45 protein-coding genes, 1 tRNA gene and 3 rRNA genes (2 of these 49 running past the window's edge) are annotated in these 57,671 nt (G+C 53.1%); 28 read left to right on the top strand and 21 right to left on the bottom strand.

Going from position 1 to position 57,671, the window contains the following annotated elements; all coding sequences use genetic code 11:
• Positions 1-512, bottom strand: partial view of a glucose-1-phosphatase gene (yihX, locus tag ACB496_RS22215; protein ID WP_371973832.1) — the 5' portion only. The gene continues 88 nt to the left of window position 1, outside the view; 512 of the gene's 600 nt are visible here — the first part of the coding sequence; the start codon lies at positions 510-512; its stop codon lies off the left edge, out of view.
• A 166-nt stretch (positions 513-678) separates the two neighbouring features.
• Entirely contained in the window at positions 679-2,502 is a 1,824-nt protein-coding gene (typA, locus tag ACB496_RS22220; protein WP_100778329.1) for a ribosome-dependent GTPase TypA, read from the bottom strand.
• Between the two features lie 389 nt (positions 2,503-2,891).
• Between typA and glnA the strand changes: the two genes are divergently transcribed.
• From glnA to glnG, 3 genes are all read left to right on the top strand, one after another.
• Entirely contained in the window at positions 2,892-4,301 is a 1,410-nt protein-coding gene (glnA, locus tag ACB496_RS22225; protein WP_095284040.1) for a glutamate--ammonia ligase, read from the top strand.
• A gap of 196 nt (positions 4,302-4,497) precedes the next feature.
• A complete protein-coding gene (glnL, locus tag ACB496_RS22230; RefSeq protein WP_129035603.1) occupies positions 4,498-5,547 on the top strand; it encodes a nitrogen regulation protein NR(II) in 1,050 nt (349 codons plus the stop codon).
• Between the two features lie 11 nt (positions 5,548-5,558).
• The gene (glnG, locus tag ACB496_RS22235; protein WP_102105701.1) at positions 5,559-6,971 is read left to right on the top strand and encodes a nitrogen regulation protein NR(I); all 1,413 of its coding nucleotides are present in this window, start codon (positions 5,559-5,561) and stop codon (positions 6,969-6,971) included.
• A gap of 77 nt (positions 6,972-7,048) precedes the next feature.
• Here the strand turns inward: glnG and hemN are convergent, their stop codons facing one another.
• Together hemN and yihI are read right to left on the bottom strand one after the other, a co-directional pair.
• Complete coding sequence (gene hemN, locus ACB496_RS22240) at positions 7,049-8,422, bottom strand: oxygen-independent coproporphyrinogen III oxidase (RefSeq protein ID WP_371973835.1); 1,374 nt, start codon at positions 8,420-8,422, stop codon at positions 7,049-7,051.
• A 188-nt stretch (positions 8,423-8,610) separates the two neighbouring features.
• Positions 8,611-9,126 (bottom strand): Der GTPase-activating protein YihI, encoded by a 516-nt coding sequence (gene yihI, locus ACB496_RS22245; RefSeq protein WP_371973837.1) that lies wholly within the window; start codon positions 9,124-9,126, stop codon positions 8,611-8,613.
• A gap of 582 nt (positions 9,127-9,708) precedes the next feature.
• On the opposite strand from yihI, the gene yihA reads away from it, so the two are divergent.
• Entirely contained in the window at positions 9,709-10,335 is a 627-nt protein-coding gene (gene yihA, locus ACB496_RS22250; protein WP_102105704.1) for a ribosome biogenesis GTP-binding protein YihA/YsxC, read from the top strand.
• A 312-nt stretch (positions 10,336-10,647) separates the two neighbouring features.
• On the opposite strand, the gene polA is transcribed toward yihA, so the two are convergent.
• Entirely contained in the window at positions 10,648-13,440 is a 2,793-nt protein-coding gene (gene polA, locus ACB496_RS22255; RefSeq protein ID WP_371973839.1) for a DNA polymerase I, read from the bottom strand.
• 438 nt (positions 13,441-13,878) lie between these two features.
• On the opposite strand from polA, the gene ACB496_RS22260 reads away from it, so the two are divergent.
• Positions 13,879-14,787 (top strand): acyltransferase, encoded by a 909-nt coding sequence (locus tag ACB496_RS22260; RefSeq protein WP_181827056.1) that lies wholly within the window; start codon positions 13,879-13,881, stop codon positions 14,785-14,787.
• A gap of 15 nt (positions 14,788-14,802) precedes the next feature.
• Here ACB496_RS22260 and dsbA read toward each other — a convergent pair whose 3' ends face one another.
• The 3 genes from dsbA to ACB496_RS22275 all read right to left on the bottom strand — a co-directional run bounded on the left by dsbA (position 14,803) and on the right by ACB496_RS22275 (position 16,784).
• Entirely contained in the window at positions 14,803-15,426 is a 624-nt protein-coding gene (dsbA, locus tag ACB496_RS22265; RefSeq protein ID WP_102105706.1) for a thiol:disulfide interchange protein DsbA, read from the bottom strand.
• Positions 15,427-15,452: 26 nt separating this feature from the next.
• Complete coding sequence (locus ACB496_RS22270) at positions 15,453-16,439, bottom strand: serine/threonine protein kinase (protein WP_371973842.1); 987 nt, start codon at positions 16,437-16,439, stop codon at positions 15,453-15,455.
• A 75-nt stretch (positions 16,440-16,514) separates the two neighbouring features.
• Entirely contained in the window at positions 16,515-16,784 is a 270-nt protein-coding gene (locus ACB496_RS22275) for a YihD family protein (RefSeq protein ID WP_102105708.1), read from the bottom strand.
• Between the two features lie 125 nt (positions 16,785-16,909).
• Between ACB496_RS22275 and mobA the strand changes: the two genes are divergently transcribed.
• A complete protein-coding gene (gene mobA, locus ACB496_RS22280) occupies positions 16,910-17,437 on the top strand; it encodes a molybdenum cofactor guanylyltransferase MobA (protein ID WP_371973844.1) in 528 nt (175 codons plus the stop codon).
• Positions 17,434-17,940: a molybdopterin-guanine dinucleotide biosynthesis protein MobB gene (mobB, locus tag ACB496_RS22285; protein ID WP_371973846.1), complete on the top strand. Its 507-nt coding sequence runs from the start codon at positions 17,434-17,436 to the stop codon at positions 17,938-17,940. The genes mobA and mobB overlap by 4 nt, the downstream gene beginning before the upstream one ends.
• 91 nt (positions 17,941-18,031) lie before the next feature.
• Here mobB and rrf read toward each other — a convergent pair.
• From rrf to ACB496_RS22305, 4 genes are all read right to left on the bottom strand, one after another.
• Positions 18,032-18,147: ribosomal RNA gene (gene rrf, locus ACB496_RS22290) — 5S ribosomal RNA — on the bottom strand.
• A 95-nt stretch (positions 18,148-18,242) separates the two neighbouring features.
• A 23S ribosomal RNA gene (locus tag ACB496_RS22295) occupies positions 18,243-21,148 on the bottom strand.
• A gap of 219 nt (positions 21,149-21,367) precedes the next feature.
• A tRNA-Glu gene (locus ACB496_RS22300) sits at positions 21,368-21,443 on the bottom strand.
• A gap of 85 nt (positions 21,444-21,528) precedes the next feature.
• Positions 21,529-23,068: ribosomal RNA gene (locus ACB496_RS22305) — 16S ribosomal RNA — on the bottom strand.
• The 16S, 23S and 5S rRNA genes sit together here with 1 tRNA gene alongside, the layout of an rRNA operon.
• Positions 23,069-23,544: 476 nt before the next feature.
• On the opposite strand from ACB496_RS22305, the gene ACB496_RS22310 reads away from it, so the two are divergent.
• Both ACB496_RS22310 and mdtD read left to right on the top strand, forming a co-directional pair.
• Positions 23,545-24,252, top strand: coding sequence for a FadR/GntR family transcriptional regulator (locus tag ACB496_RS22310; protein WP_371973848.1), 708 nt, complete (start codon positions 23,545-23,547; stop codon positions 24,250-24,252).
• Positions 24,249-25,676 (top strand): multidrug transporter subunit MdtD, encoded by a 1,428-nt coding sequence (gene mdtD, locus ACB496_RS22315; protein WP_100778315.1) that lies wholly within the window; start codon positions 24,249-24,251, stop codon positions 25,674-25,676. Before ACB496_RS22310 ends, mdtD begins: the two co-directional genes overlap by 4 nt.
• Here the strand turns inward: mdtD and rbsR are convergent.
• The 7 genes from rbsR to kup all read right to left on the bottom strand — a co-directional run bounded on the left by rbsR (position 25,624) and on the right by kup (position 33,591).
• Positions 25,624-26,634 carry a ribose operon transcriptional repressor RbsR gene (gene rbsR, locus ACB496_RS22320; protein WP_123429756.1) on the bottom strand — a complete coding sequence of 337 codons (1,011 nt, stop codon included), beginning with the start codon at positions 26,632-26,634 and terminating at the stop codon, positions 25,624-25,626. The two genes, mdtD and rbsR, sit on opposite strands and share 53 nt — an antisense overlap.
• Before the next feature lie 3 nt (positions 26,635-26,637).
• Positions 26,638-27,567, bottom strand: coding sequence for a ribokinase (gene rbsK / locus ACB496_RS22325; protein ID WP_371973850.1), 930 nt, complete (start codon positions 27,565-27,567; stop codon positions 26,638-26,640).
• A gap of 108 nt (positions 27,568-27,675) precedes the next feature.
• Positions 27,676-28,566, bottom strand: a complete 891-nt coding sequence (gene rbsB / locus ACB496_RS22330; protein ID WP_100778312.1) for a ribose ABC transporter substrate-binding protein RbsB — start codon at positions 28,564-28,566, stop codon at positions 27,676-27,678.
• Positions 28,567-28,593: 27 nt separating this feature from the next.
• Entirely contained in the window at positions 28,594-29,559 is a 966-nt protein-coding gene (rbsC, locus tag ACB496_RS22335; protein ID WP_100778311.1) for a ribose ABC transporter permease, read from the bottom strand.
• Positions 29,560-29,563: 4 nt separating this feature from the next.
• Complete coding sequence (gene rbsA / locus ACB496_RS22340; RefSeq protein WP_107702587.1) at positions 29,564-31,069, bottom strand: ribose ABC transporter ATP-binding protein RbsA; 1,506 nt, start codon at positions 31,067-31,069, stop codon at positions 29,564-29,566.
• Between the two features lie 7 nt (positions 31,070-31,076).
• Positions 31,077-31,496: a D-ribose pyranase gene (gene rbsD / locus ACB496_RS22345; protein ID WP_102105134.1), complete on the bottom strand. Its 420-nt coding sequence runs from the start codon at positions 31,494-31,496 to the stop codon at positions 31,077-31,079.
• Positions 31,497-31,722: 226 nt separating this feature from the next.
• Complete coding sequence (gene kup / locus ACB496_RS22350; protein ID WP_100778308.1) at positions 31,723-33,591, bottom strand: low affinity potassium transporter Kup; 1,869 nt, start codon at positions 33,589-33,591, stop codon at positions 31,723-31,725.
• 222 nt (positions 33,592-33,813) lie between these two features.
• Between kup and ravA the strand changes: the two genes are divergently transcribed.
• Together ravA and viaA are read left to right on the top strand one after the other, a co-directional pair.
• The gene (gene ravA, locus ACB496_RS22355; RefSeq protein WP_100778307.1) at positions 33,814-35,310 is read left to right on the top strand and encodes an ATPase RavA; all 1,497 of its coding nucleotides are present in this window, start codon (positions 33,814-33,816) and stop codon (positions 35,308-35,310) included.
• Positions 35,304-36,755 (top strand): ATPase RavA stimulator ViaA, encoded by a 1,452-nt coding sequence (gene viaA / locus ACB496_RS22360; RefSeq protein WP_123429753.1) that lies wholly within the window; start codon positions 35,304-35,306, stop codon positions 36,753-36,755. The genes ravA and viaA overlap by 7 nt, the downstream gene beginning before the upstream one ends.
• Here the strand turns inward: viaA and asnA are convergent, their stop codons facing one another.
• Positions 36,756-37,748, bottom strand: a complete 993-nt coding sequence (gene asnA / locus ACB496_RS22365; protein WP_102105131.1) for an aspartate--ammonia ligase — start codon at positions 37,746-37,748, stop codon at positions 36,756-36,758.
• A gap of 150 nt (positions 37,749-37,898) precedes the next feature.
• Between asnA and asnC the strand changes: the two genes are divergently transcribed.
• The 13 genes from asnC (at position 37,899) to ACB496_RS22430 (ending at position 49,394) form a co-directional block, all read left to right on the top strand.
• Positions 37,899-38,357 (top strand): transcriptional regulator AsnC, encoded by a 459-nt coding sequence (gene asnC / locus ACB496_RS22370; RefSeq protein ID WP_088221282.1) that lies wholly within the window; start codon positions 37,899-37,901, stop codon positions 38,355-38,357.
• Positions 38,358-38,446: 89 nt separating this feature from the next.
• Positions 38,447-38,896, top strand: a complete 450-nt coding sequence (gene mioC / locus ACB496_RS22375) for an FMN-binding protein MioC (protein WP_371973855.1) — start codon at positions 38,447-38,449, stop codon at positions 38,894-38,896.
• 373 nt (positions 38,897-39,269) lie between these two features.
• Positions 39,270-41,159: a tRNA uridine-5-carboxymethylaminomethyl(34) synthesis enzyme MnmG gene (gene mnmG, locus ACB496_RS22380; protein ID WP_129035782.1), complete on the top strand. Its 1,890-nt coding sequence runs from the start codon at positions 39,270-39,272 to the stop codon at positions 41,157-41,159.
• Positions 41,160-41,276: 117 nt separating this feature from the next.
• Complete coding sequence (gene rsmG / locus ACB496_RS22385) at positions 41,277-41,894, top strand: 16S rRNA (guanine(527)-N(7))-methyltransferase RsmG (RefSeq protein WP_371973857.1); 618 nt, start codon at positions 41,277-41,279, stop codon at positions 41,892-41,894.
• Positions 41,895-42,516: 622 nt separating this feature from the next.
• Positions 42,517-42,897 (top strand): F0F1 ATP synthase subunit I, encoded by a 381-nt coding sequence (gene atpI / locus ACB496_RS22390; protein ID WP_100778301.1) that lies wholly within the window; start codon positions 42,517-42,519, stop codon positions 42,895-42,897.
• Between the two features lie 8 nt (positions 42,898-42,905).
• Positions 42,906-43,721, top strand: a complete 816-nt coding sequence (gene atpB, locus ACB496_RS22395) for a F0F1 ATP synthase subunit A (RefSeq protein ID WP_100778300.1) — start codon at positions 42,906-42,908, stop codon at positions 43,719-43,721.
• 50 nt (positions 43,722-43,771) lie between these two features.
• On the top strand, positions 43,772-44,011 hold the full coding sequence (atpE, locus tag ACB496_RS22400) for a F0F1 ATP synthase subunit C (RefSeq protein ID WP_000429386.1): 240 nt from the start codon (positions 43,772-43,774) through the stop codon (positions 44,009-44,011).
• Positions 44,012-44,058: 47 nt separating this feature from the next.
• A complete protein-coding gene (gene atpF, locus ACB496_RS22405; RefSeq protein ID WP_015961084.1) occupies positions 44,059-44,529 on the top strand; it encodes a F0F1 ATP synthase subunit B in 471 nt (156 codons plus the stop codon).
• Positions 44,530-44,543: 14 nt separating this feature from the next.
• Entirely contained in the window at positions 44,544-45,077 is a 534-nt protein-coding gene (gene atpH, locus ACB496_RS22410) for a F0F1 ATP synthase subunit delta (protein ID WP_100778299.1), read from the top strand.
• A 12-nt stretch (positions 45,078-45,089) separates the two neighbouring features.
• Positions 45,090-46,631 (top strand): F0F1 ATP synthase subunit alpha, encoded by a 1,542-nt coding sequence (gene atpA / locus ACB496_RS22415; RefSeq protein WP_100778298.1) that lies wholly within the window; start codon positions 45,090-45,092, stop codon positions 46,629-46,631.
• A gap of 50 nt (positions 46,632-46,681) precedes the next feature.
• Complete coding sequence (gene atpG, locus ACB496_RS22420) at positions 46,682-47,545, top strand: F0F1 ATP synthase subunit gamma (RefSeq protein WP_100778297.1); 864 nt, start codon at positions 46,682-46,684, stop codon at positions 47,543-47,545.
• A 26-nt stretch (positions 47,546-47,571) separates the two neighbouring features.
• The gene (atpD, locus tag ACB496_RS22425) at positions 47,572-48,954 is read left to right on the top strand and encodes a F0F1 ATP synthase subunit beta (RefSeq protein WP_100778296.1); all 1,383 of its coding nucleotides are present in this window, start codon (positions 47,572-47,574) and stop codon (positions 48,952-48,954) included.
• Between the two features lie 20 nt (positions 48,955-48,974).
• Positions 48,975-49,394, top strand: coding sequence for a F0F1 ATP synthase subunit epsilon (locus tag ACB496_RS22430; RefSeq protein ID WP_100778295.1), 420 nt, complete (start codon positions 48,975-48,977; stop codon positions 49,392-49,394).
• A gap of 302 nt (positions 49,395-49,696) precedes the next feature.
• On the opposite strand, the gene ACB496_RS22435 is transcribed toward ACB496_RS22430, so the two are convergent.
• Entirely contained in the window at positions 49,697-51,793 is a 2,097-nt protein-coding gene (locus ACB496_RS22435) for a right-handed parallel beta-helix repeat-containing protein (RefSeq protein ID WP_371973862.1), read from the bottom strand.
• A 344-nt stretch (positions 51,794-52,137) separates the two neighbouring features.
• Between ACB496_RS22435 and glmU the strand changes: the two genes are divergently transcribed.
• The 4 genes from glmU to pstC all read left to right on the top strand — a co-directional run.
• A complete protein-coding gene (gene glmU / locus ACB496_RS22440) occupies positions 52,138-53,508 on the top strand; it encodes a bifunctional UDP-N-acetylglucosamine diphosphorylase/glucosamine-1-phosphate N-acetyltransferase GlmU (RefSeq protein ID WP_107702581.1) in 1,371 nt (456 codons plus the stop codon).
• Between the two features lie 288 nt (positions 53,509-53,796).
• Positions 53,797-55,626, top strand: a complete 1,830-nt coding sequence (gene glmS / locus ACB496_RS22445; protein WP_100778292.1) for a glutamine--fructose-6-phosphate transaminase (isomerizing) — start codon at positions 53,797-53,799, stop codon at positions 55,624-55,626.
• 321 nt (positions 55,627-55,947) lie between these two features.
• Entirely contained in the window at positions 55,948-56,988 is a 1,041-nt protein-coding gene (pstS, locus tag ACB496_RS22450) for a phosphate ABC transporter substrate-binding protein PstS (RefSeq protein ID WP_194513083.1), read from the top strand.
• Positions 56,989-57,064: 76 nt separating this feature from the next.
• Positions 57,065-57,671 carry the 5' portion of a phosphate ABC transporter permease PstC gene (pstC, locus tag ACB496_RS22455; RefSeq protein ID WP_100778290.1) on the top strand. It continues 353 nt past the right edge of the window, so 607 of the gene's 960 nt are visible here — the first part of the coding sequence; its start codon is at positions 57,065-57,067; its stop codon lies beyond the right edge, outside the window.

The following is a 57,671-nucleotide window of genomic DNA, read 5'->3' on the forward strand; positions in this document are numbered from 1 at the left end:
ATATTATCGGCGTTATCGTCAAAAAAGACCGTATCGGCGGCAGAGAATCCTTCTGCCTGCAAGACGGCCTGATAAATTCGCGCCTCAGGTTTGCGCATGCCCATCTCCTGAGACAGGTAAATTTTATCTGCAGCGTGCTGGATTTGCGGATACTCGCCAGGCCAGAACGTGGTGTGCAGACGGTTGGTATTGGACAGCACGACCACGCGATGCCCCTGCTCACGAAGCTTGTTCATGGTGTCGATGATCTCCGGGCGAAGTGCCACAAATACCGCCTGCCAGCCGTGAGCGAACTGCTCGTAGCTCAAGGGCAGATCCATCTCGTGACACATGGCTTCAGCGAAGGCTTCATCGCTGATTTCCCCCCGCTCATGCTGGTGAAACGCCTCTCCCATGGTGAAATTCTGTTTCAGGGTCGCCAGCGGCACACGGCTAAAATCGCTCCATGCACCCAGCACTCGATTAAAATCGATATCGACGATGACATTTCCTAAGTCAAAGATATAAAGCATGTTTATCTCCTTCGCGCCGTGGAGAAATAACTGTAGCGGGAAAGATAAGCTTTGGCTATGCGTCAGATTCAGCTTAGCGCATGAGAGCGTTAGGGAATTCACTCCAATAAAAAAGCCGCTGATATTCAGCGGCTTTTCGCACGACGTACCTCAGAGAGGAGTCGTATTAGTCTTTGCTGCCACGGCCCGCACGTTTACGGTCGTTCTCAGTCAGGTGACGTTTACGGATACGTACGGAGGTAGGAGTAACTTCTACCAGTTCGTCGTCATCGATAAATTCCAGAGCCTGCTCAAGAGACATTTTCTGTGCTGGAACCAGCGTGGTGGCTTCGTCAGTACCGGAAGCACGCATGTTGGTCAGTTTCTTACCGGTCAGGCAGTTTACAGTCAGGTCGTTAGAACGACTGTGAATACCGATGATCTGGCCTTCGTAAACTTCTGCACCGTGACCCAGGAACAGCTTACCGCGGTCCTGCAGGCTGAACAGTGCGAACGCAACTGCTTTACCCTGGCCGTTAGAGATCAGCACGCCGTTCTGGCGCTGGCCGATTTCACCCGGTTTAACGTCATCGTAGTGGCTGAAGGTGGAGTACAGCAGACCGGTACCGGAGGTCATGGTCATGAACTCGGTACGGAAGCCGATCAGGCCACGTGCCGGGATCAGGTAATCCAGACGAATACGGCCTTTGCCGTCAGGGATCATGTCTTTGACATCGCCCTTACGCTCGCCCATTGCCTGCATCACAGAACCCTGGTGCTGTTCTTCGATATCCAGCGTCACGTTCTCGAACGGCTCTTGCATACGGCCATCGATCATACGGTTGATAACTTTCGGACGGGACACAGCCAGTTCGAAGCCTTCACGACGCATGTTTTCGATAAGAACGGACAGGTGCAGCTCACCACGACCGGATACACGGAACGCGTCCGCATCTTCGGTTTCTTCAACGCGCAGCGCAACGTTGTGCACCAGCTCTTTGTTCAGGCGGTCAAGGATCTGACGAGAGGTAACGTATTTACCTTCTTTGCCACAGAACGGAGAGGTGTTGACGTTGAAGAACATGGTTACAGTCGGTTCATCAACAGACAGTGCTGGCAGTGCTTCAACGTTTTGCGGATCGCAAAGGGTGTCGGAGATGTTCAGCTCGCCCAGACCGGTGATCGCGATGATGTCGCCAGCTTCAGCTTCGGTGGATTCAATACGCTCCAGACCGAGGTGAGTCAGAACTTTGCCGACTTTACCGTTGCGGGTTTTACCTTCGCTGTCGATGACAGTGACTTGCTGGTTAGGCTTCACTTTACCGCGCTTGATGCGACCGATGCCGATTACGCCAACGTAGTTGTTGTAATCCAACTGGGAGATCTGCATCTGGAACGGACCATCGAGGTCAACGCTTGGTGCTTTAACGTGGTCAACAATCGCCTGGTACAGCGGGGTCATGTCTTCCGCCATATCAGTGTGGTCGTTGCCCGCGATACCCATCAGTGCTGATGCATAGATGATTGGGAAATCAAGTTGCTCGTCGCTTGCGTCGAGGTTAACGAACAGGTCAAACACCTGATCCACAACCCAGTCAGGACGCGCGCCAGGACGGTCAACTTTGTTGATAACCACGATTGGCTTCAAACCATGGGCGAATGCCTTTTTGGTTACAAAGCGCGTCTGCGGCATTGGGCCATCCATTGCGTCAACGACCAGCAGAACGGAGTCTACCATGGACATTACACGTTCAACTTCACCACCGAAGTCGGCGTGGCCTGGGGTATCAACGATGTTGATACGGTAGTCATTCCATTTGATAGCGGTGTTTTTAGCGAGGATGGTAATCCCACGCTCTTTCTCCAAATCGTTGGAGTCCATCACGCGTTCGGTGGCTTCAGCACGTTCATTACTGAAGGTACCGGATTGCTGCAGCAGCTTGTCAACCAGGGTAGTTTTACCATGGTCAACGTGCGCGATGATGGCGATATTACGCAGATTTTCGATCACAACTTTGCCTCAGGCATTTAGAAATAGCGCGTTATTGTACACGGATTAATCGCAGGACTAAACAGGATCACAAACATCCTCCGCAAACAAGTATCGCAGAGTTGCTTTGTGATCGCTTTCACGCAGCGTAAAAAGTGCACTTTAACGGAAATTGCACCAATATGGTGCTCAATGTTCACACTGAAGCACTATACTGGTGCAAGATGACTATCGTGGTGCAGCTCATTTGCACTATGACGTGCATGATAACGCCTTTTTGGGGTGATTTAAAAGTTGGCACAGATTTCGCTTTATAAAAATACGGCAAAAACATGGCGACCACGCCAGCCTTACACAGAATTGAAGACCTCGTTACCACGACGACAATGACCAATCCGGGAGAGTTACGTATGTCCGCTGAACACGTTTTGACGATGCTGAACGAACACGAAGTGAAGTTTGTTGATCTGCGCTTCACTGATACCAAAGGTAAAGAACAGCACGTCACAATTCCTGCTCACCAGGTAAATGCCGAATTCTTTGAAGAAGGCAAAATGTTTGACGGCTCCTCAATCGGCGGCTGGAAAGGTATCAACGAATCCGACATGGTTCTGATGCCAGACGCAACCACTGCGCTCATTGACCCGTTCTACGAAGAGTCTACCCTGATTATTCGCTGCGACATCCTCGAGCCAGGCACGCTGCAGGGCTACGACCGCGACCCACGCTCCATCGCTAAACGCGCGGAAGAGTACCTGCGTTCTACCGGTATCGCGGACACCGTGCTGTTCGGGCCAGAACCAGAATTCTTCCTGTTTGACGATATTCGCTTTGGTGCGTCTATCTCCGGTTCTCACGTAGCTATCGACGATATCGAAGGCGCATGGAACTCCTCCACCAAATACGAAGGTGGTAACAAAGGTCACCGTCCAGGCGTGAAAGGCGGTTACTTCCCGGTTCCTCCGGTCGACTCTTCTCAGGACATCCGTTCTACCATGTGTCTGATCATGGAAGAGATGGGCCTGGTTGTTGAAGCGCATCACCACGAAGTGGCGACTGCGGGTCAGAACGAAATCGCAACCCGCTTTAACACCATGACCAAAAAAGCGGATGAGATTCAGATCTACAAATATGTGGTTCACAACGTTGCACACCGCTTTGGTAAAACTGCGACCTTTATGCCAAAACCTATGTTCGGCGATAACGGTTCCGGTATGCACTGCCACATGTCTCTCTCCAAGAACGGGACTAACCTGTTCTCTGGTGACAAATATGCGGGTCTGTCCGAGCAGGCGCTGTTCTACATCGGTGGTGTCATCAAGCACGCTAAAGCGATCAACGCCCTGGCGAACCCAACCACCAACTCCTACAAGCGTCTGGTCCCAGGCTACGAAGCTCCAGTAATGCTGGCTTACTCTGCCCGTAACCGTTCTGCTTCTATCCGTATTCCAGTGGTTGCGTCTCCAAAAGCGCGTCGTATCGAAGTGCGCTTCCCGGACCCAGCGGCTAACCCATACCTGTGCTTCGCAGCGCTGCTGATGGCTGGTCTTGATGGTATCAAGAACAAGATCCACCCAGGCGAAGCGATGGACAAAAACCTGTACGACCTGCCTCCAGAAGAAGCAAAAGAGATCCCACAGGTTGCCGGTTCTCTGGAAGAAGCACTGAACGCGCTGGACGCTGACCGTGAGTTCCTGACTGCTGGCGGTGTGTTCACTGACGACGCTATCGATGCTTACATCGCACTGCGTATTGAAGAGAACGACCGCGTTCGCATGACGCCACACCCGGTTGAGTTCGAACTGTACTACAGCGTTTAATTTTCATCTGATTCACCGTCTTTCTTGTCGCTACGGTGGCAAGAAAGACGCAGAAGATTTTTTTGTTGCCGTGGAAACTTTTAGCCCATCTTCGGATGGGCTTTTTTCTCCACCAACAACCTGATCTCACGCGCTTTTTACCACTAAAACGCTATACTGCACTAAATTAGTGCACCCAACTCCAGGAGACTGCTTAATGGCAACTGGCACGCTGCCCGATGCTGGGCAGATCCTCAATTCTTTAATCAACAGTATCTTACTGGTCGACGACGAGCTGGCGGTCCATTACGCCAATCCTGCGGCGCAGCAGCTGCTCGCCCAAAGCTCGCGTAAATTATTTGGTACCCCACTCCCGGAACTGTTGAGCTATTTTTCGCTGAATATTGCGTTGATGCAGGAAAGTTTATCGGCAGGCCAGGGCTTTACCGATAACGAAGTGACCCTGGTGATCGACGGGCGCTCGCACATTCTCTCCCTCACGGCGCAACGTCTGCCGGAAGGATTAATTCTGCTGGAAATGGCGCCGATGGATAATCTGCGCCGTTTGAGCCAGGAGCAGCTCCAGCACGCACAGCAAATCGCTGCGCGCGATCTGGTGCGGGGGCTTGCCCATGAGATTAAAAACCCGCTGGGAGGCCTCCGAGGCGCTGCACAGCTGTTAACCAAAGCACTGCCGGACCCGGCGCTGGCCGAATACACCAACGTCATCATTGAACAGGCCGATCGCCTGCGCAATCTGGTGGACCGTCTGCTTGGGCCGCAGCAGCCAGGCATGCACGTTACCGAGAGCATCCACAAAGTGGCTGAGCGGGTGGTGAAGCTGGTGTCGATGGAGTTGCCTGCCAACGTTACGCTGGTGCGCGATTACGATCCGAGTCTGCCGGAATTGCCGCACGATCCCGACCAGATTGAACAGGTTCTGCTGAATGTTGTGCGTAACGCGCTGCAAGCCTTAGGTGCGGATGGCGGGCAAATCATTCTGCGTACGCGTACCGCGTTCCAGCTGACGCTGCATGGCGTGCGCTATCGCCTCGCCGCCCGAATCGACGTAGAAGACAACGGGCCAGGAATTCCGCCGCATCTGCAGGACACGCTTTTCTACCCGATGGTGAGCGGCCGCGAGGGCGGAACCGGGCTGGGATTGTCCATCGCCCGTAATTTGATTGACCAACACTCCGGCAAAATTGAATTTACCAGTTGGCCGGGTCATACCGAGTTTTCGGTTTACCTGCCAATAAAAAAATAAAGGTGACGACGATGCAACGAGGGATAGTCTGGGTAGTCGATGATGATAGCTCCATCCGCTGGGTGCTTGAACGCGCGCTTACCGGAGCAGGATTAAACTGCACCACCTTTGAAAGCGGTAGCGAAGTGCTTGATGCGCTCATCACTAAAACCCCGGACGTGCTGCTTTCGGATATCCGGATGCCGGGGATGGACGGGCTTGCGTTGCTAAAGCAGATTAAGCAACGTCATCCGATGCTTCCGGTCATCATAATGACTGCTCACTCCGATCTGGATGCCGCCGTTAGCGCCTACCAGCAGGGCGCATTTGATTACCTGCCAAAACCCTTTGATATCGATGAAGCCGTCGCCCTGGTAGAGCGTGCAATCAGCCACTATCAGGAGCAACAGCAGCCGCGAAACGCGCCGGTGTTTGGCCCGACGACCGATATCATTGGCGAAGCGCCCGCGATGCAGGATGTGTTTCGTATCATTGGCCGCCTGTCGCGTTCATCCATCAGTGTGCTGATTAACGGCGAATCCGGGACCGGTAAAGAGCTGGTTGCGCACGCCCTGCATCGCCACAGCCCGCGCGCGAAGGCCCCGTTTATCGCCCTGAATATGGCCGCCATTCCGAAGGATTTGATCGAGTCGGAACTGTTTGGCCATGAGAAAGGCGCGTTTACCGGCGCAAATACCATTCGTCAGGGCCGCTTTGAACAGGCAGACGGCGGAACGCTTTTCCTCGATGAAATCGGCGATATGCCGCTGGACGTGCAAACACGTCTGCTGCGCGTGCTGGCCGATGGGCAGTTTTACCGCGTCGGCGGCTACGCCCCCGTTAAAGTCGACGTGCGCATTATCGCCGCCACGCACCAGAACCTTGAACAGCGCGTGCAGGAAGGCAAATTCCGTGAAGACTTGTTTCACCGTCTGAACGTGATTCGCGTCCATCTCCCGCCGCTACGCGAACGCCGGGAAGATATTCCGCGTCTGGCGCGCCATTTCCTGCAGGTGGCGGCTCGCGAACTGGGCGTGGAAGCCAAACTGCTGCACCCGGAAACCGATGCCGCATTGACGCGACTGGCGTGGCCGGGCAACGTGCGTCAGCTGGAAAACACCTGCCGCTGGCTCACCGTTATGGCTGCCGGGCAGGAAGTGCTGATCCAGGATTTACCGGGTGAACTGTTTGAATCTACCGCGCCCGAAAGCAGCACCGGACAGTCGTTACCTGACAGCTGGGCGACGCTGCTGGCGCAATGGGCGGATCGCGCACTGCGTTCCGGTCATCAAAATCTGCTTTCCGAAGCGCAGCCTGAAATGGAGCGTACGTTACTGACAACCGCGCTTCGCCATACTCAGGGGCATAAACAGGAAGCGGCACGGCTGCTGGGTTGGGGGCGAAATACCCTGACGCGGAAGCTGAAAGAGCTGGGAATGGAATAGCACTTATACGCCTGTTGGCGCAGCGCTGATCAGAACTACGCCTGGTAGTCCCGGTCAGCGCTGCACCACAGAAGGTTTTAGATCACGCGTGAAAATTGCTGCAAGCGGGCTTTCTGGCGCAGGTAGGCGTCAAAGCACATGCAGATATTACGGATCAACAAGCGCCCTTTTGGCGTCACCTGAATCGCTTTATCGCTCACATCCACCAGCCCATCCTTCGCCAGCGGCGCGAGCAGCTTCAGATCTTCAGCAAAGTAGTCGGCAAAGTCGAGTTCCCACTGGGATTCGATGTCGGCAAAATCGAGGCGGAAGTTGCAGATTAACGCCTTAATCACATCCCGACGGATGCAGTCATCGCGCGTAAGCGCAATGCCGCGCCACAGAGCGTTTCCGCTTTCATCCACCTGCTGATAATACTGTTTCAATTCTTTCTGATTCTGCGCATAGCAGTCGCCAATCATGCTGATCGCCGAGACTCCCATCCCCAGTAAATCGGTGTCGCCCTGGGTGGTGTAGCCCTGGAAATTACGGTGCAGCACACCTTCGCGCTGGGCAATGGCCAGCTCGTCATCAGGACGGGCGAAGTGGTCCATGCCGATAAACTGGTAGCCGGTTTCCGTCAGGGACGTAATGGTTTCCTGCAGGATATCCAGCTTCTGCTGAGCAGAGGGCAAATCGGCATCTTTTATTTTGCGCTGGGCGGCAAAAAGCGTCGGCAGGTGCGCATAGTTAAAGACGCTCAGACGATCGGGATTCAGCTCTGCCACGCGTTTCAGAGTGAAGGCGAAGCTTTCCAGCGTCTGTTTCGGCAGGCCGTAGATCAGGTCGATGTTGGTCGAGGTAAAACCGATTTCGCGCGCGTGGTTCAGCAGCGCAAAAATAAATTCCTCATCCTGCTCGCGATTGACCAGGCGCTGAACCTCTTTGTTAAAGTCCTGCACGCCCATGCTCAGGCGATTAAAGCCCTCGGCTCGCAGGTGATCGAGCACATCCAGCTCGATTTCACGCGGATCGACTTCAATAGAGATTTCAGCATCGGCCTCAAAACGGAAGTTGGCCCGCAGAAGATCCATCAGACGGCTGATTTGCGCTTTATTGAGATAGGTTGGCGTACCGCCGCCCCAGTGGAGCTGGCTTACGTTTCGCCCAGCAAACAGCGGCGCACGGTGCAGGATTTCCTGCTCGAGGGCGTCCAGATACTGATCGGCTTTGTGCTGCTGGCGGGTGACGATTTTATTGCACCCGCAGAAATAGCAGAGCTTGTGGCAGAAAGGAATGTGAACATAGAGCGACAGCGGGCGTTCAGGATATCGCGCAACTGCCTGCAAAAAATCGGCCTCGCCGAAGGTTTCAGCAAACTCCAGCGCGGTCGGGTATGAGGTATAACGCGGCCCGGAATAGTTATATTTCTGGATCAGGGCCAGATCCCAGTCGATGTTTGGTACAGACATGCTCACTCCTTCCGTTGGTGTCGCGTTAGTATACGGCGGCCCGTTTTGACCCCATTGCGGGTCAATATTCGGGTGCGCAGCCACCTCTGTCGCCGCGACAACCGCCGTAGTTTAACGAATAACCACACCAGATAACATATAACCGGAAGGGTTATAAGAAGGACTATAGAGCCCGCTGGGTGCAAATGTTAGTTTCCACCTTTCAGCAGACGCATCATGTCGTCCTGCTTTTCTTCTTCTTCGTCTTCTTCATCGTCGTAAGAGAGACCGAGCTGCTGCATCAGTTCATCGATACGATCCAGTTTGGCATCGACCCATTTCTGCTCTTCAGCGTTCAGGGCTTCACCGCCCTCAAGACGTTCCAGCAGCGCGTCCAGGCGCTCATCGTTCTCCAGCATATCCAGCTCAGCCTGCGGTGAAAGCATAGGTTTCTCGCTCTTTTTAGGTTTTTGCTGCTTGATAACCGGGGCGTCCGTCACGCCCAGGGGAATTGGCGTTTTGCTCCCGATGCGCGGATCTTTCTGTTTGGATTGTTGCACAGCGGAACCTGAAGCACTGCTGCCGTTCGCACGGCTACCCGAAGCATGACCACTATGCTTTTTCGCACGTTTGCGATCGCGAGCTTCCTGATTCAGTTCTTCACGGGTTTTGCGGTGCGCTTTTGCCGGGCGTTTAGCGCCCGCTGTGGATGTCGGTTTTTTCATGATGCCTTGTCTTTAAGCCATTTTCTTCAGTATAGAATTGCGGCGAAATCTAGCAGAAAGCAAGCAAAGAAAAAAGGCGACAGAGCAATCTGTCGCCTTTTTTCCTGACTCTCAACCCTTAACGGGTTATTCAATCCCTGTTTGCTAACAACTCACCCTGTTTATCCCTTAGCGAATATCATCCTTAATAGGGTCCATTTCCTTTTTTGAACGCCTCCTGGCGCTAACCATCCTGGTCGTCTTCCTGAGTCTTCGCCTCCTGGCGCTCCTGACCCTTATCCCTAAGTCGTTATCCTGTTGGCATCCTCGCCTTGGGTGCTACTTTACCTTTTTCAGTACTTCTGACAAGCCACCAAAATGGCCAAAATGGTATTTTCAGATAATTCCAAATCCTCAACATTATGATTTTAAATGATATGTTATTTTTACCGCATGAGGATTCTCTTAAATGTCCCATAGAGATTATGGGCAATGTCTCACAAACCTAATGGGTTTAATCTACATCCCGGAAGCGAAGTGAAAAGCCTTTTGCCTGCATTCAGGTATACTCCCCTTCAGATTAAGATTTTTGGAGACGACCACGTGACTACCTGGAACTACCAACAGACGCATTTTGTCACCAGTGCGCCTGATATTCGCCACTTACCGCCTGATACAGGTATCGAAGTGGCATTTGCTGGCCGCTCCAACGCGGGAAAATCCAGCGCCCTGAATACACTGACGAACCAGAAAAGCCTGGCGCGTACCTCTAAAACCCCAGGTCGTACCCAGCTGATTAACCTGTTTGAAGTCGCTGATGGTAAGCGCCTGGTGGATTTACCCGGTTACGGCTACGCAGAAGTGCCGGAAGAGATCAAAATCAAATGGCAGCGCGCGCTGGGTGAATACCTGGAAAAACGCCAGTGCCTGAAAGGGCTGGTTGTGCTGATGGATATCCGCCATCCGCTTAAAGATCTCGATCAGCAGATGATCCACTGGGGCGTCGCCAGCGAAATCCCTGTTCTGGTGCTGCTGACCAAAGCCGATAAACTGGCGAGCGGTGCGCGTAAAGCACAGTTAAAACTGGTGCGCGAAGCCGCGGTAGAATTTGGCGGTGACGTGCAAATTGAGACGTTTTCATCGCTGAAAAAGCAGGGTGTGGACGTTTTACGTCATAAGCTTGATAGCTGGTTTAACGATCTGGAACCCGCGACAGAAGCGGAAGAGTGATAAAAAGCGCGGCGATGTCCGCGTTTTTTTTGTCCAAATATTTTCTTTGCCGCAATAAAAAACGCCCCAGTCATTACTGACTGGGGCGGCTAAAATATTCAGCCAAATCCGATTACGTGAAGTAAAAGGTCTGAAAGATAGAACATCTTACCTCTGTACCCTACGTCGTTAACTCTACTCTTTTTTTATCGCTGGACAAAGCACTTTTTGTAGTTTTTTTTCACTCTTTACATAGGTAAATCTAATGATCGTCACAAAAAGCACGCTGTTATGTTGCTTACTTACATAAACAGCGTCTTAGTCATTGGACCCTTAGTGAGCCTGATCCCAGTTGTCTCCGCTTCCAACTTCCACCAGCAGTGGCACATCTAATTTCATGCTGCTTTCCATCAGTTCGTGGATCTTTTTCGAGACCGCTTCCAGATCATCCTTGTGCACTTCGAACACCAGTTCATCGTGTACCTGCATGATCATTTTCACGCGTGGTTTGTCCTTTTCCAGCCAGGCATCAACCGCAATCATCGCGCGTTTGATGATGTCTGCTGCGGTCCCCTGCATCGGTGCGTTGATTGCCGCACGTTCAGCGCCGGCGCGGCGCGCAGCGTTACTGGAGGTGATATCCGGCAGATAGAGACGACGGCCATCGAGAGTTTCCACATAGCCCTTTTCCTTCGCCTGAGCGCGAGTTCGCTCCATGTATTCCAGCACGCCCGGATAGCGCTCAAAGTAGAGATCCATGTACTTCTGCGACTCTTTGCGCGGAATATTGAGCTGGCGGGAAAGGCCAAAAGCGCTCATACCGTAGATCAGGCCGAAGTTAATTGCCTTCGCGCTGCGGCGCTGCTCGCCGGTCACGCTGTCCAGTGGCAGACCGAACACTTCTGCCGCCGTGGCGCGGTGGATATCTTTGCCTTCCGCAAACGCCGTCAGCAATCCTTTATCACGCGACAGGTGCGCCATGATGCGCAGCTCGATTTGCGAGTAGTCGGCAGAGACGATCAGATAATCTTCCGGGGCAATAAATGCCTGACGGATGCGTCGCCCTTCTTCGTTACGAACTGGAATGTTTTGCAGGTTAGGATCGGTCGATGATAAACGCCCGGTCGCCGCAACCGCCTGGTGGTAGGAGGTATGAACGCGGCCGGTTTTTGGATTGATCATCAGCGGGAGCTTATCGGTGTAAGTCGATTTTAGCTTCGCGAGGCCACGGTATTCCAGAATCACTTTCGGCAGCGGGTAATCCAGCGCCAGCTCTTCCAGCACCTCTTCCGAGGTGGAAGGCGCGCCACCAGGTGTTTTCTTCAGCGGTTTAATGCCCTGTTTTTCAAAAAGAATAGTCTGCAGCTGTTTGGTGGACGCGAGGTTAAAAGGCTCGCCGGCAATGTCATGCGCTTTCAGTTCCAGCTCATTCAGACGCAGGCTGATCTCTTCCGAATGTTTGTGCAGTACCGCAGGATCAATTTTAACGCCGTTACGCTCAATACGAGACAACACCGGCACCAGCGGCATTTCGACATTTTCGAAAATATTCAGCGGCCCTTCCTGTTTTTGCAGTTTCGGGTACATCTTCAGGTGCAGTTGCAGAGTTACGTCCGCATCTTCCGCCGCATAGCGGCCCGCCTCTTCCAGGGCGATCTGGTTGAAGGTCAGCTGGTTTTTCCCCTTTCCGGCAATCTCTTCAAAGGTGACGGTTTTATGCTTGAGCCAGCGATCGGAGAGTGAATCCATATCATGACGGCCCGCCACGCTGTTCAGGATGTAAGATTCCAGCATGGTGTCGAAGGCAATACCGCGTAGCTCGATGCCGTAGTTCTGCAAAATACCGCGGTCATACTTCAAGTTTTGCCCGACCTTAAGCGCTTTGTCATCTTCAAGCAGCGGTTTGAGTAGCTCAAGCACGCGCTCACGGGAGATTTGATCCGGAGCATCAAGATAATCATGCGCGACCGGGACATAGGCGGCGATGCCTGGCTCGGTGGCAAAGGAAAGGCCGACCATATTGGCGGAGATGTTATCCAGACTGTCGGTTTCGGTGTCAAAGGCGAAGACCGGCGCTTTTTTCAGTTTCTCGATCCAGGCGATAAGCTGCGCTTCTTCCAGCACCGTTTCATAGTTTTCGAAGGAGAGCGTACTGACGGCCTCTTCGACGTCCTCATCGGCATCAACAACGATTGTCTCTTTTGGCTTCGCGGCAGGTTTTGCGCCCTTCGCCTGCATCCATTTACCGGCTTCGAGATCTGTTATCCAGCGTTTGAACTCATATTGCTTAAACAGGCCGAGAAGCTCTTCCGCCACCGGCTGCTGAACTTCGAGCTGCTCACAGGTAAGTTCCAGCTCAACGTCAGTTTTAATGGTGGCCAGCTTATAGGAGAGGTAGGCCACCTCTTTGTTCTGCTCCAGCTTCGCCGCCATGGTTTTTGCACCACGGAATGTCAGGCCGGCGATTTTGTCTGATTCGGCATACAGCGTATCCAGCCCACCCAGGCCTTGCAGCAGCGCCTGCGCGGTTTTTTCGCCGACACCTGGCACACCTGGAATGTTATCCGAGGAGTCGCCCATTAAGGCGAGGAAATCAATGATTAGCTCTGGCGGCACGCCATATTTGGTGACGACTTCTTCCGGCCCAAGAATGGTATTGGTCATGGTATTGATGAGAGTGATCCCAGGCGTAACCAGCTGCGCCATATCTTTATCACCCGTACTGATCAGCACCGGACGGCCCATTTTCTCTGCTTCACGAGCCAGCGTACCGATGACGTCGTCCGCTTCTACCCCAGAAACTGCCAGCAGCGGCAGGCCCATCGCTTTTACCATCGTGTGCAACGGCTCGATTTGCGCGCGCAGATCGTCTGGCATCGGCGGGCGATGGGATTTGTAATCCTCAAAAAGCTCGTCGCGGAAGGTTTTACCCTTCGCATCGAATACCACCGCCGCATGTGACGGCTGGTATTGCAGGATCAGACTGCGCAGCATATTCAGCACGCCATACATCGCGCCGGTTGGCTCCCCTGCGCTATTGGTCAGAGGAGGAAACGCATGATACGCCCGATACAGGTATGAAGAGCCGTCGACGAGAATAAGAGGGTTTTCTGGAATCTGAACCATAATGTCCGTGCCTTTAATCAATTTATGGCTAAAGGATGCCACAGAAGGATGAAAACATCAGTTTTTAGCACCGAATACAGGAAAAGATTTTGCGATCGTCGGGATCGCTCGCAAAATCAAACTGTGGATAAGTTTGTGCATACTTTTAATTCATATGAAGAATATTGTCGTTTCCAGATCGCGTATGATTTTTTTTATAGAATATTATCAGTTAGTTATAAATAGATCCGATCGGTATATTTCCATTTGATGACTATTTGCTCTATGTGGATATAAGAAGAGCCTAATAAGGTATGACAGACAAATAATCTGTTAAGGTGCAGATCCTGCGGTATCGTAGAGTGAAAGCCCCTGCTTTATTTGTTTTCTGGTAAAATCAGCGCCCTGCGGCACCGGTTTGGCTGCCAGATTACAGCTAACTACCTGAAAAAGCTCATCATGTCGAGATTACTCGCTGCAGTAACATTACTGTTAAGCATCTTTTTAACGATCCTGGTTACCATCGCCTGTTCTGTGCCGATCATCGTCGCCGGAATCATTAAACTATTACTGCCTGTCCCTGCTGTCTGGCGCGCGGTATCAGTCTTCTGCAATTTTATGATGTACTGCTGGTGTGAAGGGCTGGCATGGCTGCTACGCCTGAACCCGCATCTGCAATGGGATATCGAAGGGCTGGAAGGCCTGAACAAGAAAAACTGGTATTTACTGCTCTGTAATCACCACAGTTGGGCAGATATCGTGGTGTTATGCGTGCTGTTTCGCAAACATATTCCGATGAACAAATACTTTCTCAAGCAGCAACTGGCCTGGGTGCCATTTATCGGGCTGGCCTGCTGGGCGCTGGATATGCCGTTTATGAAACGTTATTCACGCAGCTATCTTATTCGTCACCCCGAACGCCGTGGGCGTGATGTTGAAACGACACGTCGCTCCTGTGAGAAATTTCGGGCTCACCCGACGACAATCGTTAACTTCGTTGAAGGCTCACGTTTTACGGAACTGAAACGTCAGCAAACTCGCTCCCCTTATAAGAATCTATTGCCGCCAAAAGCGGCGGGAATTGCGATGGCCCTTAATGTACTGGGATCGCAGTTCGATAAATTGCTGAATGTGACGCTGTGCTATCCGGAAAATGACGAGACACCTTTTTACGATATGTTAAGCGGTAAACTGACGCGTATCGTGGTGAGGATAAACCTGGTGCCAGTGAATGAAGAGCTGCACGGCGATTACATCAATGATAAGAATTTCAAACGTCGTTTCCAGCTGTGGCTGAACACGCTGTGGAATGATAAAGATGTGCTGATAAACGATCTTAAGTATGCAAACAAAAACGCCGGTCTGTGACCGGCGTTTTCACTTTTATTTCTTCTCAACCAGATATTTCACGGTGTCAGCGTACTGCTGCACGAAGATATCCATATTGCTGGTATCCATACCCTGCGGATTCACCTGGTATTTACCATTGACGAACATCGCCGGAACGCCCTGCAGCTGAAGGTCTGCGGCCGCTTTTTCCTGCTGCGCGACCAGAGATTTCACCACAAAGCTGTTCCATGCTGCGTCGTAATCTTCGCCTTTCACGCCCGCATCAACAAAGACTTTACGGATATCAGCAACGGTCTGAACAGTTTGAGTTTTCTGTACAGCTTCAAACATAGGTGCTGTGACTTGATCTTCCACGCCCAGCGCCAGCGCAACTGCCCAGGCTTGCGTCAGATCTTTACCCAAAGGACCCAGGAATTCGACATGATACTTGGTCATTTTGGTGCCTTCAGGCAGCTTTTTCTTCACGTTATCAGAAACGTGCAGAACTTCTTCAAACTGGTAGCAGTGTGGGCAATAGAATGAGAAGAACTCAAGCACCTGCGGCTCACCGGCAACCGGCTTTTCAAGGGTAGTGAACTGCTTGCCATCGCTGAATTGAGCAGCAGATGCGCTAAATGCCAGAATCATACCTGCCAGCGCCAGCCATATTTTTTTCATGATCAACTTTCTCCTGATGTGTCCGATTAATACATTGGCGTTAATTGAAGTGGCGGTTCCTGCAGAACCTTAACTTGCTGAATAAAGGTGGTTGTCTGGCTGCGCCAGTAATCTTCCCCGGTAAGCCACGGGAAGTTTTTAGGAAACGCGGGATCGTCCCAACGCCTGATTAACCATGCGAGATAATATACAAAACGCATGGCGCGTAAAGGTTCAATCAGGGCAATTTCGTCGGAATTAAAGGGACTAAATTCTTCGTAGGCTTCGATGATAGTTTCAAGCTGCATCCGCTGTTCGGCTTTATCACCATTCAGCAGCATCCACAGATCCTGAATCGCTGGCCCCATACGGGCATCATCGAGATCAACAAATAGCGGGCCGTCGCGCCAGAGAATATTCCCCGCGTGGCAGTCGCCATGTAAACGCAGAATATCGGTTTGATCATCCCAGCACTCAGTTACGGCAGCAATAAGGGCATCGGTGGCTTTCAGGAAATTCGCTTTCAACGCTTTGGGAATCAGCGTAGATTTTTCGAACACCTGACGCGGCTCCGTTAAATATTCCTCAAGCCCAATAACAGGTCGTGCGCTGAATGCTTTTTTGCGCCCTGTCTGATGCATGCGTCCCAGGTAACGAGCGACCCACTCCATCTGATCGATATTATCAGACTCAAACTGGCGGCCACCCAGGCTCGGGAAAACAGCAAAGAAATATCCCTGATGCGTGAGCAGCGACTGGTGATTAAACTGAATGGGTGCGGCGACCGGAACGTCGTCATTCACCAGATCGAGAGCGAACTGGTGCTCTTCCTGAATTTGCTCCGCCGACCAGCGTTGGGGACGGTAGAATTTGACGACAAAGCGCTGGCGATCCTCGTCCTGGAATTGATAGACGCGATTTTCATAGCTGTTTAAAGGGGTTAGCCCGGAATCCACTCGAATGCCCTGTTCAAACAGAGCATCCATAATGGTATCCGGGTTTAATGTCTGGAAAGTAAAAGCCTTGTCGTTCATCCGATCATCCGGAAATTATACGAATGATTCAGGATATCATTTCACAGCGATTTCGGTGGCGCCGCTTACAAGGTTTTACTCTTTAATTACGCCACGGGCGCGCAGCAGCGCGGTTTTGAAATCTTCCTCATAATCTTTCTTAATCCCTGGAATCGCGGCATCTTTATCAGAATCACGCATTTTAAGATGATAGATCAGGATGTCATCAGAAAGGTCGGCCAGTTCGCCGTCATAACCTGACTCTTTCGCCAGTTTCTGTAAAAATTGCATCAGGTTAAGCTCTGGCTCTTTTTGCCAGGCAGGCTGGAGAAGTTCGATAACTTCGTTCAGACGTTTACATTTCATCGTAGTGCTCCTTTCATTGATAGGAACACGTTAGCAGGGTCAATCCCACAATAAAAGAGGCGACATTCGTGAATCAGTGCCGGGGAGTGCTCGGCGTCGTGCTTGCAGGGGGAAGAGCGACGCGGATGGGCGGAAAAGATAAGGGCCTACAAGAGCTTAATGGAAAGCCATTATGGCTGCACGTCGCCGATGCGCTGAGAGTCCAGGTGGGAGCAATCGCCGTTAGCGCTAATCGTCACATTGATATCTATCATCAACGCGGATATCCCGTCTATCAGGATGCGTTAGCTAACTATCCTGGGCCTCTGGCTGGCATGCTGAGCGTGATGCAGCAGGCAGACGACGAATGGTTTCTTTTCTGCCCGTGTGATACGCCGTTTATCCCCTCTGTGCTTGCTGAGCGCATGATAGAACATCGCAAAGACGCTCCCGTCGTCTGGGTACATGACGGAGAGCGCGATCACCCTGCGATTACGTTGATTAGCAGGAAACTTTGTCCGGATTTACGCGCTTACCTGGCCTCAGGGGAGAGACGCGTTATGGTATTTATGCGCCAGTCAGGCGGCCATTCCGTTGATTTTAGCGATCTGAAAGAGGCTTTTGTTAACGTGAATACCACGGAAGATTTGCAAACACTGCAGGGGAAAGTATGAAACCTGTTTTAGCGATTGCCGCCTGGAGTGGGACGGGGAAAACATCACTTCTGAAAAAGCTGATCCCGGCCCTGTGCTCGCAGGGTATTCGTCCAGGATTGATTAAGCATACTCACCACAATATGGATATTGATAAGCCCGGTAAAGACAGCTACGAGCTGCGAAAAGCGGGTGCGGCTCAAACCATGGTAGCCAGCGCGCAACGATGGGCATTAATGACGGAGACACCGGGAGAAGAGGCGCTGGATTTGGATTATCTTGTGAGCCGAATGGATCATTCGACGCTGGATCTGGTGCTGGTTGAGGGATTTAAGCATGAATCGGTAGCGAAGATTTTGCTTTTCAGAAGCGATGCAGGGCATGAAATTGCTGAATTGACCGTAGATCAGCATGTGATTGCTGTCGCCAGTGATATTCCGCTTTCACTTCCCGTGCCGATTCTGGATTTAAAAGATGTTGCTGGGGTTGTTGCGTTTATTCAGGAGTGGATGGCAGAGCAATAACCGGGCTGTTGTGCCGGTCTGGTGCTATTTTTGTATAAAGACAAAAACGCAAAAAGGCCATCCTTTCGGATGGCCTCTTCACTTGTTTGATGCCTGGCAGTTCCCTACTCTCACATGGGGAGACCCCACACTACCATCGGCGCTACGGCGTTTCACTTCTGAGTTCGGCATGGGGTCAGGTGGGACCACCGCGCTAAAGCCGCCAGGCAAATTCTGTATCAACACGCATCTCTGCGTATCAATTAATCTGTATCAGCTGAAAATCGTCTGTCTCTGCTTCGCCAAAACATCTTCGGCGTTGTAAGGTTAAGCCTCACGGTTCATTAGTACTGGTTAGCTCAATACATCGCTGCACTTACACACCCAGCCTATCAACGTCGTAGTCTTCAACGTTCCTTCAGGACTCTCAAGGAGTCAGGGAGAACTCATCTCGGGGCAAGTTTCGTGCTTAGATGCTTTCAGCACTTATCTTTTCCGCATTTAGCTACCGGGCAATGCCATTGGCATGACAACCCGAACACCAGTGATGCGTCCACTCCGGTCCTCTCGTACTAGGAGCAGCCCCCCTCAATTCTCCAGCGCCCACGGCAGATAGGGACCGAACTGTCTCACGACGTTCTAAACCCAGCTCGCGTACCACTTTAAACGGCGAACAGCCGTACCCTTGGGACCTACTTCAGCCCCAGGATGTGATGAGCCGACATCGAGGTGCCAAACACCGCCGTCGATATGAACTCTTGGGCGGTATCAGCCTGTTATCCCCGGAGTACCTTTTATCCGTTGAGCGATGGCCCTTCCATTCAGAACCACCGGATCACTATGACCTGCTTTCGCACCTGCTCGAGCCGTCACTCTCGCAGTCAAGCTAGCTTATGCCATTGCACTAACCTCCTGATGTCCGACCAGGATTAGCTAACCTTCGTGCTCCTCCGTTACTCTTTAGGAGGAGACCGCCCCAGTCAAACTACCCACCAGACACTGTCCGCAACCCGGATTACGGGTCTACGTTAGAACACCAGCCATTAAAGGGTGGTATTTCAAGGTTGGCTCCACGCAGACTGGCGTCCACGCTTCAAAGCCTCCCACCTATCCTACACATCAAGGACCAGTGTTCAGTGTCAAGCTATAGTAAAGGTTCACGGGGTCTTTCCGTCTTGCCGCGGGTACACTGCATCTTCACAGCGAGTTCAATTTCACTGAGTCTCGGGTGGAGACAGCCTGGCCATCATTACGCCATTCGTGCAGGTCGGAACTTACCCGACAAGGAATTTCGCTACCTTAGGACCGTTATAGTTACGGCCGCCGTTTACCGGGGCTTCGATCAAGAGCTTCGCGTTGCCGCTAACCCCATCAATTAACCTTCCGGCACCGGGCAGGCGTCACACCGTATACGTCCACTTTCGTGTTTGCACAGTGCTGTGTTTTTAATAAACAGTTGCAGCCAGCTGGTATCTTCGACTGGTTTCAGCTCCGTCCGCAGGGACTTCACCTACACACCAGCGTGCCTTCTCCCGAAGTTACGGCACCATTTTGCCTAGTTCCTTCACCCGAGTTCTCTCAAGCGCCTTGGTATTCTCTACCTGACCACCTGTGTCGGTTTGGGGTACGATTTGATGTTACCTGATGCTTAGAGGCTTTTCCTGGAAGCAGGGCATTTGTTACTTCAGCACCGTAGTGCCTCGTCATCACACCTCAGCGTTAAAAAGGTACCGGATTTACCTGGAACCTCCGCCTACATGCTTAAACCGGGACAACCGTCGCCCGGCTAACATAGCCTTCTCCGTCCCCCCTTCGCAGTAACACCAAGTACAGGAATATTAACCTGTTTCCCATCGACTACGCCTTTCGGCCTCGCCTTAGGGGTCGACTCACCCTGCCCCGATTAACGTTGGACAGGAACCCTTGGTCTTCCGGCGAGCGGGCTTTTCACCCGCTTTATCGTTACTTATGTCAGCATTCGCACTTCTGATACCTCCAGCATGCCTCACAGCACACCTTCAACGGCTTACAGAACGCTCCCCTACCCAACAACACCTAAGTGTCGCTGCCGCAGCTTCGGTGCATGGTTTAGCCCCGTTACATCTTCCGCGCAGGCCGACTCGACCAGTGAGCTATTACGCTTTCTTTAAATGATGGCTGCTTCTAAGCCAACATCCTGGCTGTCTGTGCCTTCCCACATCGTTTCCCACTTAACCATGACTTTGGGACCTTAGCTGGCGGTCTGGGTTGTTTCCCTCTTCACGACGGACGTTAGCACCCGCCGTGTGTCTCCCGTGATAACATTCTTCGGTATTCGTAGTTTGCATCGGGTTGGTAAGCCGGGATGGCCCCCTAGCCGAAACAGTGCTCTACCCCCGAAGATGAGTTCACGAGGCGCTACCTAAATAGCTTTCGGGGAGAACCAGCTATCTCCCGGTTTGATTGGCCTTTCACCCCCAGCCACAAGTCATCCGCTAATTTTTCAACATTAGTCGGTTCGGTCCTCCAGTTAGTGTTACCCAACCTTCAACCTGCCCATGGCTAGATCACCGGGTTTCGGGTCTATACCCTGCAACTTAACGCCCAGTTAAGACTCGGTTTCCCTTCGGCTCCCCTATACGGTTAACCTTGCTACAGAATATAAGTCGCTGACCCATTATACAAAAGGTACGCAGTCACCCCATAAAGAGGCTCCCACTGCTTGTACGTACACGGTTTCAGGTTCTTTTTCACTCCCCTCGCCGGGGTTCTTTTCGCCTTTCCCTCACGGTACTGGTTCACTATCGGTCAGTCAGGAGTATTTAGCCTTGGAGGATGGTCCCCCCATATTCAGACAGGATACCACGTGTCCCGCCCTACTCTTCGAGTTCACAGCGTGTGCATTTTTGTGTACGGGGCTGTCACCCTGTATCGCCGGACTTTCCAGACCGTTCCACTAACACACGCGCTGATTCAGACTCTGGGCTCCTCCCCGTTCGCTCGCCGCTACTGGGGGAATCTCGGTTGATTTCTTTTCCTCGGGGTACTTAGATGTTTCAGTTCCCCCGGTTCGCCTCATGCCACTATGTATTCATGACATGATAGTGTGTCGGAACACACTGGGTTTCCCCATTCGGGTATCGCCGGGTCAAAGGTTCATATCACCTCGCCGACGCTTATCGCAGATTAGCACGCCCTTCATCGCCTCTGACTGCCAGGGCATCCACCGTGTACGCTTAGTCGCTTAACCTCACAACCCGAAGATGTTTCGTAAAACATCATCGTGTCGCGAAAATTTGAGAGACTCGAACACACCGTCACTCTGTTCTTATTACGGAGAACAGACGCAGTGTGTCGTTTCAATTTTCAGCTTGATCCAGATTTTTAAAGAGCAAATATCTCAAACATGATTCCTGAGAATCAGTTTTGAGATATTAAGGCAGGTGACTTTCACTCACAAACCAGCAAGTGGCGTCCCCTAGGGGATTCGAACCCCTGTTACCGCCGTGAAAGGGCGGTGTCCTGGGCCTCTAGACGAAGGGGACACTGAAGTCTCAATCGCAAGACGCCTTGCTATTTACTTTTCATCAGACAATCTGTGTGGACACTACAAAGGCAGGTTCTTTCAGGTAAGGAGGTGATCCAACCGCAGGTTCCCCTACGGTTACCTTGTTACGACTTCACCCCAGTCATGAATCACAAAGTGGTAAGCGCCCTCCCGAAGGTTAAGCTACCTACTTCTTTTGCAACCCACTCCCATGGTGTGACGGGCGGTGTGTACAAGGCCCGGGAACGTATTCACCGTAGCATTCTGATCTACGATTACTAGCGATTCCGACTTCATGGAGTCGAGTTGCAGACTCCAATCCGGACTACGACGTACTTTATGAGGTCCGCTTGCTCTCGCGAGGTCGCTTCTCTTTGTATACGCCATTGTAGCACGTGTGTAGCCCTACTCGTAAGGGCCATGATGACTTGACGTCATCCCCACCTTCCTCCAGTTTATCACTGGCAGTCTCCTTTGAGTTCCCGGCCGGACCGCTGGCAACAAAGGATAAGGGTTGCGCTCGTTGCGGGACTTAACCCAACATTTCACAACACGAGCTGACGACAGCCATGCAGCACCTGTCTCACGGTTCCCGAAGGCACTAAAGCATCTCTGCTAAATTCCGTGGATGTCAAGAGTAGGTAAGGTTCTTCGCGTTGCATCGAATTAAACCACATGCTCCACCGCTTGTGCGGGCCCCCGTCAATTCATTTGAGTTTTAACCTTGCGGCCGTACTCCCCAGGCGGTCGACTTAACGCGTTAGCTCCGGAAGCCACTCCTCAAGGGAACAACCTCCAAGTCGACATCGTTTACGGCGTGGACTACCAGGGTATCTAATCCTGTTTGCTCCCCACGCTTTCGCACCTGAGCGTCAGTCTTTGTCCAGGGGGCCGCCTTCGCCACCGGTATTCCTCCAGATCTCTACGCATTTCACCGCTACACCTGGAATTCTACCCCCCTCTACAAGACTCTAGCCTGCCAGTTTCGAATGCAGTTCCCAGGTTGAGCCCGGGGATTTCACATCCGACTTGACAGACCGCCTGCGTGCGCTTTACGCCCAGTAATTCCGATTAACGCTTGCACCCTCCGTATTACCGCGGCTGCTGGCACGGAGTTAGCCGGTGCTTCTTCTGCGAGTAACGTCAATCACTGTGGTTATTAACCACAATGCCTTCCTCCTCGCTGAAAGTACTTTACAACCCGAAGGCCTTCTTCATACACGCGGCATGGCTGCATCAGGCTTGCGCCCATTGTGCAATATTCCCCACTGCTGCCTCCCGTAGGAGTCTGGACCGTGTCTCAGTTCCAGTGTGGCTGGTCATCCTCTCAGACCAGCTAGGGATCGTCGCCTAGGTGAGCCGTTACCCCACCTACTAGCTAATCCCATCTGGGCACATCTGATGGCAAGAGGCCCGAAGGTCCCCCTCTTTGGTCTTGCGACGTTATGCGGTATTAGCTACCGTTTCCAGTAGTTATCCCCCTCCATCAGGCAGTTTCCCAGACATTACTCACCCGTCCGCCGCTCGTCACCCGAGAGCAAGCTCTCTGTGCTACCGCTCGACTTGCATGTGTTAGGCCTGCCGCCAGCGTTCAATCTGAGCCATGATCAAACTCTTCAATTTAAGTTTGATGCTCGTGAATTAAACTTCGTAATGAATTACGTATGTTCACTCAGAGACTTTGGTATTCATTTAGCGTCTTGCGACGTTAGAATCCATGTCACTTTGAGTGCCCACACAGATTGTCTGATAAATTGTTAAAGAGCAGTGCCGCTTCGTTTTTCTCAACGGCGCGGGGTGTGCATATTACGCTTTCCCGCTTCAGAGTCAAGCTTTATTTTCGCTTATCTCTGTTGGTGTTCATCTCTGAACCCCGCTAACCCAGCGGCGTGTATGCCGTTGTTCCGTGTCAGTGGAGGCGCATTATAGGGAGTTATTCTGAGGTGACAAGAGGAAATGTAAAAAAACTTTCTGACCGTATCTTTTTTCGCCAAAACGCTGGTTAACAAGCCACAAACTGTCCTATTTGCTGTTTTTGCAGTCACAAACACACGCCTGATGGCATACTTAACAGCATGTACTATTAAGGAATAAGAGCGATGCCCTTAAGCGCGCAACAGCTGGCCGCCCAAAAAAACCTCTCTTACGTGCTGGCAGAGAAACTGGCCCAACGCATTCTGGCAGGAAAATATATGCCCGGAAGCATTCTTCCCGGTGAAATGGAGCTGGGTGAACAGTTTGGCGTGAGCCGTACCGCCGTGCGTGAAGCGGTAAAAACCTTAACCGCGAAAGGCATGGTGCTTCCGCGCCCACGCATCGGGACTCGCGTGATGCCTCAGAGCAACTGGAACTTCCTCGACCAGGAGCTGCTCTCGTGGTGGATGACCGAAGAGAACTTCCATCAGGTTGTGGAGCATTTCCTGGTTATGCGTGGCAGTCTCGAACCACAGGCATGTCTGCTCGCCGCCGTGCAAGGCAGCGCCGAGCAAAAAGCACAGCTTAATACGTCGATGGACGAAATGACCTTCCTGAAGCAGCATTTCAACCGCCAGCGCTGGATTGAAGTGGATATGTCCTGGCACGAGCAAATCTACGCGATGAGCGGAAACCCTTTCCTGACCTCCTTTGCCTCCCTGTTCCATTCGGTGTATCACACCTACTTTGCTTCTATTACTCAGAATGACGTAGTGAAGCTGGACCAACACCAGGCCATTGTCGATGCCATTCAGGAGAGCGACGGACAGCGCGCTTTACTCGCCTGCCAGGTTTTATTAGCAACACCACACCAACAACCGGACAATCAATGACTGAGAAAAAAGCACGCAGCATGGCGGGATTGCCATGGATTGCGGCAATGGCTTTCTTTATGCAGGCGCTGGATGCCACCATTCTTAACACGGCCCTCCCGGCCATTGCCGAAAGTCTCAACCGCTCCCCGTTGGCGATGCAATCCGCCATCATCAGCTATACGCTGACCGTCGCGATGCTGATCCCGGTCAGCGGCTGGCTGGCGGACCGCTTCGGTACACGTCGAATCTTCATGCTCGCCGTTACTCTGTTTACGCTCGGTTCGCTGGCCTGCGCACTTTCGACATCCCTGGCGGAGCTGGTTGTCTTCCGCATCCTGCAGGGCATCGGCGGCGCAATGATGATGCCGGTCGCACGCCTGGCGCTGTTACGTGCTTACCCGCGCAGCGAGCTTTTACCGGTACTGAACTTTGTGACCATGCCCGGTCTGGTCGGCCCCATTCTCGGGCCGGTTCTTGGCGGCGTGCTGGTCACCTGGGCGAGCTGGCACTGGATATTCCTGATCAATATTCCGATTGGCGTGGCTGGCCTTTGCTACGCCCGCAAATATATGCCGAACTTCACCACGCCAAAGCGCAGCTTTGATATGGGCGGCTTTTTCCTGTTCGGCCTGAGCCTGGTGTTGTTCTCCACCGGCATGGAGTTATTTGGCGAGAAAATCGTCGCCACCTGGATCGCCCTTTCTATCATTCTGAGCGGCATCCTGCTTTTTCTTCTCTATATACGTCACGCGCGTCGTCACCCGACACCTCTGATTTCATTGCTGCTATTCAAAACCCGAACTTTCTCGGTGGGGATTGCCGGAAACATCGCCTCGCGTCTGGGAACCGGCTGCGTGCCCTTCCTGATGCCACTGATGCTGCAGGTAGGGTTTGGCTATCCGGCACTGATTGCCGGGTGCATGATGGCCCCGACCGCCGTCGGGTCTATTCTGGCGAAATCGATGGTGACGCAGATTTTGCGTCGGCTGGGCTATCGTAAAACGCTGGTGGGCGTCACGGTCTTTATCGGTCTGATGATTGCGCAGTTTTCGCTTCAGTCCGCCGCCTTCCCGGCGTGGATGCTGCTGCTCCCCCTCTTTATCCTGGGCATGGCGATGTCTATCCAGTTTACGTCGATGAATACCATCAGCCTCGCGGATCTCACCGACGAAAATGCCAGTGGCGGCAACAGCGTGCTGGCTGTGACGCAGCAGCTGTCGATCAGTTTAGGCGTGGCGGTGAGCGCAGCGGTGCTGCGCGTCTATGAAGGGATGGAAGGGACGAACACGGTTGAGCAGTTCCATTACACCTTTATCACGATGGGCGCACTGACGGTGGTCTCGGCGCTGGTGTTCATGCTGCTCAAACCCAAAGATGGCCGCAATCTGATTAAAGATCGCCACCAGCCGAAACAGAACCGCGTTCCATCAGAACAGGAGTAAGCTGCAAACGTTGCTGCTGAAGTGCGGGCTGTGCCATACGATGAATCAACACATCGATCGCCAGCTCGCCCAGCTCATCTTTCGGCTGATGAATGGTGGTCAGAGGTGGCGTCATATACTGAGCCAGCTCGATATCATCGTAACCAATCACCGCCATATCCTGGGGAACGCGTAATCCCGCCTGATACAACGCCTGATACGCACCAAAAGCCATCGCATCGTTACCGATAAATACCGCCTGCGGACGCACGTCTTGCGCCAGCAGTTTTTGCATCGCCTCAAAACCACCGTTAAATTCAAAATCGCCGGTGATGCGATATCCGTCCGGAACGGGCAGCCCCGCGCGTTCCATGGCAGCGAGAAATCCCTCGAGACGTAAACGCGCCGGAGTTTTATCCAGCGGCCCGGTAATGCAGGCGATGCGGCTGTAGCCTTTATCAATCAAATGCTGCGTCGCCATATCCCCGCCCAGCAGCGAGTTATCCTGAATCAGATCGCTGGTCCCGTCGAAGGGCGCCCAGTCCATCATCACCGTTGGAACCGAAGGATAGCGCTGCATGATCTCTTTGGAGGGCTGGTGCGTTTCGGTGCACAGCAGCAATAATCCATCGACGCGTTTTTGCATCAGCGTTTCCAGATTACGGTTCATACGCTGTTCGTCGCCCTCGGTGTTACACAGCACCAGGCTGTAACCCCGCTCAAAGCAGCTACGCTCAACGCCACGCACCAGCTCAGAATAAAACGGGTTTGTACTGGCGGTGATCAGCATGCCGATGGTGTGCGTCTGATTAAGCTTAAGACTGCGCGCGAGCGCCGAAGGAGCGTAGTTGAGGTCTTTAATGGCAGCGTCGACTTTTTCCCGTATCGCCTCGCTGACAAAGCGATCGTTATTGATGACGTGGGAAACCGTCGAAGTAGAAACGCCCGCCATGCGGGCGACATCTTTCATTGTGGCCAAGCGTTACCTCTGCTGACTCAAAAATTCATCAATCTCTTTGCGCCATGGAACGGAAGGCTGTGCCCCTTTGCGTGTCACCGCAATCGCGGCTGCGGCATGAGCGAAGCGGATGGCATTGTCCAGCGAGCCACCTTCCAGCAGCGCCGTAACCAGCGCACCGTTAAAAGTATCTCCCGCCGCGATCGTATCAATCGCTTTGACCTTAAAGCCGGGTACGCGTCGACCTTCGCCGTTGACGCTCGCCCATACGCCACGGCTTCCGAGCGTAATGATGACCGTACCGATACCTTTATCGTGCAGCGCCTGAGCGGCACGCGCCGCGTCGTCATCATTTTCCACGCGAATGCCCGTCAGCTTTTCGGCTTCAGTTTCGTTCGGGGTGATGATGTCCACCAGCGCCAGCAACTCGTCTGATAATAGACGCGCTGGAGCAGGGTTAAGTACGACAGTGGTATGATTTTCATGTGCAATTTTCGCGGCCGCCAGCACGCTTTCGACCGGCGATTCGAGCTGCATCAGCAGCGCTTCGGCGCTGGAGATCAATACTCGCTGCGCTTCCACGCGTTCGATGGTCAGCGCCGCATTGGCACCCGCATGAATACCGATGACATTCTCACCTTCTGCGTTGACAAAAATCAGCGCCACGCCCGTCGATTCCCCGCCCACCACACTTACGGGTGAGATATCGATATGGTCGCTCTCCAGCTGTTTACGCACGCGCTCGCCCGTATCGTCATCGCCGGTACAGGCGATAAATGCAATATTAGCGCCGCTGCGACCGGCGGCCACCGCCTGGTTTGCGCCTTTACCGCCGAAAGCCACCTGATACTGATTGCCGGTGACGGTTTCGCCAGGCGTGGGGAAAGCATCAAGGTTAAGAATGTGATCGGCATTAATACTGCCAAGGACGACGAGATTAACTGCGGTTTTCATGTTTGAGCTGTCCAGTAAAGATCGCCACCGGTTTTACCCGGTGGCGTATGCCACACTTTTCTTTATTTGTAGTCCCTCAGGCCGTCAGACGACCGCCTGAATCGCCTATTACTGCTTGACGACCAGCTTCAGGTCAACCGGATATTTCGCCTGGACTTTCTCGCCCTTCAGCACTTTATCCGCAGTCTGAACACCCGTCGCACCAATCTGCTCAGGTAGCTGAGCGATGGTTGCCGCCAGTTTGCCATCATTTACGGCTTTCTCACCGTCTGGCGTGCCGTCAAAGCCAACCACCATCACATCAGATTTACCGGCAGTCTGCAGCGCACGCAGCGCGCCGAGTGCCATTTCATCGTTCTGTGCGAAGACTGCCTGCACTTCAGGGTGCGCCGTCAGCAGGTTCTGCATAACGTTCAGGCCTTTAGTACGGTCGAAGTCAGCAGGCTGGCTGGCCAGGACGTTAAATTTGTGGGCTGCCACGGCTTGCTGGAAACCTTCGCCACGCTCACGCGCTGCGGAAGTCCCTGCGATACCCTGCAGTTCGATAACTTTGGCGCCTTCGCCTGCTTTCTTCGCGATGTAATCACCCGCGATTTTACCGCCCAGCACGTTATCAGACGCGATATGGCTAACGACGTCACCTTTTGTCGCCACACGGTCAAGAGTGATTACCGGGATTTTCGCCTGGTTGGCCATCTTCACGGCGTTACCGACCGCATCAGAGTCGGTTGGGTTGATCAGCAGGATTTTGGTGCCACGAACGGTTAAGTCCTGAACGTTAGCCAGCTCTTTCGCCGGGTTGTTCTGAGAGTCGAGAACCACCAGGTTATAACCCAGTTTGTCGGCTTCTTTCTGCGCACCATCCTTCAGGGAAACGAAGAACGGGTTATTCAGGGTCGAGATGACCAGCGCGATGGTGTCTTTCGCCATTGCGTTCGCACTAACGGTAGCGCTCAGTGCCACAGCAGAAACCAGGGTAGCCAGTTTTTTCATGTTCATATCAGAGATGTCCTGTAGTGTCGTCAGTTACTGTTTTTTGTTGTCTACCAGAACCGCCAGCAAAATCACCACTGCTTTAACGATCATCTGGTAATAGGAGGAAACACCTAACAAATTCAAACCATTATTCAGGAAGCCAAGAATCAGTGCGCCGATCAATGTCCCAACAATGCGACCTTTACCCCCCGCCAGGCTCGTACCACCCAGTACCACGGCGGCAATCGCATCCAGCTCATAGCCCGTTCCCGCTGTCGGCTGCGCAGAAGAGAGGCGCGCCACTTCGATAATACCTGCCAGCGATGCCAGCAAACCGCACAGGGAATAGACGATAATTTTGACTTTATTGACGCTAATACCGGAGAGACGCGTCGCCGCTTCGTTACCGCCCAGCGCATAGATATAGCGGCCGAGGCGTGTGTGGTGCAGCATGTACCAGGCCGCCAGGAAGACGATACCCATAATCCACACCGGCGTCGGGATACCCAGCGGACGACCGATACCGAACCAGCCAAACAGATCGGCGTTATCAGTAAAGCCGGTATTCACGGGACTGCCGTTGGTGTACACCATCGTGACACCGCGCAGCAGCAGCATCATCACCAGCGTGGCGATAAACGCCTGCACGCGGCCTTTAGCCACAATCATCCCGGTGACTGCACCCACGGCGGCGCCTAACGCCAGGGCAGCGGCGATAGCCACCAGCGCGTTAACCTCAATCCCTACAATTGAAGCCGCTACCGCGCCGGTGAGCGCCAGCAGGGAACCGACGGACAGGTCGATCCCCGACGTCAGAATCACCAGCGTCATGCCGACCGCCATAATGGCGTTCACGGACGTCTGCTGGAGAATATTGAAGAGGTTATTGACGGTAAAAAAGTTCGGGCTCATGGTCGACACAATCGCGATCAGCACCAGCAGCGCAATCAGTGATTTTTGTTCCAACAGCCATGCCTTGGTGAAATAGCGGCGACCAGAAACAGCCTGGGTAGTCATCTTCTTACTCCTGATTCACGCGATTAAGCTTGCCCACAGCGGCAGCCATCAGAACTTCCTGGGTGGCCTGCTCGCGAGTGAATTCACCGCCGAGATGCCCTTCATGCATGACGATAATGCGATCGCTCATGCCTAATACTTCTGGCATCTCGGAAGAGACCAGAATGATGCTCAGACCGTCAGCCTTGAACTGGTTGATCAGCTGATAAATCTCTTTCTTGGCACCGACGTCAACGCCACGGGTTGGTTCGTCGAGGATCAGCACTTTTGGACGCGTCATCAGACCGCGGGCAATCGCCACTTTCTGCTGATTACCGCCGGAGAGCAGGCCGATTGCCTGTTCCATCGACGGCGTTTTCACGTTAAACAGGCGAATAAAATCACTGACCGCCTGCTGTTCGTCTTTGTGCTTTAAACTGCCGCCGCTGCGGCTGAAGTAGCCCAGCGCCGTCAGGGACATATTCTCTTTCACCGACATCCCGAGCACTAAGCCATCGCGCTTACGGTCTTCGGAGATATAGACGATGCCGTTCGCCAGCCCATCCTGTGGAGAGCGGGTGACAACTTCATGGCCGTCGAGGGTGACGTAACCACTGGTGCGCGGCAGCGCGCCGTACAGCACTTTCATCAGCTCGGTACGCCCGGCCCCCATCAGCCCGGCCACGCCAAGGATTTCGCCCTGACGCAGCGTGAAGGAGACATCGTTTACGCCCGGCCCACACAGATTGTCGACTTTCAGGCGGACAGCGCCCGGCGTTTTGTCGAGACGCGGATACTGTTCTTCCAGCTTGCGCCCCACCATCATCTCAATCAGCGTATCTTCGGTCAGCGAGGAGACCTCGCGCTCGGCAATAAATTGCCCGTCGCGGAATACCGTCACGTCATCGCAAATCTCGAAGATCTCTTTCATGCGGTGGGATATATAGACGATCCCGCGCCCCTGAGATTTCAGCTCGCGGATCACGCGGAACAGGGATTCGGTTTCTGTATCGGTCAGGGCGTCGGTCGGTTCATCCATAACGATGACTTTCGACTCGAAGCTCAGCACTTTGGCGATTTCCACCATCTGCTGATCGCCAATAGACAAGTCGCCTACCAGACGGTCGCTTTTAAAGCGCAGATTCAGCTTCGCCAGCAGAATGTCGGCTTCGGCGTACATCTTTTTCCAGTCGATTTTGCCAAAGCGATTAACGAATTCACGGCCCAGGAAGATGTTTTCCGCAATGGTGAGCTGCGGGATCAGGTTCAGCTCCTGGTGGATAATACCAATCCCGGCTTCCTGAGAGGATTTAGGTCCGGTGAAGGTCGTCTCTTTCCCCAGCCACAGCAGCGTTCCGGCGTCACGGGCATAAATGCCGGTGAGCACTTTCATCATTGTGGATTTGCCAGCGCCGTTTTCACCCACCAGCGCCATAACGCGCCCGGAGTAAACGTTTAACGCGGCACCGGAGAGGGCTTTTACGCCCGGGAACGATTTATCGATCCCTTTGAGTTGCAATAATGCGTCCATGATGGCCTCAGAACGTGACGCCAGCACAGAGAATGATATTCGCATACGGGGAACACTCCCCGCTGCGAATCACCGCCTGACTGTCTGCGGTTTGTTGTTTGAATTGCTCGTGCGTTGTGTAACGAATTTCTATGGTGTTTCCCTGGTGTTGTTGCAGTTGCTCAATATGGCTGAGCAACGTTTCGTGGAGTTGCGGATTATGTTGTTTGATCTCCGTCGCGAGAATGGCCGCCTCAACCTGCATCTCCGACGTCACCACGCCCAGTACCTGCATAAACGAGGGCACGCCCTGCGTTAACGCCATATCAATACGGGTTGTGCTGCGCGGAACCGGTAAGCCTGCATCGCAAACCACCAGCGTATCGGTATGCCCAAGACGGGAAATAACCGATGAGATTTCAGAATTGAGTACCGTGCCTTTCTTCATTTTCTTGCTCCACTAGCGAAACGTTTCGCTAAAAGAAGTGTAGCCGCAAGAGTGTTCAGAAAACCATCATGACGTAACAGAATTGTGATCAACGTCGAAACGTTTCGCTAAGTGAAATGTGGGGGCATTTTGGGAAGTGTTTTACCTGGTGGCGCCTCGCTTATACGGCCTACGGTTTCGTAGGGCCGTGCAAGCGAAGCGTCACCGGGAGAAGGTGTTGCGGAGGTTAAATCTCGACCTGCGTGCCTAACTCAATCACGCGGTTAGGCGGGATTTCAAACTGGTCAGGTGCGCGCAGGGCGTTACGCTGCAGGATGAGGTACAGCTTGCCGCGCAGACGCAGATACCACGGACGTTTGCCGACAATCAGCGACTCGTGCGACATAAAGAACGAGGTTTCCATCATTCGACAGCTCAGCCCTTCCAGACCGCAGCGGTGGAACACCTCTTCCACGTTCGGCGTTTCGCGCCAGCCGTAACTCGCCACCACGCGCCAGAAGGTCGGAGAAAGCTGTTCGATCTGCACACGGCGCACGTTGTGGACGTATGGTGCATCTTCGGTTCTCAGCGTCAGCAGGATCACGCGCTCGTGCAGCACTTTGTTGTGCTTGAGGTTGTGCATCAGGGCAAACGGAATCACGTTCAGTGCGCGTGACATATAAACTGCGGTGCCAGGCACGCGTACCGGCGGCGATTTCTCCAGCGAGGCAATCATCGCTTCCAGAGAGTTACCATGCTCGTGCATACGGCGCAGCAGGCGGAAGCGCTCGCTCTTCCAGGTGGTCATCACCAGGAACATCACCAGCCCCAGGGTCAACGGCAGCCAGCCGCCGGAGACGATTTTGTCGAGGTTTGCTGAGAACAGCGGTACATCGATGCAGAGGAAGCCCACCAGAATCAGCGCAACCAGGAATTTATTCCAGTGCCAGTTCCGGTACGCCACGGTGGTCGAGAGAATCGAAGTCAGCACCATCGTACCCGTCACCGCAATACCGTACGCCGCGGCCAGGTTGCTGGAGTGCTCGAAGCTGACAATCACGATCACCACGGCGAAGTAGAGCAGCCAGTTGATGAACGGAATGTAAATCTGGCCAGACTCCATCTCCGAGGTATGAATGATGCGCATCGGCGACAGATAGCCCAGACGAACCGCCTGGCGCGTCAGGGAGAAGACGCCGGAAATCACTGCCTGAGAGGCAATGACCGTCGCCAGAGTGGCAAGGATAAGCATCGGCACCAGCGCCCAGTCAGGCGCCAGCAGGAAGAACGGGTTCTTGATCGCTTCCGGATGTTTGAGCAGCAGCGCGCCCTGACCGAAATAGTTCAGCACCAGAGACGGCAGAACCACGGTGAACCAGGCCAGACGAATCGGCAGCTTACCGAAGTGCCCCATATCCGCATACAGCGCTTCCACACCGGTGATCGACAGCACCACGGCGCCCAGCGCGACGAACGAAACCGTTTTGTATTCCAGGAAGAAGTGGACCGCCCACATTGGGTTCAGCGCCTGCAGCACTTCTGGGTTGGCGATAATACTGCGCAGACCGAGTGCCGCCAGAATCAGGAACCATGCCAGCATAATGGGTGCAAAGAGTTTACCCACCAGCCCCGTACCGTGCTTCTGAATAGCAAACAGCAGCGTCAGCACAATGATGGCGAGCGGAACGACCCACGTATCCAACTGCGGCGCAATAATCTCCAGCCCCTCAATTGCTGAGAGCACCGAAATCGCCGGGGTAATCACCACTTCTCCATAGAAGAAGCTGCCACCGATCAGGCCGATAATCACCAGGAACGAGGTCATTTTTGCCGATGTATTACGCCCGGCAAGAGACATGAGGGTCAGGATCCCGCCTTCACCGGCGTTATCCGCGCGCATGACAAAGGAGAGATACTTAACGGAAACCACCAGGATCAGCAGCCAAAAGATGAGTGACAAAAAGCCAAAAACGGCGTCACGTTCAACACCAAAACCAAACTGACCGGACAGACATTCGCGAAGCGTATAGAGCGGGCTGGTACCGATATCACCGTACACAACCCCAATGGCCGCAAGCGTTATAGCGCTTAATGATTGCTTATTATCAGTGCTCATAGACTAGTCTTTTCGTTGTATAACAAATGTGTGCTTAGTCCCTTGGCCCACAAAAAGGCGCACAGTATGCACGATTAATCGCAAGATCGTACCCCTAAATGCAACCCTATTAATGTAGCGCAAAGAAAATAACGCCGCACTTCAGTCTATTACCAGCCCATGCTGAAACGTCTATACTCGCATCAATTAGCTGCGACGACGCCGAAAGGACGCAACACAATTATGGCTCACTCACATTTATTAGCAGAAAGAATTTCCCGTCTCAGCGGTGCGCTGGAGAAAGGCCTTTTCGAACGCAGCCATGCGATCAGGCTCTGTTTGCTGGCGGCGCTCAGCGGCGAAAGTGTGTTCCTGCTCGGCCCGCCTGGCATCGCCAAAAGCCTGATTGCGCGTCGACTGAAATTTGCCTTCCAGAATGCGCGCGCCTTTGAATATCTGATGACCCGTTTCTCCACCCCGGAAGAGGTTTTTGGTCCGCTTTCCATTCAGGCCCTGAAAGATGAAGGCCGCTATCAACGATTAACGGCAGGGTATCTGCCCGAGGCTGAAATTGTCTTTCTGGATGAGATCTGGAAAGCCGGCCCGGCGATCCTGAACACCCTGCTTACCGCCATCAACGAACGTCGCTTTCGTAACGGCGCTTATGAAGAAAAAATCCCGATGCGCTTGCTGGTGGCGGCGTCCAACGAACTGCCTGAAGCCGACAGCAGCCTTGAAGCGCTGTATGACCGCATGCTGATTCGCCTGTGGCTGGATAAAGTGCAGGATAAGTCGAATTTCCGCTCGATGCTGGTGAGCCAGCAGGACGAAAATGAAAACCCGGTGGCGCCGTCATTGCAGGTGACTGACGACGAATACCAGCAGTGGCAGCAGGATATCGGCAAAATCAAACTGCCGGACGCCGTTTTTGAACTGATCTTTATGCTGCGCCAGCAGCTGGATTTATTACCGGCCGCGCCGTATGTCTCGGATCGGCGCTGGAAAAAGGCGATCCGCCTGTTGCAGTCCAGTGCTTTGTTCAGCGGCCGGGATTCCGTCGCCCCCATCGATCTGATCCTGCTGAAAGACTGCCTGTGGCACGATGCGGAAGGGATGCACCTGATGGAACAGCAGCTGGACGTTTTGATGACCGGACACGCGTGGGGGCAGCAGGCAATGCTCAACCAGCTGGGCGCCATCACCCAGCGACGCATCCAGCTTCAGCAGCAGCAAAGCGACAAAACGGCACTGAAGGTGAGCCGTCTCGGCGGGATGTTCTCACGTAAACCGCACTACGAGTTGCCCACAGAGCTGACGGACACGACCCTGACGCTCTTACTCCAGCAGCCGTTAAAACTGCACGATATGCAGGTGGTTCACATCACCATTGAGCGCGAAGCGCTGTCGCAGTGGCTGGATAAAAATGGCGAAATCCGTGGAAAACTCAACGGCATCGGCTTTGCCCAGGTGCTGAACCTGGAAGTGGATACCAGCATGCATCTGGTGATCCGCGATGTGAGCCTGCAGGGTTCACGCCTCGCCCTGCCGGGAAATGCCTCGGATAACGTGCCGGAAGAGATCAAACAGCAGCTTGACGCGCTGGATACGGAGTGGCATCAGCAGCACACGCGCTTCAGCGAACAGCAAAAGTGTCTCTTTATACATAGCGACTGGTTGGGTCGCATCGAAGCCAGCCTGCAGGATGTCAGCGCGCAGATCAAACAGGCGCGTCAATGCTAACGCTGGATACGCTCAATGTGATGCTGGCGGTTGGTGAAGAGGGGCTGATTGAAGAGGTCGTCCTGACCTTACTCGCCTCTCCCCAGCTGGCTGCATTCTTTGAAAAGTTTCCGCGCATTAAAAAAGCCGTCACCGACGATATTCCGCGCTGGCGAGATAGCCTGCGCCAGCGGCTAAAAGAGACCGAAGTCCCGCCTGAGCTAACGGAAGAAGTGGCCTGCTACCAGCAATGCCAGCGGTTATCCACACCGCAGTTTATCGTTCAGCTCCCCCAGATCCTGACGCTGCTCGATAAAGTGCATTCCCCGTACGCCGCACAGGCCCGCAAGCTGGTCTCCGACAACGCCACCTTTACTCCGGCGCTGCATACGCTTTTCCTGCAGCGATGGCGGCTCAGCCTGGTGGTGCAGACCACGTCGCTCAACCAGCAGTTGCTGGAGGAGGAGCGCGATCAGCTGCTCAGTGAAGTTCAGGAGCGGATGACGCTGAGTGGGCAGCTGGAGCAAGTGCTGGTGGAGAACGAAAACTCCGCCGGAAGGCTTTGGGATATGAGCGCCGGACAGATCCGGCGCGGCGACTATCAGCTGATCGTTAAATACGGCGATTTTCTGGCGCAACAGCCCGAGCTGATGCAGCTCGCGGAGCAGCTTGGCCGCTCGCGGGAGGCGAAGTCGGTGCCGAAAAAAGACGCGCCAATGGAAACCTTCCGCACGCTGGTTCGTGAACCGGCAACCGTGCCGGAACAGGTCGACGGTTTACAGCAAAGTGATGACATCCTGCGCCTGCTGCCGACAGAGCTGGCGACGCTTGGGATCACCGAGCTGGAGTATGAGTTTTACCGGCGGCTGGTGGAGAAACAGCTCCTGACCTATCGCCTGCACGGCGAATCCTGGCGCGAAAAAATCAGCCAGCGTCCGGTCGTTCATCAGGATTTCGACGAACAGCCGCGCGGCCCCTTCATTGTCTGCGTAGATACTTCCGGTTCGATGGGCGGCTTTAACGAACAGTGTGCCAAAGCGTTTTGCCTGGCACTGATGCGCGTCGCCCTCGCCGACCGGCGTCGCTGTTATATCATGCTGTTTTCCAGCGAAGTGGTGGGATACGAACTGACGAGTGAGCAGGGCATCGAACAGGCGATCCGCTTTTTGAGCCAGCGTTTTCGCGGCGGAACCGATATCGCTAGCTGTTTCCGCGCTATCGCAGAACGCATGCAGGGCGGAGACTGGTATGACGCGGATGCGGTGGTCATTTCCGATTTTATTGCCCAGCGACTGCCGGACGACGTGGTCACAAAGGTGAAATCATTACAGCGGGATCACCAGCACCGCTTTCATGCGGTGGCGATGTCGCAACATGGAAAGCCCGGCATCATGCGCATTTTCGATCATATCTGGCGCTTTGATACCGGGTTACGCAGCCGCCTGGTCAGGCGCTGGCGACGTTAATTAAAGCAGAGAACCGATGCTTTCACGCACCTGATGCGGCCACACCCCACACTGAACCTGCCCGATATGGGACAACTGCAGCAGCAGCATTGTCAGGCGTGACTGGCCGATACCGCCGCCGATAGTTTGCGGCATTTCACCGCGCAGCAGGGCCTGGTGCCACTCAAGTTTCAGGCGATCTTCATCTCCCGTCACCGCCAGCTGGCGCTTCAGGGCGTCGGCATCCACGCGGATCCCCATGGAAGAAAGCTCAAACGCATCTTCCAGAATCGGGTTCCAGACCAGAATATCGCCGTTCAGACCGGCTAATTCTCGCTCGTCGCGGGTGCTCCAGTCGTCGTAATCCGGGGCACGCACGTCATGGCGCTGTCCGTCAGAAAGTTTGCCACCTATACCGATCAGGAATACCGCGCCCAGCTCTTTAGCGATCGCGCGCTCACGGCCTTTGGCATCGAGATCCGGGAAACGGCTCAGCAGATCCTGGCTGTGAACAAAGTGGATCGAGTCTGGCAGGAACGGTGCCAGTCCGAACTCTTTACTCACCGCCGCTTCGGTTGCTTTGATCCCCGCGTAGATGGCCTCTACGGTAGATTTCAGCGTTCCTAAGTGACGTTCACCATCACCCATTACACGCTCCCAGTCCCACTGGTCAACGTAAACGGAGTGGATGGCCGTCAGGCGGTCTTCATCGGGGCGAAGCGCTTTCATGTGCGTGTAAAGCCCTTCGCCCGCGCTGAAGTCGTGTTGTCCCAGTGTCTGACGCTTCCATTTCGCGAGTGAATGAACCACTTCGAACTGGGCGTCTGGCAAGGTTTTCACTTTTACCTGTACCGCTTTTTCGCAACCAGACAGGTTGTCCTGCGTCCCATCGCCGACGCGGCTCAGAATCGGAGCCTGGACTTCAATGAGGCCAAGTTTCTCTTCAAGCTGACGTGAAAAATGGGATTTAACGAAACTGATCTGGCGTTGTTTTGCGATGTAAGCGGTTTTCATTTTTATACTCCTGCGTCCTGTTGATATTGATTAAGCAACAAAAATGGCACCCAATACAATAATCCAACAACAAAAAGCCTGCTTCACTTTTGATTCGTTAAAATATGGCGCTAGAATAGAGTGATTACTCAATCTTCATAAGAAAATACTATGGAAAATTATCAGATCGATAATCTGGACCGCGGCATCCTCGAGGCGTTAATGGCCAATGCGCGCACGGCGTATGCTGAACTGGCTAAACAATTCGGTGTCAGCCCCGGGACGATTCACGTTCGCGTGGAGAAGATGAAGCAGGCGGGGATTATCACCGGGGCGCGGATTGACGTCAGTCCAAAACAGCTCGGGTATGACGTCTGCTGCTTTATTGGCATCATTCTGAAAAGCGCAAAAGATTACCCGTCTGCGCTGGCCCGGCTCGAAAGTCTGGAAGAGGTGACTGAAGCCTATTACACCACCGGCCACTACAGCATCTTTATTAAGGTCATGTGCAAATCGATCGATGCCCTGCAGCAGGTACTTATCAACAAGATCCAAACAATTGATGAAATTCAGTCCACCGAGACGCTGATCTCCCTGCAGAACCCGATTATGCGCACCATCCGGCCCTAGCGGCGCCATTTAATTACCACATTTTCCACAGGTAGATCCCAGCTCGCTCACAGCGTACAATGATCCCCTCTTTATATGAGCGAGCGATCATGGCAGATATTACTCTTATCAGTGGCAGTACTCTTGGCGGCGCGGAATATGTTGCAGAACATCTCGCGGAAAAGCTGGAAGACGCAGGTTTCTCGACCGAAACCCTGCATGGACCGTTACTGGAAGATCTCCCTGCTGATGGGATCTGGCTGCTGATCACCTCCACGCATGGTGCGGGCGATATCCCTGATAACCTGCAACCTTTCTATGATGAGCTTCTCGAGCAACGTCCCGATCTGTCAGCCGTGCGTTTTGGCGCGATTGGGATAGGAAGCCGCGAATACGACACCTTTTGTGGTTCAGTAGAGAAAGTAGAAGCGGCGATCGCGTCGTGTGGAGCAAAACAGATCGGCGAAACGCTGAAGATCAACATCCTCGATCACGATATTCCGGAGGATCCAGCCGAAGAATGGCTGGGTGAATGGAAAAATTTACTCAATAACGCTTAAAGATCGTGCGATCAGATGTGGATAAGTCTGGTTAAAACCTTGGATCAACCGGTAGTTATCCAAGGTATAACCGTTGGCTGGTTTTTGACCTGTGTATAAGTACCAGATCTAACCCCAGCTTATACGGTCCAGGATCACCGATCATTCACAGCAAACGATCCTTTCTATCCTTATGATCTTTATGACCGGATCCGACTTATCCACACGAGAAGGCGATCCTAATAAGAGATCATAGTAAAACAGATCTCTAAATAAGAAGATCTTCTTTTTAATAGCCAAGATCCCAATGCTTTCTCGAAAGACTAAACTTGAGTAGAATCCACGTCCCGGGCTTAAATCCATTTTCAAACCGCTTTACGCAAGGCAGGAAAGCATGTTTTATCAGGATCCTTTTGACGTCATCATCATTGGCGGGGGTCACGCAGGCACTGAGGCCGCAATGGCCGCAGCGCGTATGGGTCAACAGACCCTGCTTTTGACACACAATATCGACACGCTGGGACAAATGTCCTGTAATCCGGCGATTGGCGGCATTGGGAAAGGACACCTGGTAAAAGAAGTGGATGCTCTGGGCGGCTTGATGGCGAAAGCGATCGATCAGGCAGGCATTCAGTTTAGGATACTAAACGCGAGCAAAGGACCCGCCGTTCGCGCCACTCGAGCTCAGGCTGACCGTGTGCTTTACCGCCAGGCCGTACGTACTGCGCTGGAGAACCAGCCGAACCTGATGATCTTCCAGCAGGCGGTTGAAGATCTTATCGTTGAGAACGATCGTGTCGTCGGTGCCGTCACCCAGATGGGACTGAAGTTCCGTGCCAAAGCCGTGGTGCTGACGGTCGGGACTTTCCTCGATGGAAAAATTCATATTGGTCTGGATAACTACAGCGGTGGCCGTGCAGGCGATCCGCCGTCCATTCCACTTTCCCGTCGTCTTCGCGAGCTGCCGCTGCGCGTCAGCCGCCTGAAAACCGGGACACCGCCGCGTATTGACGCCCGCACCATCGATTTTAGCGTGCTGGCACAGCAGCACGGCGACAACCCGATGCCGGTCTTCTCGTTCATGGGGTCTGCGGCGCAGCATCCGCAGCAAGTGCCGTGTTACATCACGCACACCAATGAGAAAACCCATGACGTGATCCGCAATAACCTCGATCGTAGCCCGATGTACGCAGGCGTGATCGAAGGGATCGGTCCACGTTACTGCCCGTCGATCGAAGACAAAGTTATGCGCTTTGCCGATCGTAACCAGCACCAGATCTTCCTGGAGCCGGAAGGACTTACCTCCAACGAAATTTACCCGAATGGCATCTCCACCAGCCTGCCATTCGATGTGCAGATGCAAATTGTTCGCTCGATGGAGGGCATGGAGAACGCAAAAATCGTTCGTCCAGGTTACGCTATTGAGTACGATTTCTTCGACCCGCGCGATCTGAAACCGACGCTGGAGAGCAAATTTATCCAGGGCCTGTTCTTCGCGGGACAAATTAACGGCACCACCGGTTATGAAGAAGCGGCAGCCCAGGGCCTGCTGGCCGGTCTTAACGCCGCTCGCTTCTCTGCGGAAAAAGAGGGCTGGTCACCGCGTCGCGATCAGGCCTACCTTGGCGTGCTGGTGGACGATCTCAGCACGCTCGGTACCAAAGAGCCGTACCGTATGTTCACCTCTCGCGCGGAATATCGTCTGATGCTGCGTGAAGACAACGCCGATCTGCGCCTGACCGAAATGGGCCGCGAGCTGGGCCTGGTGGATGACGAACGCTGGGCGCGTTTCAACCAGAAGCTGGAGCGCATTGAGACCGAGCGTCAACGCCTGAAAACCTCATGGGTGAATCCTCTGGCGGAATCCGCAGCCGAAGTGAACGCTCACTTGACCGCGCCGCTCTCACGCGAAGCCAGCGGGGAAGATCTTCTTCGTCGCCCTGAGATGACTTACGAGCAGCTGGTGCAGATGACGCCGTTCGCGCCGGGTCTCGACGATGCCGAAGCGGCCGAGCAGGTCGAAATTCAGGTCAAATACGAAGGTTACATCGCGCGTCAGCAGGATGAGATTGAAAAACAGCAGCGTAACGAGAACACCTTGTTGCCTGCGATGCTGGATTACCGTCAGGTGACGGGGCTGTCAAACGAGGTGATCGCGAAACTGAACGATCACAAACCGGTGTCGATCGGCCAGGCATCTCGCATCTCCGGCGTGACGCCAGCAGCCATCTCTATTCTGCTGGTATGGCTGAAAAAACAAGGTATGCTGCGCCGCAGCGCTTAACATCAGGCGATTTTTGCCCTTTTGGCGGGTGGTGCTTCGCTGACCCGCTACAGTTCGTATCGTAGGCCCGGTAAGCGTTAACGCCACCGGGCTCATTATTTCAGACAGGTATTCACCGTGCTCAACAAACTCTCTCGTCTGCTGGATGAAGCAGGTATTTCGCTCACCGATCACCAGAAAAATCAGCTGGTGGCCTATGTCGATATGCTGAACAAATGGAACAAAGCGTACAACCTCACGTCGGTACGCGATCCCAACGAGATGCTGATTCGCCATATTCTCGACAGCATTGTGGTTGCGCCTTACCTGCAGGGTGAGCGTTTCATCGATGTGGGGACCGGCCCTGGTCTGCCAGGCATTCCGCTCTCCATCGTGCGGCCTGAGTGCCATTTCACGCTGTTGGACAGCCTGGGCAAGCGCGTGCGCTTCCTGCGTCAGGTGCAGCATGAGCTGAAAATCAACAATATCGAGCCGGTTCAGAGCAGGGTAGAGGCGTTTCCGTCCGAGCCGCCGTTTGACGGCGTGATTAGCCGTGCGTTTGCGTCACTCAACGATATGGTCAGCTGGTGTAAGCATCTGCCAGCGCAGGAAGGGCGTTTTTACGCGCTCAAAGGCCTGGTGCCTGAGGATGAAATCGCCCAGCTCCCGGTTGGCTATGTGGTCGAGTCGATTGTGAAGTTACAGGTTCCACAGCTCGATGGCGAACGCCATTTGGTGATAATTAAGGCAAACTAATTTTAAAAATTAAATAAAAAATGTGGAATTCGTGCGGTTCTTAAAGTGTTAAAAAACGGCCCTAAGGAAGGAACCTCACCTGACTGCATTTAACCTTGTTGTTACCGAGGTTTTTCTTGGTGTTAACCTGATTTATCTCGTTAACACCAAATATAGTCAACATTGAAAATATCAGTCTGCTAAAAGTGGAATTCAGTGATGAGTTGGTGATGTTAATTATTTATTAAAAATGTCAATGAAAGGTTTTTGTTGTGTACGGGGCTGTTTTGAAAATAGTTGCTGTCATTTGTCTTTAATATCATAAAGATGAATTAAACCAAATTATTGATTTGATAAATAAGACCTTATCGTAAATGTGCATTTTGTGATCTCGTGCACGCTTTATCATCAATGTTTCTGCGCAGTTTGCAGTTTTATCGGATGGGTCGTGGTTTGGCGAAAAGTTAAAAAATAGCGGTGGGGAAAATTATTTAAACATTTATTCACCTTTTCGCTACTTAATGTTTGAAATCACGGGGGCGCACCGTATAATTTGACCGCTTTTTGATGCTTGACTCTGAGCCTTAAAGGACGTTTTATACGACACGCGACATACCTCGAAGGGAGCAGGAGTAAAAACGTGATGTCTGTGTCGCTCTTGAGTCGAAACGTTGCTCGTAAGCTTCTGTTCATTCAGTTTCTGGCGGTGATAGCAAGTGGACTGCTGTTCTGCCTCAAAGACCCCTTCTGGGGCATCTCCGCAGTGTGTGGAGGTTTGGCAGTGGTTTTGCCAAACATGTTGTTTATGATTTTTGCCTGGCGTCATCAGGCGCATACACCTGCCAAAGGCCGCGTGGCCTGGTCCTTCGCTCTTGGCGAAGTGTGTAAGGTGTTGCTAACCTTTGCCTTCCTGGTGTTGGCGCTGGCTGTTTTCAAAGTGGTATTTTTGCCGCTGATCGCGACGTGGGTTTTGGTGCTGGTGGTACAAGTTCTGGCGCCAGCTGTAATCAACAACAAAGGGTAAAAGGCATCATGGCTTCAGAAAATATGACGCCGCAGGATTACATAGGTCACCATCTGACGAACCTTCAGATGGACCTGCGTACATTCTCGCTGGTGGATCCGCATAACCCCCCGGCCACCTTCTGGACGCTCAACATTGACTCCATGTTCTTCTCGGTGGTGTTGGGTCTGTTGTTCCTGGCCATGTTCCGTAGCGTTGCTAAAAAGGCGACCAGCGGTGTTCCAGGGAAATTCCAGACGGCTATAGAATTAGTCATCGGCTTCGTTCATGGCAGCGTCAAAGACATGTACCACGGTAAGAGCAAGCTGATTGCTCCGCTGGCGCTGACTGTCTTCGTCTGGGTCTTCCTGATGAACCTGATGGACCTTCTGCCTATCGACCTGCTGCCGTACATCGGTGAGCATGTTCTCGGCCTGCCGGCACTGCGTGTGGTTCCGTCTGCTGACGTGAACATCACCCTGTCCATGGCGCTGGGCGTATTCATCCTGATTCTTTTCTACAGCATCAAAATGAAAGGCGTAAGCGGCTTTGTGAAAGAGCTTACCTTGCAGCCGTTCAACCACTGGGCGTTCATTCCGGTCAACCTGATCCTGGAAGGCGTAAGCCTGCTGTCCAAACCGGTTTCACTTGGTCTGCGACTGTTCGGTAACATGTATGCGGGTGAGCTGATTTTCATTCTGATCGCGGGTCTTCTGCCGTGGTGGTCACAGTGGGTTCTGAATGTGCCATGGGCCATTTTCCACATCCTGATCATTACGCTGCAAGCCTTTATCTTCATGGTTCTGACGATCGTCTATCTGTCGATGGCGTCTGAAGAGCACTGATTTTTTAACCACCACTACTACGTTTTTATTGAAACAAACTGGAGACTGTCATGGAAAACCTGAATATGGATCTGCTGTACATGGCTGCCGCTGTGATGATGGGTCTGGCGGCTATCGGTGCTGCGATCGGTATCGGCATCCTCGGGGGCAAATTCCTGGAAGGCGCTGCGCGTCAACCGGATCTGATTCCTCTGCTGCGTACTCAGTTCTTTATCGTTATGGGTCTGGTGGATGCAATCCCGATGATCGCTGTAGGTCTGGGTCTGTACGTGATGTTTGCTGTCGCGTAAGTCGTTTTTAAAAACCCAAGCCACAGAAATTTAAGAGGTATTGTGCTGTGAACATGAACGCAACAATCCTCGGCCAGGCCATCGCGTTTATTCTCTTTGTCTGGTTCTGCATGAAGTATGTATGGCCGCCTTTAATGGCAGCCATCGAGAAACGTCAGAAAGAAATTGCTGACGGTCTGGCTTCCGCAGAGCGCGCTAAGAAAGATTTGGACCTTGCACAGGCCAACGCGACAGACCAGCTGAAAAAAGCGAAAGCTGAAGCTCAGGTAATCATTGAACAGGCTAACAAACGCCGTTCTCAGATCCTGGACGAAGCCAAAGCTGAAGCAGAACAGGAACGTACTAAGATCGTTGCACAAGCTCAGGCTGAAATTGATGCTGAGCGTAAACGTGCTCGTGAAGAACTGCGTAAGCAGGTTGCGATTCTGGCTGTTGCTGGCGCCGAGAAGATCATCGAACGTTCCGTGGATGAAGCTGCTAACAGCGACATCGTGGACAAACTTGTCGCTGAACTGTAAGGAGGGAGGGGCTGATGTCTGAATTTGTTACGGTAGCTCGCCCCTACGCCAAAGCAGCTTTTGACTTTGCTGTCGAACACCAAAATGTCGATCGCTGGCAGGATATGCTGGCGTTTGCCGCTGAGGTAACGAAAAACGAGCAAGTGGCTGAGATGCTTTCCGGTGCCTTAGCACCTGAAACCCTTGCTGCATCGTTTATCGCCATTTGTGGTGAGCAATTGGATGACAATGGCCAGAACCTGATTAAGGTCATGGCTGAGAATGGTCGTCTGCGAGTGCTCCCGGATGTTCTCGAGCAGTTTGAGCACTTACGTGCCCTCAGTGAAGCTACCGCCGAAGTTGAAGTAACCTCTGCGAATGAACTGAGCCAAGAACAGCTTGCGAAGATCACCGCCGCGATGGAAAAACGTCTGTCACGCAAAGTTAAGCTGAATTGCAAAATCGATAAGTCTGTAATGGCAGGCGTAATCATCCGAGCGGGTGATATGGTCATTGATGGCAGCGTACGCGGCCGTCTTGAACGCCTTGCAGACGTCTTGCAGTCTTAAGGGGACTGGAGCATGCAACTGAATTCCACCGAAATCAGCGAACTGATCAAGCAGCGCATTGCTCAGTTCAGTGTTGTGAGTGAAGCTCACAACGAAGGTACTATTGTTTCTGTAAGTGACGGTGTTATCCGCATCCACGGCCTTGCCGATTGTATGCAGGGTGAGATGATTTCCCTGCCGGGTAACCGTTACGCTATCGCACTGAACCTGGAGCGCGACTCCGTAGGTGCTGTAGTTATGGGCCCGTACGCTGACCTTGCCGAAGGCATGAAAGTCAAATGTACTGGTCGTATTCTTGAAGTTCCAGTTGGCCGTGGCCTGCTGGGTCGCGTGGTGAACACCCTGGGTGCACCAATCGACGGTAAAGGTCCTGTTGATAACGATGGCTTCTCGCCAATCGAAGTTATCGCACCGGGCGTTATCGAACGTCAGTCCGTTGATCAGCCAGTGCAGACGGGTTATAAATCCGTTGATGCCATGATCCCAATCGGTCGTGGTCAGCGTGAACTGATCATCGGTGACCGTCAGACCGGTAAAACCGCGATGGCAATCGATGCGATCATCAACCAGCGCGATTCCGGCATTAAATGTGTGTACGTGGCTATCGGCCAGAAAGCGTCCACCATTTCTAACGTTGTTCGTAAACTGGAAGAGCACGGCGCGCTGTCAAACACCATTGTTGTGGTTGCAACCGCTTCTGAATCTGCTGCACTGCAATACCTGGCGCCATATGCCGGTTGCGCAATGGGCGAATACTTCCGTGACCGCGGTGAAGATGCGCTGATCGTATACGATGACCTGTCTAAACAGGCTGTTGCTTACCGTCAGGTTTCCCTGCTGCTCCGTCGTCCACCAGGACGTGAAGCATTCCCGGGCGACGTATTTTACCTCCACTCCCGTCTGCTGGAGCGCGCATCCCGCGTTAACGCGGAATACGTTGAGAAATTCACCAATGGTGAAGTTAAAGGTAAAACCGGCTCCCTGACTGCTCTGCCGATTATCGAAACCCAGGCGGGTGACGTTTCTGCGTTCGTTCCGACCAACGTAATTTCCATTACCGATGGTCAGATCTTCCTCGAAACCAACCTGTTCAACTCCGGTATTCGTCCTGCGGTTAACCCAGGGATCTCCGTATCCCGTGTGGGTGGTGCTGCTCAGACCAAGATCATCAAGAAACTGTCCGGTGGTATTCGTACCGCTCTGGCACAGTATCGTGAACTGGCTGCGTTCTCTCAGTTCGCTTCCGATCTGGATGAAGCGACCCGTAAGCAGTTAAGCCATGGTCAGAAAGTGACCGAGCTGCTGAAACAGAAACAGTATGCCCCTATGTCTGTTGCACAACAGGGCCTGGTGCTGTTCGCGGCTGAACGCGGTTACCTCGAAGATGTGGAACTGGCGAAAATCGGTAGCTTCGAAGCCGCACTGCTGGCTTACGTTGACCGTGATCACGCTCCGCTGATGCAAGAGATCAACCAGTCCGGTGGCTATAACGACGAAATCGAAGGCAAGCTGAAAGCTATCCTCGATTCCTTCAAAGCAACCCAGTCCTGGTAACGTCCGGCGGCTTGTCTTAGGACAGGCCGCAAGGCATTGAGGAGAAGCTCATGGCCGGCGCAAAAGAGATACGTAGTAAGATCGCAAGCGTCCAGAACACGCAGAAGATCACTAAAGCGATGGAAATGGTCGCCGCTTCCAAAATGCGTAAATCGCAGGATCGCATGGCGGCCAGCCGTCCTTATGCAGATACCATGCGCAAAGTGATTGGTCACCTTGCGAACGGTAATCTGGAATATAAGCATCCTTACCTGGAAGAACGCGACGTTAAACGCGTGGGCTACCTGGTGGTGTCTACCGACCGTGGTCTGTGCGGTGGCTTGAACATTAACCTGTTCAAAAAGCTGCTGGCGGATATGAAAGTCTGGTCTGATAAAGGCGTTCAGAGCGATATCGCGATGATCGGCTCTAAGGGCGTTTCTTTCTTTAATTCAGTGGGTGGCAATATTGTCGCTCAGGTGACCGGCATGGGTGATAACCCATCCCTGTCCGAACTGATCGGCCCGGTTAAAGTGATGTTGCAGGCCTATGATGAAGGCCGTCTGGACAGGCTGTACGTTGTCAGCAACAAATTTATTAATACCATGTCTCAGGTTCCGACACTCACTCAGCTGCTGCCTTTGCCGGCATCAGAAGATGAAGAGTTAAAACATAAAGCCTGGGATTATCTGTATGAACCCGATCCGAAACCGCTGCTGGATACCCTGCTGCGTCGTTACGTTGAATCTCAGGTTTATCAGGGCGTGGTAGAAAACCTGGCCAGCGAGCAGGCCGCACGTATGGTGGCGATGAAAGCCGCGACCGACAATGGCGGCAGCCTGATTAAAGAGCTGCAGTTGGTATACAACAAAGCTCGTCAGGCCAGCATTACTCAGGAACTCACCGAAATCGTCGGTGGTGCATCCGCGGTATAACCAGGTTAATTCGTAGAGGATTCAAGATGGCTACTGGAAAAATTGTCCAGGTAATCGGCGCCGTGGTTGACGTCGAATTCCCTCAGGATGCCGTACCGCGCGTGTACGATGCTCTTGAGGTTATGAATGGTAATGAGAGCCTGGTGCTGGAAGTTCAGCAGCAGCTCGGTGGTGGTATCGTGCGTACCATCGCCATGGGTTCTTCCGACGGTCTGCGTCGTGGTCTGGAAGTAAAAGACCTCGAGCACCCGATTGAAGTCCCGGTTGGTAAAGCAACGCTGGGTCGTATCATGAACGTGCTGGGTCAGCCGATCGATATGAAAGGCGACATCGGTGAAGAAGACCGTTGGGCAATCCACCGTGCAGCACCTTCCTACGAAGAGCTGTCAAGCTCTCAGGAACTGCTGGAAACCGGCATCAAAGTTATCGACCTGATGTGTCCGTTCGCTAAGGGCGGTAAAGTTGGTCTGTTCGGTGGTGCGGGTGTAGGTAAAACCGTAAACATGATGGAGCTGATCCGTAACATCGCGATCGAGCACTCCGGTTACTCCGTGTTTGCAGGCGTGGGTGAGCGTACTCGTGAGGGTAACGACTTCTACCACGAAATGACCGATTCCAACGTTCTGGATAAAGTATCCCTGGTTTACGGCCAGATGAACGAGCCACCAGGAAACCGTCTGCGTGTGGCACTGACCGGCCTGACTATGGCTGAGAAGTTCCGTGACGAAGGTCGTGACGTACTGCTGTTCGTCGATAACATCTACCGTTACACCCTGGCCGGTACTGAAGTATCTGCACTGTTGGGCCGTATGCCTTCAGCGGTAGGTTATCAGCCGACTCTGGCGGAAGAGATGGGCGTTCTGCAGGAACGTATCACTTCAACCAAAACCGGTTCTATCACCTCCGTACAGGCGGTATACGTACCTGCGGATGACTTGACTGACCCATCACCAGCCACCACCTTTGCTCACTTAGATGCAACCGTGGTACTGAGCCGTCAGATCGCGTCTCTGGGTATCTACCCGGCCGTTGACCCGCTGGACTCCACCAGCCGTCAGCTGGATCCACTGGTTGTTGGTCAGGAACACTACGACACCGCGCGTGGCGTACAGTCCCTGCTGCAGCGTTACCAGGAACTGAAAGACATCATCGCCATCCTGGGTATGGATGAGCTGTCTGAAGAAGACAAACTGGTGGTAGCTCGCGCGCGTAAGATTCAGCGCTTCCTGTCCCAGCCGTTCTTCGTTGCGGAAGTATTCACCGGTTCCCCGGGTAAATACGTTTCCCTGAAAGACACCATCCGTGGCTTTAAAGGCATCATGGAAGGCGAATACGATCACCTGCCAGAGCAGGCGTTCTACATGGTTGGTTCCATCGACGAAGCCGTGGAAAAAGCCAAAAAACTTTAACGCCTTAATCGGAGGGTGATATGGCAATGACTTACCACCTGGACGTCGTCAGCGCAGAGCAACAGCTGTTCTCTGGTCTGGTCGAAAAAATCCAGGTAACGGGTAGTGAAGGTGAACTGGGTATTTTCCCAGGGCACGCACCGCTGCTCACCGCCATTAAGCCTGGTATGATCCGCATCGTGAAACAGTTCGGTCACGAAGAGTTTATCTATCTGTCCGGCGGCATGATTGAAGTGCAGCCTGGTAGTGTGACCGTTCTTGCTGATACCGCTATTCGTGGCCAGGATCTCGACGAAGCGCGAGCTCTGGAAGCGAAGCGTAAAGCGGAAGAGCACATTAAGAGCTCTCACGGCGACGTGGATTACGCACAGGCCTCAGCTGAGCTGGCCAAAGCGATCGCGAAACTGCGCGTTATCGAGTTGACCAAAAAAGCGATGTAACACCGGCTTGAAAAGCACAAAAGCCAGTCTGGTTTCAGACTGGCTTTTTTTATGGCTGCGTTTCAGATTTTATGGAACTGAAAAGGTGTTTTAATTTTTTGTGATTTTCATCACAAAAATATTGATCGGTTAAATATTGAGGAGTAGACTTCTTTTTGTGATGTGTGTCACATAATTAACGCCAACAACATTGGGATACCAACATGAAACTGATCAATAAAGTCATCGCTCTCTTCAGCAATATGAACGTCTCTTTCGGTACGTTCAATCTGTAATCTGCTGTATGCCGAGTGGCGCCACGCTTACCGTTGTGTGATAAGCGAAGCGCCATCTGGCAGCACTTCCCCGCTGTTATTTACGCTTTTCCCGTCCGCGATAAAATAATTCGTCTCATCAATATTACCGACCACGGCATCGTCATAGCGGCCCGGTTTTGTCCGCACGGATTTGTTCCCGCTGAAAATACCCTGCGTTGAGGCATCTCCATACGGACTCGGACGGAAGATAAAGTTAAAGCGCTGATTGTCCACCGCCACATTGTTCGTCACCACCAGTTTCCCGGGATTGAAGTTGTCGGTAAAACCGTCCAGCTGATTCCCTTCCGCCTTGCTGTTACGCACTTCATGCGCCACTGGCTGCCCCTCTCCCCCCAGTTTAAAGCCGTTGCTGGTGTTATTGCGGGCGATAGAGTTCTCGATCACCACAACCCCATTTGCGCCGTCTTCTATCTTATTGAACAGGTCAAAGCCATCGTCGATATTGTCGTGGGAATAGCAGTTCTCCAGACGATTACCCTCACCCACGCGCATCTTCACCGCAAACCCATCGGCATTGATTTTGCCGGGATCAACGTTGGCGTAAGACTCAGAGTTGATCACCCGGTTATCGCTTGCCCACAGCGGTCGGCCCACGTTATCCGGGGACGATATCTGAATGCCCGTATCATCGTTACGGTATGCAGTCACATTTTCAATCAGGTTATGGCTGCCCTGGATGCGCAGGCTTTTGTCCGTAATATCGACGCCCTTAATGTTCCAGTAGCTGGCGTCCACCAGCAGACCATGGATCACGGCTTTGCCTTCTGCCTGCAACGTTTTACGCTGTTCGGCATGACCGCTGGCGGCCAGTGGGATATCGCTGCGCGGATACTCTCCGGCTTTCAGGATAAGAGTACCGCCCGGTGCGAGCAGGTTAATTGCACTCGCCAAATCCAGCGGCGAGGCGATCGTTCCCTGCCCGTTGGCCGTGCCGTCAGGTGCGGCGTAGAGTGTCGTTGCCGTAAATCCATCGACCTTCTCGACAGTGAACTGCTGATGAATCGTATCGCCCTGCGCAGGCGTAAAGCTCAGGTTAAAGGCATTGGTTTCTGTCAGCGTGGTCGGCAGGGAGTACATCTCGCCGGCTTTGACCGCTTTATCATTACCGATCACCACTTCGTTCTGACGCACGCTGAAAACGCCATCGCTATTCGCCCGGGCCTGGACCCGATACTTCTCTGATGTGCTTTTCGCTGCGGAATTCAGCTGCACCACTACCGGCAGCGCTTTTGCCTGCCAGGGTTTTGAAGTGACCGTTTCTGCTGCTGAAGTCGTGAGAGAGGCATCTGACACCGTTATTTTTGCATTACGTGAGGCGAAGAAGCCGACGTAATAATGGTCCCTTTTCTGCACCGAAATAAGATCCGCGCGTGGCACGCTTTGGCTCACCCAGGCATCGCTGCCGACGGGCGACCAGGCTGTAATAAATCCGTCGTTGGTTCGTTGCAATTTCAGACGGAATTCCGGCGTCTGGCTCAGGTCGATCTCCTCTTTGTAGCTTTGCTTTTTGATTCCTGCACCCGCATTGCCCCAGGGTTGAGAAATCCCCTCGCGGGTGATCGCCTGCATTTTTACCCGCACATTGTCCTTTTTATCCTGCGTCATGATGGCGTTCATCACCAGGTTGGAGGCGGCAGGAAACTCTTCATAGCCCTCCCTGAGCGGCTGCTGGCGCGGCACACCGATCACATCACGCACCAGCAGGCCAGCCCCCTCCTGCGCGGCGGGTTTTGCGCCATTCTCTGGTCCAAACTGCTCAACCCGAACGGTAGCCTGCAGTTCGAAATTGTCGCTGGTGGGCAGTTCGGTATAGAAAAAGGTTAATCCATCGTGAGAGTTGGCGATCTTACCGCCCCGGCTTTCAAGGGTGACGGGTTTCGTGAGATCCGCAGTGTCCTGCGGCGTGAGTTTTTTGCCATCAATGGTGACATCGTTGACGCCGATTTTTTCCGGCAGGACGTTCGACGAAAAATTCAGATCCGTAGACTGCCCAAAGGCAATGGCTTTCCAGACGTGCTGCTCAGCAGCCGAGACAGCAAAGGAGCTACACATCATTAGGGCCAGAGGTATTTTATAATTCATTTTATTCTCCTGATTGATAATTGAGCGCCATTATCATCAAGATGAAACAGTGTTTCTTTTTTAGGTGTCACAATATTGAATAATTAAAACACTGTTTTGCTTTAGAGCGATCTTTATTCTTGAGGCGAAAAAATAGCTAACCTGTTGTGAATGCTTACGACTTGCCGCAAGAAAGCTATTTTCCAGAGAAAAAGTGATTTACTCTGGCCTCAAATCTATCCTCAAATAGCGATAAGCAGCCGATGTTGAGCGTTTTACCAGCAGTCCATTTTATGGCGCAAAATATGTAGAATTTTCAACGTCAAAGGGTTTTACTTCTCACTCAAATTACAGTCAGGACGCGTATGTTGAACAATACGATGAGCGTGGTCATTCTTGCCGCAGGCAAAGGTACCCGCATGTATTCCGATCTTCCTAAGGTGCTTCACACCCTGGCAGGAAAGCCAATGGTGCAGCATGTCATTGATGCCGCAAGCGAATTAGGCGCCAGCAAAGTGCATCTGGTGTACGGCCACGGCGGCGATCTGCTTAAGCAAACGCTGCGCGATGACAAACTCAACTGGGTACTTCAGGCAGAACAGCTGGGAACGGGCCATGCGATGCAGCAGGCCGCGCCGTTCTTTGCTGATGACGAAGACATTCTGATGCTCTACGGTGATGTCCCGCTGATCGCGGTAGAAACCCTGACTCGCCTGCGTGAAGCCAAACCGCAGGGCGGCATCGGTTTACTGACCGTTAAACTGGACGACCCGACAGGCTATGGTCGTATCACGCGTGAAAACGGCAAAGTGACCGGTATCGTTGAGCACAAAGATGCCTCTGACGAACAGCGTCAGATTCAGGAAATCAATACCGGAATCCTGATCGCCAACGGCGCAGACATGAAGCGCTGGCTGGCTAAACTGAACAACAACAATGCTCAGGGTGAATACTACATCACCGATATCATTGCCCTGGCGCACCAGGAAGGTAACGAGATCGTGGCGGTTCATCCCGATCGCCTGAGCGAAGTTGAGGGCGTGAACAACCGTCTGCAGCTCTCCCGTCTTGAGCGCGTTTACCAGGCTGAGCAGGCTGAAAAGCTGCTGCTGGCAGGTGTCATGCTGCGCGATCCGGCGCGTTTTGATCTGCGCGGGGCGTTGATTCACGGGCGTGATGTGGAAATCGACACTAACGTTATTATTGAAGGTCAGGTCACGCTGGGGAATCGCGTCAAAATCGGTACCGGCTGCGTGATCAAAAATAGCGTGATTGGCGATGACTGCGAAATCAGCCCGTATAGCGTGGTGGAAGATGCGCATCTGGAAGCGGCTTGCACCATCGGCCCGTTCGCGCGTCTGCGTCCGGGTGCTGAGCTGCTGGAAGGCGCTCACGTCGGCAACTTCGTCGAGATGAAAAAAGCGCGTCTGGGTAAAGGCTCCAAAGCCGGTCATCTGACCTATCTGGGCGACGCGGAAATTGGCGACAACGTTAATATCGGTGCGGGTACCATCACCTGTAACTACGATGGCGCGAACAAGTTTAAAACCATTATCGGTAACGATGTGTTTGTTGGCTCCGATACGCAGCTGGTGGCTCCGGTCACCGTCGGCAACGGTGTGACCATCGCCGCCGGAACGACCGTGACGCGCGATGTGGCGGACAATGAGCTGGTGCTCAGCCGCGTACCGCAAGTTCACAAGCAAGGCTGGCAGCGTCCGGTGAAGAAAAAGTAAAACCAGGGCGGGTGGCACTTCGCTTACTCGCCCGACGAATTTGTCTGTCGGCATTGCCGGTGGACAGGGGATGAGGGGATAACATAATCCCCCGCCCAAAGGCAGTACCTATAAATATAACCCCACTCTCTACAAGGCTCGGGGCGCCCTAACGGGCATTACTCAAAGGATTTTGCGTTGTGACCCGGCGGAAAATATGCCCGTCAATACAGTCACAGCGTAAAAGACGAAGAGTAATACAGGTCAGCGACAACGCATGGCAAATCGCCATTATCAGGAAATCTAACTATGTGTGGAATTGTTGGCGCAGTTGCGCAGCGTGATATTGCTGAAATCCTTCTCGAAGGTTTACGCCGTCTGGAATACCGTGGCTATGACTCTGCCGGTCTGGCAGTGGTTGATGCAGAAGGTCACATGACCCGCCTGCGCCGTCTCGGTAAAGTGCAAATGCTGGCGCAAGCCGCGGAAGAAACGCCGCTGCACGGCGGAACAGGCATCGCGCACACCCGCTGGGCAACGCACGGTGAGCCGTCTGAAGGTAACGCCCACCCGCATGTGTCTGAACACATTGTGGTGGTGCATAACGGCATTATCGAAAACCACGAACCGCTGCGCGAAGAGTTAAAAGCACGTGGCTACACTTTTGTCTCTGAAACTGACACCGAGGTTATCGCTCACCTGGTTCACTGGGAGCTGGAGCAGGGCGGTACGCTGCGTGAAGCAGTGCTGCGCGCCATTCCTCAGCTGCGCGGTGCGTACGGTACAGTGATTATGGACTCTCGCGATCCGAGCACCCTGCTGGCGGCACGTTCCGGTAGCCCGATGGTGATCGGCATGGGGATGGGCGAAAACTTCATTGCTTCCGATCAGCTGGCACTGCTGCCGGTGACCCGTCGCTTCATCTTCCTGGAAGAGGGCGATATCGCGGAAGTGACCCGTCGCAGTGTGACGGTCTTTGATAAATCCGGCGCGCAGGTGAAGCGTCAGGAGATTGAATCCAACCTGCAGTACGACGCGGGCGACAAAGGCGCGTACCGTCACTACATGCAGAAAGAGATCTACGAGCAGCCGAACGCGATCAAGAATACCCTGACCGGGCGTATCAGCCACGGCGAGGTGGATCTCAGCGAGCTGGGCGCTAACGCCAACGAAATGCTGGCCAACGTCGAGCATATTCAGATTGTGGCCTGCGGCACCTCTTACAACTCGGGGATGGTGTCGCGCTACTGGTTTGAAGCGCTGGCGGGCGTACCGTGCGATGTCGAAATCGCCTCGGAATTCCGCTACCGCAAATCAGCGGTGCGCCGTAACAGCCTGATGATCACCCTTTCCCAGTCCGGTGAAACGGCGGATACCCTGGCAGCACTGCGTCTGTCGAAAGAGCTGGGTTATCTCGGTTCGCTGGCGATCTGTAACGTGCCGGGTTCTTCTCTGGTACGTGAATCGGATCTGGCGCTGATGACCAAAGCCGGCACCGAAATCGGCGTGGCATCGACCAAAGCGTTCACCACCCAGTTGACCGTTCTGTTGATGCTGGTGGCGAAACTGGCGCGTCTGAAAGGCCAGGATGCGTCTATCGAGCACGATATCGTTCACGGGCTGCAGACGCTGCCGAGCCGTATCGAGCAGATGCTGTCCCAGGACAAACGCATCGAAGCGCTGGCTGAAGATTTCTCTGACAAACACCACGCGCTGTTCCTCGGTCGTGGCGATCAGTACCCTATCGCGCTGGAAGGCGCGCTGAAGCTGAAAGAGATCTCTTACATTCATGCGGAAGCCTACGCCGCAGGCGAGCTGAAACACGGCCCGCTGGCGCTGATTGACGCAGACATGCCGGTCATCGTCGTTGCACCGAACAACGAACTGCTGGAAAAACTGAAATCGAACATCGAAGAAGTGCGTGCCCGTGGCGGCCAGCTGTACGTCTTCGCCGATCAGGATGCCGGGTTCGTCAGCAACGACAACATGCACATCATTGAGATGCCGCATGTGGAAGAGGTCATTGCCCCGATCTTCTACACCGTTCCGCTGCAGCTGCTGGCGTATCACGTCGCGCTGATCAAAGGCACCGATGTTGACCAGCCGCGTAACCTGGCGAAATCCGTCACCGTAGAATAATCCCTTCAGGCTCCACCTTCGGGTGGAGCTTTTTTATCCCTTCCCGGTTCGTTTTTCATCCATTCTTATTTTTTTTATTTATGACAATCTGTCATCTTCAGCTACATATTAGTGTGTCACAGAAAGAAAATTTTTCTGAAATCTCACTGTCACATAAGTGGCTAACGCGATGATTATTAAGTCTAATTTTGTGAAATCTTAAGTCAAACTTTCAGTGTCATAAAACTGTCATAATTCGTACATTTATCTGTCACCTGTTTGTCCTATTTTGCTCATCGTAGCCACTCAAACAATGATTTACGAAATCTTGCAGGAGACATTATGAAAGTTATGCGTACCACTGTCGCAACTGTTGTCGCCGCGACCTTATCTCTGAGCGCTTTCTCTGTATTCGCAGAAGCAAGCCTGACTGGCGCTGGTGCAACATTCCCTGCGCCGGTGTATGCCAAATGGGCTGATACTTACCAGAAAGAAACCGGCAACAAGGTTAACTATCAGGGTATAGGCTCCTCCGGTGGCGTTAAACAAATTACGGCGAATACCGTTGATTTCGGCGCATCAGACGCTCCGCTGTCTGATGACAAACTGGCTCAGGAAGGTCTGTTCCAGTTCCCGACCGTGATCGGTGGTGTTGTGCTGGCCGTGAATATCCCTGGCCTCAAATCTGGCGAACTGGTGCTGGATGGCAAAACGCTGGGTGATATCTATCTCGGCAAAATCAAAAAATGGGATGACGAAGCCATCACCAAACTGAACCCAGGTGTAAAACTGCCTTCGCAGAACATCGCTGTGGTTCGTCGCGCTGACGGCTCCGGCACCTCCTTCGTCTTCACCAGCTACCTGGCGAAAGTGAACGAAGAGTGGAAATCCAAAGTCGGTTCTGGCTCTACTGTGAACTGGCCGACGGGCCTGGGCGGTAAAGGTAACGACGGTATCGCCGCGTTCGTACAGCGTCTGCCTGGCTCAATCGGCTACGTAGAGTACGCTTATGCTAAGCAGAACAACCTGGCTTACACCAAGCTTGTCTCTGCCGACGGCAAACCGGTTAGCCCGACTGAAGAGAACTTTGCGAACGCTGCCAAAGGCGCAGACTGGAGCAAATCCTTCGCGCAGGACCTGACTAACCAGAAAGGTGACGAGGCATGGCCAATTACCTCCACCACTTTCATTCTGATCCACAAAGACCAGAAAAAACCTGAGCAGGGCGCCGAAGTGCTGAAGTTCTTCGACTGGGCGTACAAAAACGGCGGCAAACAGGCTAATGACCTGGATTACGCCAGCCTGCCCGACAGCGTGGTTGAGCAGATTCGTGCTGCATGGAAAACCAACGTAAAAGATAGCAGCGGTAAAGCATTGTACTGATTCAGCATTCTGACGAAAATGGCGGGTGATTTCACCCGCCCTTATTCGTAAAACGTATTTAACAGAAGAGTGATTTATGGCTGCAACCAAGCCTGCTTTTAGCCCTCCGGGGAAACATGGTGACAAGATTTTCAGCGCGCTGGTCCGACTGGCTGCGCTGATTGTGCTATTGCTGCTGGGCGGCATTATCGTGTCCCTGATTTTCTCCTCCTGGCCGAGCATCCAGAAATTCGGTTTCTCCTTCCTGTGGACCAAAGAGTGGGACGCGCCAAACGATATCTACGGTGCGCTGGTGCCGATTTACGGCACGCTCGTGACCTCATTTATCGCCCTGCTGATTGCCGTTCCGGTGAGCTTCGGTATCGCCCTGTTCCTGACGGAGCTGGCGCCTGGCTGGCTGCGACGCCCGCTGGGTATCGCGATTGAACTGCTGGCGGCGATCCCGAGTATCGTTTACGGCATGTGGGGCTTGTTCATTTTTGCGCCGCTGTTCGCGACCTACTTTCAGGAGCCGGTAGGGAATATCCTCTCCAACATTCCATTTGTGGGCGCACTGTTCTCCGGTCCGGCCTTCGGGATTGGTATTCTGGCCGCAGGCGTAATTCTCGCCATCATGATTATTCCGTACATTGCGGCGGTCATGCGCGATGTCTTCGAACAAACCCCGGTGATGATGAAAGAGT

The sequence above is a fragment of the Lelliottia nimipressuralis genome (assembly GCF_041464075.1).
Classification (GTDB): Bacteria; Pseudomonadota; Gammaproteobacteria; order Enterobacterales; family Enterobacteriaceae; genus Enterobacter; species Enterobacter nimipressuralis.

What these genes read in the sequence shown, in the direction of transcription:
- glnA (WP_095284040.1), top strand. Translation starts at nt 2,892, where the DNA reads ATGTCCGCTGAACACGTTTTGACGATGCTGAACGAACACGAAGTGAAG.
- glnL (WP_129035603.1), top strand. Translation starts at nt 4,498, where the DNA reads ATGGCAACTGGCACGCTGCCCGATGCTGGGCAGATCCTCAATTCTTTA.
- glnG (WP_102105701.1), top strand. Translation starts at nt 5,559, where the DNA reads ATGCAACGAGGGATAGTCTGGGTAGTCGATGATGATAGCTCCATCCGC.
- hemN (WP_371973835.1), bottom strand. Translation starts at nt 8,422, where the DNA reads ATGTCTGTACCAAACATCGACTGGGATCTGGCCCTGATCCAGAAATAT.
- yihI (WP_371973837.1), bottom strand. Translation starts at nt 9,126, where the DNA reads ATGAAAAAACCGACATCCACAGCGGGCGCTAAACGCCCGGCAAAAGCG.
- polA (WP_371973839.1), bottom strand. Translation starts at nt 13,440, where the DNA reads ATGGTTCAGATTCCAGAAAACCCTCTTATTCTCGTCGACGGCTCTTCA.
- ACB496_RS22260 (WP_181827056.1), top strand. Translation starts at nt 13,879, where the DNA reads ATGTCGAGATTACTCGCTGCAGTAACATTACTGTTAAGCATCTTTTTA.
- dsbA (WP_102105706.1), bottom strand. Translation starts at nt 15,426, where the DNA reads ATGAAAAAAATATGGCTGGCGCTGGCAGGTATGATTCTGGCATTTAGC.
- ACB496_RS22270 (WP_371973842.1), bottom strand. Translation starts at nt 16,439, where the DNA reads ATGAACGACAAGGCTTTTACTTTCCAGACATTAAACCCGGATACCATT.
- ACB496_RS22275 (WP_102105708.1), bottom strand. Translation starts at nt 16,784, where the DNA reads ATGAAATGTAAACGTCTGAACGAAGTTATCGAACTTCTCCAGCCTGCC.
- mobA (WP_371973844.1), top strand. Translation starts at nt 16,910, where the DNA reads ATGGGCGGAAAAGATAAGGGCCTACAAGAGCTTAATGGAAAGCCATTA.
- mobB (WP_371973846.1), top strand. Translation starts at nt 17,434, where the DNA reads ATGAAACCTGTTTTAGCGATTGCCGCCTGGAGTGGGACGGGGAAAACA.
- ACB496_RS22310 (WP_371973848.1), top strand. Translation starts at nt 23,545, where the DNA reads ATGCCCTTAAGCGCGCAACAGCTGGCCGCCCAAAAAAACCTCTCTTAC.
- mdtD (WP_100778315.1), top strand. Translation starts at nt 24,249, where the DNA reads ATGACTGAGAAAAAAGCACGCAGCATGGCGGGATTGCCATGGATTGCG.
- rbsK (WP_371973850.1), bottom strand. Translation starts at nt 27,567, where the DNA reads ATGAAAACCGCAGTTAATCTCGTCGTCCTTGGCAGTATTAATGCCGAT.
- rbsB (WP_100778312.1), bottom strand. Translation starts at nt 28,566, where the DNA reads ATGAACATGAAAAAACTGGCTACCCTGGTTTCTGCTGTGGCACTGAGC.
- rbsC (WP_100778311.1), bottom strand. Translation starts at nt 29,559, where the DNA reads ATGACTACCCAGGCTGTTTCTGGTCGCCGCTATTTCACCAAGGCATGG.
- rbsA (WP_107702587.1), bottom strand. Translation starts at nt 31,069, where the DNA reads ATGGACGCATTATTGCAACTCAAAGGGATCGATAAATCGTTCCCGGGC.
- rbsD (WP_102105134.1), bottom strand. Translation starts at nt 31,496, where the DNA reads ATGAAGAAAGGCACGGTACTCAATTCTGAAATCTCATCGGTTATTTCC.
- kup (WP_100778308.1), bottom strand. Translation starts at nt 33,591, where the DNA reads ATGAGCACTGATAATAAGCAATCATTAAGCGCTATAACGCTTGCGGCC.
- ravA (WP_100778307.1), top strand. Translation starts at nt 33,814, where the DNA reads ATGGCTCACTCACATTTATTAGCAGAAAGAATTTCCCGTCTCAGCGGT.
- viaA (WP_123429753.1), top strand. Translation starts at nt 35,304, where the DNA reads ATGCTAACGCTGGATACGCTCAATGTGATGCTGGCGGTTGGTGAAGAG.
- asnA (WP_102105131.1), bottom strand. Translation starts at nt 37,748, where the DNA reads ATGAAAACCGCTTACATCGCAAAACAACGCCAGATCAGTTTCGTTAAA.
- asnC (WP_088221282.1), top strand. Translation starts at nt 37,899, where the DNA reads ATGGAAAATTATCAGATCGATAATCTGGACCGCGGCATCCTCGAGGCG.
- mioC (WP_371973855.1), top strand. Translation starts at nt 38,447, where the DNA reads ATGGCAGATATTACTCTTATCAGTGGCAGTACTCTTGGCGGCGCGGAA.
- mnmG (WP_129035782.1), top strand. Translation starts at nt 39,270, where the DNA reads ATGTTTTATCAGGATCCTTTTGACGTCATCATCATTGGCGGGGGTCAC.
- atpI (WP_100778301.1), top strand. Translation starts at nt 42,517, where the DNA reads ATGTCTGTGTCGCTCTTGAGTCGAAACGTTGCTCGTAAGCTTCTGTTC.
- atpB (WP_100778300.1), top strand. Translation starts at nt 42,906, where the DNA reads ATGGCTTCAGAAAATATGACGCCGCAGGATTACATAGGTCACCATCTG.
- atpE (WP_000429386.1), top strand. Translation starts at nt 43,772, where the DNA reads ATGGAAAACCTGAATATGGATCTGCTGTACATGGCTGCCGCTGTGATG.
- atpH (WP_100778299.1), top strand. Translation starts at nt 44,544, where the DNA reads ATGTCTGAATTTGTTACGGTAGCTCGCCCCTACGCCAAAGCAGCTTTT.
- atpA (WP_100778298.1), top strand. Translation starts at nt 45,090, where the DNA reads ATGCAACTGAATTCCACCGAAATCAGCGAACTGATCAAGCAGCGCATT.
- atpG (WP_100778297.1), top strand. Translation starts at nt 46,682, where the DNA reads ATGGCCGGCGCAAAAGAGATACGTAGTAAGATCGCAAGCGTCCAGAAC.
- atpD (WP_100778296.1), top strand. Translation starts at nt 47,572, where the DNA reads ATGGCTACTGGAAAAATTGTCCAGGTAATCGGCGCCGTGGTTGACGTC.
- ACB496_RS22430 (WP_100778295.1), top strand. Translation starts at nt 48,975, where the DNA reads ATGGCAATGACTTACCACCTGGACGTCGTCAGCGCAGAGCAACAGCTG.
- ACB496_RS22435 (WP_371973862.1), bottom strand. Translation starts at nt 51,793, where the DNA reads ATGAATTATAAAATACCTCTGGCCCTAATGATGTGTAGCTCCTTTGCT.
- glmU (WP_107702581.1), top strand. Translation starts at nt 52,138, where the DNA reads ATGTTGAACAATACGATGAGCGTGGTCATTCTTGCCGCAGGCAAAGGT.
- glmS (WP_100778292.1), top strand. Translation starts at nt 53,797, where the DNA reads ATGTGTGGAATTGTTGGCGCAGTTGCGCAGCGTGATATTGCTGAAATC.
- pstS (WP_194513083.1), top strand. Translation starts at nt 55,948, where the DNA reads ATGAAAGTTATGCGTACCACTGTCGCAACTGTTGTCGCCGCGACCTTA.